Annotated in this window: 49 protein-coding genes, 1 tRNA gene and 2 pseudogenes (1 of these 52 running past the window's edge); 13 read left to right on the forward strand and 39 right to left on the reverse strand. The window is 70.7% G+C overall.

What is annotated here, in order from left to right:
- Nucleotides 1-2,031: the 5' end (the start) of a hypothetical protein gene (locus ABZ027_RS08325; protein WP_356765673.1), read on the reverse strand. Its footprint begins 2,406 nt before the window's first position; the window shows 2,031 of its 4,437 coding nt (coding positions 1-2,031); it begins with the start codon at nt 2,029-2,031; the stop codon falls past the left edge of the window.
- Nucleotides 2,031-2,258 carry a helix-turn-helix transcriptional regulator gene (locus ABZ027_RS08330; protein WP_356765675.1) on the reverse strand — a complete coding sequence of 76 codons (228 nt, stop codon included), beginning with the start codon at nt 2,256-2,258 and terminating at the stop codon, nt 2,031-2,033. Before ABZ027_RS08330 ends, ABZ027_RS08325 begins: the two co-directional genes overlap by 1 nt.
- Nucleotides 2,259-2,470: 212 nt before the next feature.
- On the opposite strand from ABZ027_RS08330, the gene ABZ027_RS08335 reads away from it, so the two are divergent.
- Nucleotides 2,471-2,812, forward strand: coding sequence for a helix-turn-helix transcriptional regulator (locus ABZ027_RS08335; RefSeq protein ID WP_356765677.1), 342 nt, complete (start codon nt 2,471-2,473; stop codon nt 2,810-2,812).
- 61 nt (nt 2,813-2,873) lie between these two features.
- On the opposite strand, the gene ABZ027_RS08340 is transcribed toward ABZ027_RS08335, so the two are convergent.
- The 12 genes from ABZ027_RS08340 to ABZ027_RS08395 all read right to left on the reverse strand — a co-directional run bounded on the left by ABZ027_RS08340 (nt 2,874) and on the right by ABZ027_RS08395 (nt 9,687).
- A complete protein-coding gene (locus ABZ027_RS08340; RefSeq protein ID WP_356765679.1) occupies nt 2,874-3,887 on the reverse strand; it encodes a site-specific integrase in 1,014 nt (337 codons plus the stop codon).
- Nucleotides 3,888-3,988: 101 nt separating this feature from the next.
- Nucleotides 3,989-4,252 carry a heavy metal-binding domain-containing protein gene (locus ABZ027_RS08345; RefSeq protein WP_356765681.1) on the reverse strand — a complete coding sequence of 88 codons (264 nt, stop codon included), beginning with the start codon at nt 4,250-4,252 and terminating at the stop codon, nt 3,989-3,991.
- 190 nt (nt 4,253-4,442) lie between these two features.
- Nucleotides 4,443-4,874, reverse strand: coding sequence for a hypothetical protein (locus ABZ027_RS08350; protein WP_356765683.1), 432 nt, complete (start codon nt 4,872-4,874; stop codon nt 4,443-4,445).
- A 20-nt stretch (nt 4,875-4,894) separates the two neighbouring features.
- Nucleotides 4,895-5,083: a hypothetical protein gene (locus tag ABZ027_RS08355; protein ID WP_356765685.1), complete on the reverse strand. Its 189-nt coding sequence runs from the start codon at nt 5,081-5,083 to the stop codon at nt 4,895-4,897.
- Nucleotides 5,080-5,469: a hypothetical protein gene (locus ABZ027_RS08360; RefSeq protein ID WP_356765687.1), complete on the reverse strand. Its 390-nt coding sequence runs from the start codon at nt 5,467-5,469 to the stop codon at nt 5,080-5,082. Before ABZ027_RS08360 ends, ABZ027_RS08355 begins: the two co-directional genes overlap by 4 nt.
- Complete coding sequence (locus tag ABZ027_RS08365; RefSeq protein WP_356765689.1) at nt 5,466-5,798, reverse strand: hypothetical protein; 333 nt, start codon at nt 5,796-5,798, stop codon at nt 5,466-5,468. Before ABZ027_RS08365 ends, ABZ027_RS08360 begins: the two co-directional genes overlap by 4 nt.
- Before the next feature lie 136 nt (nt 5,799-5,934).
- The gene (locus ABZ027_RS08370; RefSeq protein WP_356765691.1) at nt 5,935-6,261 is read right to left on the reverse strand and encodes a hypothetical protein; all 327 of its coding nucleotides are present in this window, start codon (nt 6,259-6,261) and stop codon (nt 5,935-5,937) included.
- The gene (locus tag ABZ027_RS08375) at nt 6,261-6,506 is read right to left on the reverse strand and encodes a hypothetical protein (protein ID WP_356765692.1); all 246 of its coding nucleotides are present in this window, start codon (nt 6,504-6,506) and stop codon (nt 6,261-6,263) included. Before ABZ027_RS08375 ends, ABZ027_RS08370 begins: the two co-directional genes overlap by 1 nt.
- Nucleotides 6,507-6,829: 323 nt before the next feature.
- Entirely contained in the window at nt 6,830-8,068 is a 1,239-nt protein-coding gene (locus tag ABZ027_RS08380; protein WP_356765693.1) for an AAA family ATPase, read from the reverse strand.
- Entirely contained in the window at nt 8,065-8,559 is a 495-nt protein-coding gene (locus ABZ027_RS08385; protein ID WP_356765694.1) for a hypothetical protein, read from the reverse strand. The genes ABZ027_RS08380 and ABZ027_RS08385 overlap by 4 nt, the downstream gene beginning before the upstream one ends.
- A gap of 145 nt (nt 8,560-8,704) precedes the next feature.
- The gene (locus tag ABZ027_RS08390) at nt 8,705-9,358 is read right to left on the reverse strand and encodes a hypothetical protein (protein ID WP_356765696.1); all 654 of its coding nucleotides are present in this window, start codon (nt 9,356-9,358) and stop codon (nt 8,705-8,707) included.
- A 122-nt stretch (nt 9,359-9,480) separates the two neighbouring features.
- Complete coding sequence (locus tag ABZ027_RS08395; protein WP_356765698.1) at nt 9,481-9,687, reverse strand: helix-turn-helix domain-containing protein; 207 nt, start codon at nt 9,685-9,687, stop codon at nt 9,481-9,483.
- Nucleotides 9,688-9,829: 142 nt separating this feature from the next.
- On the opposite strand from ABZ027_RS08395, the gene ABZ027_RS08400 reads away from it, so the two are divergent.
- On the forward strand, nt 9,830-10,525 hold the full coding sequence (locus ABZ027_RS08400; RefSeq protein WP_356765700.1) for a hypothetical protein: 696 nt from the start codon (nt 9,830-9,832) through the stop codon (nt 10,523-10,525).
- Complete coding sequence (locus ABZ027_RS08405) at nt 10,522-11,835, forward strand: tyrosine-type recombinase/integrase (protein ID WP_356765702.1); 1,314 nt, start codon at nt 10,522-10,524, stop codon at nt 11,833-11,835. The genes ABZ027_RS08400 and ABZ027_RS08405 overlap by 4 nt, the downstream gene beginning before the upstream one ends.
- Nucleotides 11,836-11,916: 81 nt before the next feature.
- Here the strand turns inward: ABZ027_RS08405 and ABZ027_RS08410 are convergent.
- The 11 genes and pseudogenes from ABZ027_RS08410 to bldG all read right to left on the reverse strand — a co-directional run bounded on the left by ABZ027_RS08410 (nt 11,917) and on the right by bldG (nt 28,542).
- Nucleotides 11,917-11,993: transfer RNA gene (locus ABZ027_RS08410), tRNA-Thr, on the reverse strand.
- Nucleotides 11,994-12,143: 150 nt separating this feature from the next.
- Nucleotides 12,144-13,802 (reverse strand): alpha/beta hydrolase, encoded by a 1,659-nt coding sequence (locus tag ABZ027_RS08415; RefSeq protein WP_356765704.1) that lies wholly within the window; start codon nt 13,800-13,802, stop codon nt 12,144-12,146.
- A 137-nt stretch (nt 13,803-13,939) separates the two neighbouring features.
- Entirely contained in the window at nt 13,940-15,145 is a 1,206-nt protein-coding gene (locus ABZ027_RS08420; RefSeq protein WP_356765706.1) for a DNA polymerase III subunit delta', read from the reverse strand.
- A gap of 145 nt (nt 15,146-15,290) precedes the next feature.
- Nucleotides 15,291-18,587, reverse strand: coding sequence for a dTMP kinase (gene tmk / locus ABZ027_RS08425; RefSeq protein ID WP_356765708.1), 3,297 nt, complete (start codon nt 18,585-18,587; stop codon nt 15,291-15,293).
- Nucleotides 18,588-18,723: 136 nt separating this feature from the next.
- On the reverse strand, nt 18,724-21,579 hold the full coding sequence (topA, locus tag ABZ027_RS08430; RefSeq protein WP_356765710.1) for a type I DNA topoisomerase: 2,856 nt from the start codon (nt 21,577-21,579) through the stop codon (nt 18,724-18,726).
- Between the two features lie 250 nt (nt 21,580-21,829).
- Nucleotides 21,830-22,024, reverse strand: a pseudogene (locus ABZ027_RS08435) (hypothetical protein); the annotation flags it as partial.
- Nucleotides 22,025-22,576: 552 nt separating this feature from the next.
- On the reverse strand, nt 22,577-24,115 hold the full coding sequence (locus ABZ027_RS08440; protein ID WP_356765712.1) for a class I SAM-dependent methyltransferase: 1,539 nt from the start codon (nt 24,113-24,115) through the stop codon (nt 22,577-22,579).
- A gap of 66 nt (nt 24,116-24,181) precedes the next feature.
- A complete protein-coding gene (locus ABZ027_RS08445) occupies nt 24,182-24,772 on the reverse strand; it encodes a small secreted protein (RefSeq protein ID WP_356765714.1) in 591 nt (196 codons plus the stop codon).
- A gap of 195 nt (nt 24,773-24,967) precedes the next feature.
- Complete coding sequence (locus ABZ027_RS08450; protein ID WP_356765716.1) at nt 24,968-27,373, reverse strand: sodium-translocating pyrophosphatase; 2,406 nt, start codon at nt 27,371-27,373, stop codon at nt 24,968-24,970.
- A gap of 276 nt (nt 27,374-27,649) precedes the next feature.
- Nucleotides 27,650-28,081, reverse strand: coding sequence for an ATP-binding protein (locus ABZ027_RS08455; RefSeq protein ID WP_356765718.1), 432 nt, complete (start codon nt 28,079-28,081; stop codon nt 27,650-27,652).
- A gap of 119 nt (nt 28,082-28,200) precedes the next feature.
- Nucleotides 28,201-28,542, reverse strand: a complete 342-nt coding sequence (gene bldG, locus ABZ027_RS08460) for an anti-sigma factor antagonist BldG (protein ID WP_006132569.1) — start codon at nt 28,540-28,542, stop codon at nt 28,201-28,203.
- An 82-nt stretch (nt 28,543-28,624) separates the two neighbouring features.
- On the opposite strand from bldG, the gene ABZ027_RS08465 reads away from it, so the two are divergent.
- The gene (locus tag ABZ027_RS08465; protein ID WP_356765720.1) at nt 28,625-31,150 is read left to right on the forward strand and encodes a DEAD/DEAH box helicase; all 2,526 of its coding nucleotides are present in this window, start codon (nt 28,625-28,627) and stop codon (nt 31,148-31,150) included.
- On the opposite strand, the gene ABZ027_RS08470 is transcribed toward ABZ027_RS08465, so the two are convergent.
- The 7 genes from ABZ027_RS08470 to ssd form a co-directional block, all read right to left on the reverse strand.
- Nucleotides 31,044-31,598, reverse strand: coding sequence for an Rv3654c family TadE-like protein (locus ABZ027_RS08470; RefSeq protein ID WP_356765773.1), 555 nt, complete (start codon nt 31,596-31,598; stop codon nt 31,044-31,046). The genes ABZ027_RS08465 and ABZ027_RS08470 overlap by 107 nt on opposite strands.
- A gap of 83 nt (nt 31,599-31,681) precedes the next feature.
- Complete coding sequence (locus tag ABZ027_RS08475; RefSeq protein ID WP_356765722.1) at nt 31,682-32,047, reverse strand: TadE family type IV pilus minor pilin; 366 nt, start codon at nt 32,045-32,047, stop codon at nt 31,682-31,684.
- A complete protein-coding gene (locus ABZ027_RS08480) occupies nt 32,034-32,243 on the reverse strand; it encodes a DUF4244 domain-containing protein (RefSeq protein WP_356765775.1) in 210 nt (69 codons plus the stop codon). The genes ABZ027_RS08475 and ABZ027_RS08480 overlap by 14 nt, the downstream gene beginning before the upstream one ends.
- Nucleotides 32,244-32,373: 130 nt before the next feature.
- On the reverse strand, nt 32,374-33,171 hold the full coding sequence (locus ABZ027_RS08485) for a type II secretion system F family protein (protein ID WP_356765724.1): 798 nt from the start codon (nt 33,169-33,171) through the stop codon (nt 32,374-32,376).
- Entirely contained in the window at nt 33,168-34,034 is an 867-nt protein-coding gene (locus ABZ027_RS08490; RefSeq protein WP_356765726.1) for a type II secretion system F family protein, read from the reverse strand. Before ABZ027_RS08490 ends, ABZ027_RS08485 begins: the two co-directional genes overlap by 4 nt.
- Nucleotides 34,027-35,223 carry a TadA family conjugal transfer-associated ATPase gene (locus tag ABZ027_RS08495; RefSeq protein ID WP_356765777.1) on the reverse strand — a complete coding sequence of 399 codons (1,197 nt, stop codon included), beginning with the start codon at nt 35,221-35,223 and terminating at the stop codon, nt 34,027-34,029. The genes ABZ027_RS08490 and ABZ027_RS08495 overlap by 8 nt, the downstream gene beginning before the upstream one ends.
- Before the next feature lie 323 nt (nt 35,224-35,546).
- Nucleotides 35,547-36,659, reverse strand: a complete 1,113-nt coding sequence (gene ssd / locus ABZ027_RS08500) for a septum site-determining protein Ssd (RefSeq protein ID WP_356765728.1) — start codon at nt 36,657-36,659, stop codon at nt 35,547-35,549.
- 640 nt (nt 36,660-37,299) lie between these two features.
- On the opposite strand from ssd, the gene ABZ027_RS08505 reads away from it, so the two are divergent.
- Complete coding sequence (locus ABZ027_RS08505; RefSeq protein WP_356765730.1) at nt 37,300-38,133, forward strand: HAD family hydrolase; 834 nt, start codon at nt 37,300-37,302, stop codon at nt 38,131-38,133.
- A 352-nt stretch (nt 38,134-38,485) separates the two neighbouring features.
- Here ABZ027_RS08505 and ABZ027_RS08510 read toward each other — a convergent pair whose 3' ends face one another.
- On the reverse strand, nt 38,486-39,316 hold the full coding sequence (locus ABZ027_RS08510; RefSeq protein ID WP_356765732.1) for an oxidoreductase: 831 nt from the start codon (nt 39,314-39,316) through the stop codon (nt 38,486-38,488).
- A gap of 100 nt (nt 39,317-39,416) precedes the next feature.
- On the opposite strand from ABZ027_RS08510, the gene ABZ027_RS08515 reads away from it, so the two are divergent.
- Nucleotides 39,417-40,397, forward strand: coding sequence for an ATP-binding protein (locus ABZ027_RS08515; protein ID WP_356765734.1), 981 nt, complete (start codon nt 39,417-39,419; stop codon nt 40,395-40,397).
- Nucleotides 40,398-40,717: 320 nt separating this feature from the next.
- Here the strand turns inward: ABZ027_RS08515 and ABZ027_RS08520 are convergent, their stop codons facing one another.
- Complete coding sequence (locus ABZ027_RS08520; protein ID WP_356765736.1) at nt 40,718-41,986, reverse strand: hypothetical protein; 1,269 nt, start codon at nt 41,984-41,986, stop codon at nt 40,718-40,720.
- Nucleotides 41,987-42,271: 285 nt separating this feature from the next.
- On the opposite strand from ABZ027_RS08520, the gene ABZ027_RS08525 reads away from it, so the two are divergent.
- The 6 genes and pseudogenes from ABZ027_RS08525 to ABZ027_RS08550 all read left to right on the forward strand — a co-directional run bounded on the left by ABZ027_RS08525 (nt 42,272) and on the right by ABZ027_RS08550 (nt 50,418).
- A complete protein-coding gene (locus tag ABZ027_RS08525) occupies nt 42,272-44,674 on the forward strand; it encodes a SulP family inorganic anion transporter (protein WP_356765738.1) in 2,403 nt (800 codons plus the stop codon).
- A 254-nt stretch (nt 44,675-44,928) separates the two neighbouring features.
- Entirely contained in the window at nt 44,929-46,887 is a 1,959-nt protein-coding gene (gene acs, locus ABZ027_RS08530) for an acetate--CoA ligase (protein WP_356765740.1), read from the forward strand.
- A gap of 216 nt (nt 46,888-47,103) precedes the next feature.
- Nucleotides 47,104-48,554 (forward strand): annotated as a pseudogene (gene nhaA / locus ABZ027_RS08535) (Na+/H+ antiporter NhaA).
- A gap of 112 nt (nt 48,555-48,666) precedes the next feature.
- The gene (locus ABZ027_RS08540; RefSeq protein WP_356765742.1) at nt 48,667-49,158 is read left to right on the forward strand and encodes a phage holin family protein; all 492 of its coding nucleotides are present in this window, start codon (nt 48,667-48,669) and stop codon (nt 49,156-49,158) included.
- On the forward strand, nt 49,155-50,105 hold the full coding sequence (locus tag ABZ027_RS08545; RefSeq protein ID WP_356765744.1) for an alpha/beta hydrolase: 951 nt from the start codon (nt 49,155-49,157) through the stop codon (nt 50,103-50,105). Before ABZ027_RS08540 ends, ABZ027_RS08545 begins: the two co-directional genes overlap by 4 nt.
- 127 nt (nt 50,106-50,232) lie before the next feature.
- Nucleotides 50,233-50,418, forward strand: a complete 186-nt coding sequence (locus tag ABZ027_RS08550; RefSeq protein WP_356765746.1) for a hypothetical protein — start codon at nt 50,233-50,235, stop codon at nt 50,416-50,418.
- A 54-nt stretch (nt 50,419-50,472) separates the two neighbouring features.
- Here ABZ027_RS08550 and ABZ027_RS08555 read toward each other — a convergent pair whose 3' ends face one another.
- The 3 genes from ABZ027_RS08555 to nth form a co-directional block, all read right to left on the reverse strand.
- Nucleotides 50,473-51,672, reverse strand: coding sequence for a MarP family serine protease (locus tag ABZ027_RS08555; protein ID WP_356765749.1), 1,200 nt, complete (start codon nt 51,670-51,672; stop codon nt 50,473-50,475).
- A 48-nt stretch (nt 51,673-51,720) separates the two neighbouring features.
- Nucleotides 51,721-52,416: a CoA pyrophosphatase gene (locus ABZ027_RS08560; protein ID WP_356765751.1), complete on the reverse strand. Its 696-nt coding sequence runs from the start codon at nt 52,414-52,416 to the stop codon at nt 51,721-51,723.
- An 88-nt stretch (nt 52,417-52,504) separates the two neighbouring features.
- Nucleotides 52,505-53,437 (reverse strand): endonuclease III, encoded by a 933-nt coding sequence (gene nth, locus ABZ027_RS08565; protein WP_356765779.1) that lies wholly within the window; start codon nt 53,435-53,437, stop codon nt 52,505-52,507.
- 345 nt (nt 53,438-53,782) lie between these two features.
- On the opposite strand from nth, the gene ABZ027_RS08570 reads away from it, so the two are divergent.
- Nucleotides 53,783-54,457 carry a Crp/Fnr family transcriptional regulator gene (locus ABZ027_RS08570; protein ID WP_356765753.1) on the forward strand — a complete coding sequence of 225 codons (675 nt, stop codon included), beginning with the start codon at nt 53,783-53,785 and terminating at the stop codon, nt 54,455-54,457.
- 89 nt (nt 54,458-54,546) lie between these two features.
- Here ABZ027_RS08570 and ABZ027_RS08575 read toward each other — a convergent pair whose 3' ends face one another.
- Both ABZ027_RS08575 and ABZ027_RS08580 read right to left on the reverse strand, forming a co-directional pair.
- A complete protein-coding gene (locus ABZ027_RS08575; RefSeq protein ID WP_356765755.1) occupies nt 54,547-55,377 on the reverse strand; it encodes an MBL fold metallo-hydrolase in 831 nt (276 codons plus the stop codon).
- A complete protein-coding gene (locus tag ABZ027_RS08580) occupies nt 55,374-56,255 on the reverse strand; it encodes an NUDIX hydrolase (protein ID WP_356765757.1) in 882 nt (293 codons plus the stop codon). The genes ABZ027_RS08575 and ABZ027_RS08580 overlap by 4 nt, the downstream gene beginning before the upstream one ends.
- Nucleotides 56,256-56,571 lie beyond the last annotated feature (316 nt).

Genomic DNA, 56,571 nt, shown 5'->3' on the forward strand with positions numbered 1-56,571 from the left:
CGCGAACGCGGGCGAAGCAGCAACCGACAACTGGACGAACGCCTGCCCGAGCTGACCGGGGATCTTCTGCAACGGCCGCATGCCGTCGTTGAACCCGGCGAACATCCTGGTGAGCAGGCCCTGGTCGGCGAGTCGCGTGAAGGTGTCCATCAGGCCGCGCGCCATGCTGTTGAGGTTGTCGGCCATCCCCCCGAGCCCGACCCGCAGCGCGGGCAGAGCCGCCGTTCCCAGCCGGGTGACGGAGTCACCGAGGCCGCGGAACAGCCGGTCCTGCACCTCCATCTTCAGCGCCGAGAACGCCGGGCCCATGGCCCTGATGGAGGTGACGAAATCACGCGCGTTCGGCGACAACTTGGCCATCGCCTCCGCGTACTTGTTCGTCTGCGTCACCCCTTGCGACTGCGCGTTGTTCACAGCACGCTGCGCATCCGCGAGAGACTCCTGAGCCGCACGCACCTGCCGGGCCGCAGCAACCTGAGCATCCGCGACACCCTGCTGCGCCTCAGCCAGCCGCTCCTGCGCATCCCGGACGGACTCCGCGCCGGCCTTCGCAGTCTGCGCCGCCTCAACCTGCGCGTCCCGCACGTCCCGGGCCCGGTCGCCGACCGTGCGCTGCGCGTCCGCGACCTTCTGCTGCGCCGCAGTGACGGTCTCCGAACCCTCCACCCCGGCCGCGTTCGCCGCCGCAGTGTCCTCCTGCAGACGGGCCGTCTCCGTCCGCTGCTCCTGCAGCCGCTGGACGGCCCGGTCGTAACCGAGCTGCGCGCGCTCCAGGTCCGCGGCTGACGCGGCCGCACCCTTGGCCTTGACCGCGGCGAGTTCCTTCTCCGCGTCCTGCACGTCAAGGACAGCTTGGCGCTGGTCCAGCTCGGCGTCCGCGAGCCGGTTGTTCAGGTCCTCCAGCTGCTCGGCAGCTTCCTTCCGCGCCTCGGTCAGGTCCTCCTGCGCCTGCCGCGCGTCCCGCTGCGCATCAGTGAGGGCCCGCTCGGCATCCGCGATCCTCCGCAGCGCGGCCTGCCGGTCCGCGGCTGCCCGCACCTCGGCGTCCCGGACGTCCTCGGCTGCGTCCTTGACGCGTTTTTGTGCGTCGATGATCTGCCGGGCCGCGTCCGTCTGCGCCTCTTTCAGAGCACGGCTGGCCCGCGCGACGTTGATCTGCGCCTCGGCCACCGCGCGGGCTGCAGCAGCGGCTGAGGCGCCGCTCTGCCCGCTCTTGGCGCCAGCCGCCTTGAAAGCGTCACCGACACCGTTCATGCCGACCGCGAGGGTTGCCGCCGCGGTGACGAGTCCGCCGAGGGCTGGCACGGCAAGTGCCGCTGCCGGCCCGATCTGGATGATGCTCTGCCCGAGGGATGCGAGGGTGGGGAGAGCGGCCATTGCTGCGCCGGCGAGAGTGGAGAAGCGGCCGGTGAGTAGGCCGACGCCCCCGCTGGCGCCGCCGATGCTGGTGAGAATGCCCAGTCCGCCCCGGTCGACGTCGACGCGGACGTTGACGGTGCGGCGGCGGGTGAGGAGGGCCAGGTCGTCGGCTGCAGCCCGGGTGTCCGCGTCCGCAGTGATGCGGGCCGTGCGCGCCCTCGTCAGCAGTGCGAGGTCGTCTGCTGCGGCGCGGGTGTCGGCGTCTGCGGTGATGCGGGCGGTGCGGGCCCTGGTGAGGAGGGCCAGGTCGTCGGCGGCTGCCCGGGCGTCGAGGTCGGCGATGATGCGGACCGTGCGGTCCTGGGTGAGCATGTCGAGTTGCTGCTCGGCGAGTTGCCGGGCCGAGTCGACGAGCTGCGGCAGCACGTCGACGGTCTGGTCGGCGAAGTGCAGTTGGGTTTCGGCTGCGGTGCTGTCTACGCGGGCGGTGATCTTCGCGACGCGGTCGCGGGTCAACAGTTTCAGGTCGTCGGCTGCAGCCCGGGTGTCGAGATCCGCGGTGATGCTGACGCTGTGCTTCTTCGACTTGAGCCGGGTCATGGCCGTGTCGTAGGCGGACTCGTCGGCGGTGACCTCGACGTAGCCCTCGGCGATGCGGAACGCGCCGGCCATCAGACAGCCACCGCCTTCACGCCATCGTCGGCAAGCAAGGCAGTGAGCGGGGCGCCAACGACGTCGGCCAGCGCGTCGGCGACCTCGATCGGCGGCTGTGCGGCGCCGCGTTCGTACGCGTACACGCTCCAGCACGTACGCCCGACCCGGGCGGCGACCTGGTGCACAGACAGGCCGGCCCGGCGGCGGGCGGCGCGGAGTTGGAGTCCTGAGAAATGGCGAGCCATGGCGGTTCCCGGTTTGCGGAGGGCTGCATTGGGAGTTCGGGCCGCGGCTCAGATCACGGTGAGCATCACGCTCGGGCATCACGCCCTGTGATTCATCGGCCAGGACACCGCTGGATACGGTGCTGGTTGGAACGATACTCCAATCATCCTTTGAATCGAAGGTGTGATGTGTGTCTTGCCTTCGAATCCTCACCGCGGGGATCCTGTCTGGCATGGCATCCACCTCGCCCCGCTGGGCGCACCTGCCGATCGGGCTCGGCGCCATGCTGCGCGCGGCCCGCCACAAGGCCGGCCAGTCTCAGGCGGCCCTCGCGGCATCCGTACGAACCACAGAGTGCGTCCTACGGGCCGTCGAGGCAGAGCTCCGGCCGCCCTCCACGGAAGTCGCCGAGCGACTCTGTGACGCGCTCACGCTGGACCCGTGGCAGTCCGCGGTCCTCCTGGCCGTCGCGGTCGACGAGGCCGCGCTCAGGACCCGTCGCGGAGTTCGGCACGTCAACCGCCGAGGCGCACCGCCGCCGTCCGCACGGACGCCGAGCCCTGCTCTGACGTGACTGTGCCCGGCCCCATCGTGGAGCCGGGCCAGGTGGAGTGCGTCGTCCGCGACGCCGCCGCCTACAGCCCCGTGCCTGCGACCGGGTTGTCCTCCCACCGGTCCGAGTCTTCGAGGTAGCCGAGCAGGGCGCGGGAGCCGTCTGCCCATCCGCCGTGCCGGCCGATACGGACGAGGTCGTGGCCAGCCTTCCTCGCCGCCGTGGCGAACCCTCGGCGCAGACTGTGCCCGGACCACTGACCCTCAAGGCCTGCGGCCTCGGCGGCCCGCTCCACAACCTGCGCAGCAGCCTGTGCAGTCAGTCGACCGGTGCTGTCTCCGATCGGTCGTCCATGGCGGTACATCGGCGGTGCGATACGCCCGTGCCGGTCGATGCGGACGAACAGCGGGCCCTCGGACCGGCCTGCCTCCACCATCGCCTGGCGCAGGGCACGGACCGCCCGCACGGGACACGTGGCCAAGCTGGATCCGTACGGGATGGCGGTGTCCGTGAACGCCTTGATCTTCTTCCGATACACGGAAGCCTCGATGCCGTGCTCGGTCTCCGGCACGTCCGCCAGGTCGAGGGCGACCAGCTCGGACACGCGGGCCGCCGACGCGAACCCGAGAAGCAGCAGTGCGGCATCCCGTCGGCCGATGAGGGTGTCGCGGTCGAGGGTGGCCAGCATGGCGCGCAGCGCCGAGGGCACGGCCGGCTGCGCCTTGCGTGCCTTGGCCGCCGGATCCTTCGCGCGGGCGAGGCGGTCGCGGTAGCCGCGCAGCACGATGCGCGCGCCCTTGGTCGACGGGGGTGCGAGGTTCGCCGCGGCGTGCGCGGTGCGGATCGCGGCGACGGCCCGCTCGATGGAGCTCGGGGAGTACGGGCGGCCGGTCCGCGGCCTCGGTGTGGTCGTGAGTGCGGCGACGTACTCGACTACGGTCTCGGGCGTCGCGGGCAGCGGCCGGTGCCCGGTGGTGGCGCACCAGGCGGTGAACGTCTCCCAGTCCGTGGAGTAGGCGCGGCGGGTGGAGTCGGCGGTGCCGGCGTCGAGGGCGTCACGGGCGGCGCCGGACAGTGGCTGACTGTCGTTCAACATGCCTGCGGGTGACGCTTGGTTCTGGACCGCGACCTCGTAACTCTGGCTCATAAGAAGGAACATTATCAGTAGTCAGACTGCACTCCTGGGGACCGCAGCCATCAGCGCCCGATGCTGACGCTCGGCTGCTTAACACCCGTCCCGTAGGCGGTGAACACCGTCCAGGTGCCCGGGTACTTCGGATTGCTCCCCTGGCTCGCAGTGACCCTCAGGCCAACGATCGCGTCCGCACCCTTCGCCCTGGCCTGCTCGCGCAGGTTGGACAACGCCTCCTCCAGTCCGTTAGCTGACGACGACCAGACGAGCCACGCCCTGGAAGGCTGAGCAGTTGTTGTAGGCACCACGTCGGTTGTGTAAATCTCCATGCGCTCAGCTTCAACCGGGCCCTGGCGCCCCGCGAGTGCAGTTGAGCTATCGGCGCTCCCTGCTACTGCGGCTTGCAGAGGTCAAGCTGACCCTCGCAAGCCGACATAGACGGATCCCGCGCATGACTGTGCCCGGCCTCCGTGGGGAGACCGGGCACAATTCAGCACGCGGTGAATATGAGCCCCGCTGCTACACCACGAACCGGCGGGCCTGCTCGGCTACCGCCCACGAACCACCCCGATGAGCCGCCTGCGCCGACCGGTGCCCAGCCTGCTGCCGCGCCCGCTCCCGCCGCGCGTACAACTCGGCCGTGCTCACCGGCTCCTCACCGTCCTCGAGGTCTCCCTCCTCCTCGGCGTCCTCGAACTCCTCGTCGTCGACGACGTCCTCCGGCTCGTCACCCGGCACCCACTCACCCCGCGCCCGGGCATCGTTGCGGCGGGCCTGCTCACGCAGCGCCTCGTCCGCGCGCCATCCGGCCGCCGCACGCTCCCCGTAGATCTCGGCCGTCTGACGCCCGTCCCGCTCCTGCCCGGCCGCCGCGCGCTCCGCTTCCCGCGCCCGAAGTCGCTCGGCATGCTGCGCCGCCGAACCCGTCACGCTGTATCCGTTCGTACCCATGGTGTTTCCTCCTGTAGTGATCAGCAGCCCGACGGCGCCGGGCTGACGTTCTCGAACGCGGACTCCGCGAGGTGCCGCAGCTTCGCCGCGTGCCGGACGGCGAGGCCCCTATTCCGGGCCGCCGCCAGTTCGGCGCGGCGCCGCTTCTCCCGCTCGGCCTTGATGCGGGCCTGCTCGATCCGCTCCCGTACGACGTCCTCGACGTTCATCCAGGACCACCCGCCTCTTTGTGCGCCGCCACTTCACGGGCCAGCGAACGAACCACCGCCCGCCCCACCCGCCGACGGACCTCACTCTCCGGCGTGCCAGCCGGAACGCGCACCCGTACCTGCCGCGTCCCACCGCTCGCCGACGACGCCGGAGCAAACCGCTTCTCAGCCTCCGTCAGCCGGTCCATCAGCGCCGCGCCGTCGAGCGGCTTCCGCCCGTACAGCGCCGTGAGTGCGGCCAACTCCTCAGCGAACACCGGCTGCTTGCACCAGGTGCTCACCGTGGCCGCCGACACCCCCGCCGCCTCCGCCGCAACCCGCTGCGACTTCCCCGCAGCCAGCCACAACAAGGCCGTCACCCGGGCCTGAACGTTCTTCGTAGTCACCGCTGGAGTTCCTTCCTCTGTCTGCTGATTGCGCCGTCTGGGCCGTCGAGCTCCGGGATGTACGGCCGGCCGCGCGGGCAAGCCCTTGTGCCGCGCATCGGTGGGAGTCGGGACGCCTTGACGCCGTGCTGCTCGGGCAGCAGCCAGTCCATGAGGAACCAGCAGCGGCGCCATGAGGTCGTTGGGCTCATGCCGAGCTGAACGGCCGCCTGCTTGTACGACATGCCGCGCCCGTAGACGAGTTCGGCGACGGCCAGCCCCTGGGTGACCTTGGTGTCGAAGCTGAGTCGGAGGTGTGGGTAGGGGCCGCCGCGTCGGGGTTTGATCATCTGGGTTTCACCTTCTTCGTGGGGTTGGTGGGTGGGTGTTGTTGCTGGTGGTGTGGGGTCGGGGGTGGGCTGGGTGTGGGGTTGCATGGGGTCGGCCTGCTCAGAGCCCGTGTATGGGGTCGGCGACATGGCTCGGTCATGACGAGGCCGGCGCCCGGCGGGCGACCTTTTCCGCCGTCTCCTCTGGCGTGGGGTCCGGCTCTCCCGGACCGAGGATTTGCCAGAAGTCGGGGTGGCTGTACGCGGGTGCAGCTTCACCCTCGACGACAAGTGCGGCGACGACTTCGCGGGATCCTGTGCACGTCACAGAGTCTTCGGTCCGGGTGTCGTACTCGACTTCTTCGCGGATGAGCCAGCCGGGCATCGGCTCGACGATGGGACCGAGGGCGGTTGCGAAGGCGATACGCCAGCCGGGCGGGGCGGTGCGGAAGTCGACGGTACGGAACCTGTAGGTGGTGGCCATTACTTCCTCCTGTGGGACGTGGTGGGCCAGTTGCGGGAGTCGCGGAACCAGGCAGCGAGGAGTGCGGCCTGTTCCCAGCCGAGGCGGCGGTAGAGGGTCTCGGCTTCGTCGCGGTAGGGGCCGGGGTCGGGTCGGTCGTAGACGTGGCCGCGTACGGCGGTGGCGATCAGGGTTGCTCGGGTCCAGCCGTGTTCCTCAACGAGGGCAGCGGCGACTGCTCGGAAGAGATCAGGTTCTTCGGTCACTGAGGCCCCCGGGATTCGTGGGACTCAGCGCGACCCACGCGTCCCCCTTTAAAGGGGGGGGACACGGGACGCACAGTGATGACCGAGTCCGGGACGCAGTGGGACACGGTGGGACACGGGACACAGAACAGTGATTACGCTGGTCAGAGACTTATCGACCGTGTCCGAGACCTTGAAAGGGGCGGCGGGAACCCGAAGCCGTCGGAATTCAAGATCCGGGACACGGTCAAATGCCATCTGACCTGTGCGTTTCCAGAATCGCACCGGTGTGGACTTCATGATCCGGGACACGGTGGGACACGGTCGCGGGCAGACAGGGAGCCTCACTCCGCACCCTCCTCAGCCCTCGGTGCCGCTCCCGGAATCCTGTGCAGCTTCGAGCCCCGCGGCCCCGGCTCCACGACGAGACGCTGCGCGTCCACCAGCGCGGCCGTGGCGTACCGGACATCGACCCCGCGGCCCTTGACCCGCGCCTCGATCTCCCGCGTCGTCAGGGGCTCCGGGGCGCCCTCCACTGCGGCGACGATCGCCGCTTGGAGGCGGGTCTCCTCGGCGGCCTCCCGGTCCGCCTTCGCCTTCTCCAGGTTCGTCTCGTTCGGCGCGTACAGCACTGCTTCCAACAGGTCTGGCTCCGTGGCGTCGACGACCAGGTCGGCGAACCAGTACAGCCCCGAGTCGTGCGGCAGTGATTCCTTGCGAAGCTGGCCGGGGCGGTCCTTGGCGATGCGGATCCGCGACTTGCCCTTGACGCCGATACCGAACGGCTTGACGTTCTCCATCAGGTACATCACGCCGTTGAGTCCGTTGAGCTTGTGTACGCCGCCGATGGCGTACCGGCCACGGTTGTCGGCCGACTTCACGACGTGGTCGAGCGTCACCACCGCCGGGCCCGCGTCCTGTAGCGGACGAAGGACCCGCCGGCCGAACACCGCGACGTCCTTGTTGTCGTTGATGTTGAGCCCATGCAGCGACATGCCTTCGGTGACGCCGTCGACAACGGCAAGCGTCGGCCCTAGTCCGAGTACTTCCTTGAGGTCGATCAAGTCGGCCAGGCTCAAGGGCTCTTCGGGGCGGATGTAGTGGAAGCGCTCCAAGATGTCGTCGATGCCACCGCCCATCTTCAGAAGGCGACCAACCACGCCTGCGGCTTCGTCCTCGAAGTCCATGTAGACGATGTGGTTCCCACGGTTCAGCTCTTGCAGGACCAGCACCAGGGCGAACCAGGTTTTCCCCGCCTCGGACTCGGCCGCGACCGTGCTCATCCGGCCGGGGTAGAGCACTCCGACTCCGTCGGCCCGTGCCCCGACCGTTGGCAGGACGGGCTTGTACATGCCGTTGACGAATTCCGACAGGTCTTGGGCCCGCCAAGACCGGCGCGACTGCCCACCGGCCTGCGCGGGTTCGGTCTGCCCAGACTCCTCGGGCCACGGCTCGCCGCTCAGCGGAGGCAGGAAGTCGTGCCCGAGCTCGCCGCCGTAGTGGGTTGGCTCGGTCATGTCGCACGGACGGCCGTCGCTGGTCAGGTGGGCGCAGAACCGCGTGGAGTCGAACGAGGTGGTCACGCGCAGTTCTCCTGTGCCTTGTCGGGCAGGTCGACCTGCTGGCCGTCGACCAGGTGCCTGCGCCAGCCGGGGCGCCCGGGGATAGCGACGGCCGGCCATCCGGCCGCGGCTTGTACGGGCCTGGCGGGTTGGCGGGCGCCTGCGTCGAGTTCGGCGAGCGTGCGTCGGCTGGCCAGGGGTTCCCGGTTGCGGGTCGCGTCGCGGAACCAGGTCATCAGTTCTTCCTCGTCCCCGAACTTCCGCCATGCTTCGGCGGCGGTGATGATCGCGGCGTCCCTGCGGGGGTCAGTGCTGGGCAGTTGCCGCCACGCGGTGGACCCGTACTTGGGTGGGTCGTCCTGGCCGTCGAGGAGCTGCGTTACGGCGCTCGACGCCCACAGCGCTACCGGGTCGGTGTCGGTGGTGCCCGTTACGCTGCTGGTGCCGCGGTTGGGCGTCGCGGTCTTTTGCGCAGGGCCCCGGGTTTCCGGGGCCCTGTTCTCTTTGATCACGTGCGTGCGTCCTTGCGTCGCGAGGCGAAACCGGCGCGTGCGGGTTGTCGGTTCTGTCGGCTTCGCGAGTCGGATTGGATGCGCGGGTTGGTGTGGTGCGGGTGTTGCAGCCCCGCCCGGTTGCTCAAGCCGGGCGGGGCTGGGGTCACTTACGGCCCTCGGTGACAGCGGCGATCCGCCGGGCCTCGGCCTCACGGTCGAGCCGGGCAACCTCCGGGTCACCCTCGAAGTCGCTGGCCGCGGTCTCCTCCGCGAGGTCGACCACCGCCTCCAGCTGGTCGACGAAGCTGCGCATTGCCTCCAGCGCGTTCCGTGCCTTGGCCGGGGTGAGGCTGCCAACGGTGGTGCCGTAGCTGAGCCACACTTCGGTGCGGCGCCCGTAGGCCTGCGGCCGGTAGTCGGAAACGACCATCTGCGCGGCGAGGAACGGAACCTCCGCGTTCTCGCTGGCCGTGTGCTGGTCGTCGATGTCTCGGAGCGTGGTTTCGACCGGGGTGGTGGTCCATGCGCCGATGCCCTCGTCGAGGACCAGGGTGGTCTGCTCGGTGCTCAGCTGCGGTGCGGGGGCCGTGAGGCGGGCGATCATGCCAGCGGCGATCTGTGCTGCCAGTGCCGGGGCGTTCTTGCCCGGGAGGGCCTTCCGTACGGCTTCGTCGACAGCTGCGGGCAGTGCGGCGAGAAGGTTGATCCGGTCGACGTGCCCGTCGGCGCGGGTGTCGTCGGCCTGCAGCTGCTCGGTGCGCTGGCGCACCTCCGGCTGCGGGGTGGTGCCGGTGCCGGTCGTGAGGGTCTGTGCCATGATGCTGCTATCCGTTCTGTTGGAGCCCCGGTCTGCTGTGGTAGGTGCGCCGGGGCTTCGGCGTTTCGTGGATCGGATAGGCCCCCGGCGCAAGGTGTTGACGCACCTGCTGGGGGCCGCTCTCATGCGGCGCTCTCGGCCTTCTGCTCGCCGTTCTGCTCGGCGTCCAGGCGCTGGACGTACTCGCGCAGAGCGTCGGCCGGCACGCGGCGGGCGCGGCCGATCCTCACGCTCCGCAGCTCGCCGGACTTGATCAGAGCCTTCGCAGTGGTCAGTCCCACTCCGAGCTGCTGCGCGACCTCATCGGTCGGGTACAGGATCCGGGTCATGCCATCTCCATGAGTAGGTAGCGGCGAGTATGCGTCTCCGCTTGCTCGCTTCGACTCTAGAGGGTCGCTGAAGGTCGCGCAAGTATGTGGCGCCGCCTTCTCACGCGCGTGGCGCCACTTGCTCACGACGTGGCGCGCTGTCATGCTCGGAGCCATGGCTCTTGGGATTGATCAATGGAACGTCGAGGTGCGCCCCTGGGGATGGCTGCGCCTACGGGAGCAGTCAGGAGGTGGGCCGTCGGTCTTTCTGCACTACCAACTCGCCGGCCCGTCGAGTCAGGAGCGCCTTGAACTTCAGTCCGTTGTGATGCGCAGCGGACGCGACGAAGCCCTGAGCGGACGGATCTGGCGGCGCATCCCCCTGTCACAGATCGAAGAGACCCTGACCTCTCTGCTGGTGCAGTTGCCGTTCAACGCACCCACCGAGAGCACCGCCCTCCGCGCCATGCAGGCCCGCGAATCCTTCATGGAAGGCTCCGACCTCTCGGACATCGAAGCGCCGCCGACCCTCGACGAGTTGGACAGGTACTTCGACGCAACCGAGGACATCGCCACGGTGTTCTTCAACCCCATCCCGAGCAGCTCACTGGTGAGCGACGGAGGTGAAGGGCTCCCGACAGGGAAGGTCCCGCAGATCACACCGCCCGAGGGGCGAATCACAGACGACTTCCTTGGGGACGTGGCCGAGGCGTACCGGTGGTTCACCGAGGCGAAGAGGCCCCCGGCGCCGGCCATTTCAGAGATTTCCGGGGCCCCGGTCCGCACGGTGCACCGTTGGATCTACGAGGCGCGGAAGCGCGGCATTCTGCCGCCCGCGCGGACTGGGAGGGCAGGATGAGCGGACGCCGCAGCAACGGTGAGAGCAGCGTCTACTTCTCCGAGGCAGACGGGAAGTGGCACGGATGGGTGACCGTCGGCACCAAGCCGAACGGAGCTCCGGATCGTCGCCACCGCATGGGCGCAGACGAGGACGTCGTACGCGCCAAGGTGCGCCAGCTGGAGCGCGAGCGGGACGCGGGCAAGACCCGGAAGGCCGGCCGCCCGCCGACCGTAGAGCAGTGGCTCACCACGTGGATGGACACGGCCTGCGCGCGCAAGGTGGCTGACGGGACCATGAGCCCGCGCACCCTGGACGACTACCGGTCGAAGTGCCGCCTGTACCTGTTTCCTGGGATCGGCCGCCACCGCGTCAACAAGCTGGAGGCGTCCCACCTCGACGCCCTGTACCTCGACATGATCAAACGCAAGCTGTCGTCGGGCACCGTGCTGAAGACGCACCGGATCATTTCCCGCGCGCTGAAGGTGGCCATGCAGCGGGACATCGTGGCGCGCAACGTCGCCACCCTCGTTGAGCCTCCCTCTGCGGCCGAGGGTGAGATCGAGCCCTTCAACCAGGCCGAGGCCCGCGCGCTGCTCGCCGAGGCTGCCGAGCGTCGCAACGGGGCCCGCTGGTCCGTCGCCCTCGCCGAGGGCCTGCGGCAGGGTGAGGCGCTCGGGTTGCGCTGGAAGTACGTCGACCTCGACAACGGCGTCATGAAGATCTGGTGGCAGCTGCAGCGGCTCACGTGGCAGCACGGATGCGAGGACGCGCACGCCTGCGGTGCCGCGCACCACCGGAAGGGCTGCAAGGCGACGTGCAAGCAGCACGCGAGACTGAAAAACGGGTGCCCCAAGCCGTGCCCCAAGGGCTGCACGGCACACGCAAAGACGTGCCCGGAGCGTACGGGCGGCGGGCTGGTGTTCCGGGAGCCCAAGGGGAAGAACAAGCGGCTCGCACCGATCCCGCCCCCGCTGGTCCCGCTGCTGAGGGCGCACCGCGCGGAGCAGCTGCGCGAGCGCCTGGCGGCCGGCGAGTTGTGGGAGGAGAACGACCTCGTGTTCTGCCAGCCCAACGGGAAGCCGATCGATCCGCGCATGGACTGGGAGGAGTTCAAAGACATCCTCACGTCTGCGGGGCTGCGGGATGCGCGGGTGCACGACAACCGTCACACGGCCGGCACTCTGCTGATCGAGTCGGGTGTCTCGCCGCGGGTCGTGATGGAGCTGCTCGGCCACAGCTCGATGCGGATGATGACGCGCTACACGCACGTTGCGTCGGTCCTCGCAAACGATGCGGCGAAGCGGATGGGGGACGCACTATGGGGGTGAACGGACGTTCTATCGCAACTAGCGATGCAACTGGGCCGGAAACAGAACAGCGGCTCCCCGAAGGAAACCGCTGGTCAGAGGTGGAGCCGCCTTCGGGATTCGAACCCGAGACCTACGCATTACGAGTGCGTTGCTCTGGCCATCTGAGCTAAGGCGGCGCGCTGTCGGCACCATGGTGCGATCAGCAACGCCGGTAAGTCTACACAGTTTCCGAGGGTGCTCTGAACCAGCCCCGGAGGCGGGGCCCGTAGGGCTGGCAGAGGCGACAGGCAGGGGTCGGCCCGCCTCGGGCAAGGGCGCTCCCGGGGCTATGAACAGCGCTTACCGTTCGTCGGAGGGGTGCCCCGGAGCAGGTACGTGTTGATGGTGGAGTCGATGCAGGCGCTCCCGCGGCCGTACGCGGTGTGGCCGTCGCCCTCGTACGTGAGGAGGCGGGCCGAGGAGAGCTGGGCGGCCAGGGCACGGGCCCAGCGGTACGGAGTCGCCGGGTCGCGGGTGGTGCCGACCACGACGATCGGGGCGGCGCCCTTCGCCTCGATGCGGTGCGGCTCGCCGGTCGCCCGCACCGGCCAGTACGCGCAGTTCAGGGACGCCCAGGCGAGGCCCTCGCCGAAGACGGGGGACGCCTTCTGGAAGGCGGGGAGCGCCCCGCGCACCTCGTCGGGGGTGTCGAAGGCCGCTGGGAGGTCCAGGCAGTTCACGGCGGCGTTGGCGAACATCAGGTTGGTGTAGCCGCCGCCGGCGTCACGGTCGTAGTAGGTGTCGGAGAGGGCCAGCAGACCCGCGCCGTCGTTCCCCTTCATCGCCGAGGTCAGCGCCTCGCGCAACCGCGGCCACGACCCCTCGTCGTACATCGCCGCGATCACACCGGCGGTGGCGAGGGCCTCGCCCAGCTTGCGGCCGTCCGTGCCGCCACCCGGGATCGGGTGGGTGTCCACCTTCCTGAAGAAGGCCTTGAGGTTCCGGCCGACCTCGGTGGCCGTCGTGCCCTTGGTGCCCAGCGGGCAGTCCCGCCGCCGTACGCAGTCCTTCGCGAAGGACTGGAACGCCGTCTCGAAGCCCGCCGTCTGGTCGAGGTTCAGCCGTCGGGCCGGGAGCGACGGGTCCATCGCGCCGTCCAGGACCAGTCGGCCCGCCCGGTCGGGGAAGAGGCCCGCGTACGTCGCCCCGAGGAACGTCCCGTACGACGCTCCCACGTAGTTCAACTTGGTGTCGCCGAGCGCCGCCCGGACGATGTCCATGTCCCGGGCCGTCTCGACGGTCGACACGTGCCGCAGCAGCTTCGGCGAGTCCGCCCCGCAGCCCTCGGCGAACTTCCGGTACGCGTCGACGAGTTCGGTGGTCTCCCGCTGGTCGTCGGGCGTGTTGTCCGTCTGCGTGTACGTGTCCATGTCCCGCCCGCTGAGGCACGTCACGGGCTCGCTGCGGGCGACGCCGCGCGGATCGACCGCGACCATGTCGTAGCGGGCCCGGACCCGCGCCGGATAGCTGATCCCCGCGTACGCCTGGAGGTAGTCGATCGCCGAGCCGCCCGGGCCGCCGGGATTGACGAGCAGCGAACCGAGCCGCTTGCCCTGGCCGGTGGCCTTCTTGCGGGCGACCGCGAGCCGGACCTCGCCGTCGGCGGGCTTCGCGTAGTCGAGCGGCGCCTTCAGCGTGGCGCACTGGAAGCCGGGGACTTGGCAGGAGTGCCAGTTCGGTTTCTGGTCGTAGTACGAGGCCAGGACGGTGGGGGTGGCTCGCGGCAGTGCGGCGAGTGCCGCCTGGGCGGCGGCACCGGCGGTCGTCGCACTCCCCGCGGAACAGGCCGAACTGGCGGAGACCAGGATCGCGGCGACAGCCACGAGAACACCGCCGGTGCGCGCTTTGCGCGTGCGGGTGAGGGCTCTGCGCCTTGGGCGATACGGGTGGGGCGGGTCGGTCCGGTCCGCTGTCGTGCCGGGGCGAGGGCTGCGCCTGATGTACATCGACCGAGCGTAACTCTGTGCGGTGAATCAGACGCGTTCCGTACACGCCATGCCTCGTACGAGGGACGTCGTCAACCTTCAGTCGTCGGGCCGTCGGCGGCTGAGCCCGCTCCGGGTGCACCCAGGCCGTCGGCGGCTCAGCCCGCTCTGAGGGTCATCGTCATCGCCTCCACCGCCAGCAGCGGCGGCACATTGCGGTCGAGGGCATCGCGGCAGGCGGCGATCGCCTCTATACGGCGAAGGGTGGATTCCGGGGAGCTGCCGCGGGCGATCCGCTCCAGGGCGTCCTCGGCGTCGGCGTTGGCGATCGCCAGCCGGGAGCCGAGCTGGAGGGCGAGGACGTCGCGGTAGAAGGAGGAGAGGTCGGTGAGCGCGAGGTCGAGGCTGTCGCGCTGGGTGCGGGTCCTGCGGCGCTTCTGCTTGTCCTCCAGCTCCTTCATCACGCCGGCCGTGCCGCGCGGCATGCGGCCACCCTGGGGCGCGCCCATCGCCGCCTTGAGTTCCTCGGTCTCCTTGCCGTCCCGCTCCTCGGCGAGTTGCTTGGCGTCCTCGGCCGCCGCGTCGACGAGTTCCTGTGCGGCCTTGAGACACCCGCCGACGTCGTCGATGCGCAAGGGCAGCTTGAGGACCGCTGCCCGGCGCTCGCGGGCGGCCGGGTCGGTGGCCAGGCGGCGGGCACGGTCGACATGGCCCTGGGTGGCGCGGGCGGCGGCCATCGCGGCGGCCGGCTCGACGCCCTCCCGTCGTACGAGCATGTCGGCGACCGCGTCGACGGAGGGGGTGCTCAGGTTCAGATGGCGGCAGCGGGAGCGGATGGTCGGCAGGACGTCCTCGATGGAGGGAGCGCACAGCAGCCACACCGTGCGGGAGGCGGGCTCTTCCACGGCCTTGAGGACGGCGTTGGCCGACTTCTCGTTCAGCCGCTCCGCGTCCTCGACGAGGATGATCTGCCAGCGGCCGTTGGCGGGCGAGGTGAACGACTTGCGGACGGTGTCACGCATGTCGTCCGCCAGGATCTGCGAACCGACGGCTGCGACGGAGCTGACGTCGGCGTGGGTACCGACCAGCGCCGTGTGACAGCCGTCGCAGAACCCGCAGCCCGGGGATCCGCCGAGGGCCCGGTCGGGGCTGACGCACTGCAGCGCGGCGGCGAAGGCCCGCGCCGCCTGGTTCCGTCCCGCTCCGGGCGGTCCCGTGAACAGCCAGGCGTGCGTCATCTTGGACGCCTCGGGCGGCGGCGCGTCCGCGGCGGCCGCGGTGACCAGGGCGTCGGCGTCCCGAGCAGCGGCGGCGAGCTGCTCGCTCACCTTCTCCTGGCCGACCAGGTCGTCCCAGACGGTCATGCGTCACCCCGCCCTTTCGTCACGTTCGCTGCACGGGGTCCATTGTGAGGGCGACCACTGACAACGAGCGCCGACAGTGGGAGGAGAGGCGCGGGCGGAACGGCACCGGCGCCGCCCCGGCGGCCTCGGCCCGGGCGGGCGGAGCTCAGCCCCGCCGCCCCCGGCCGCGCCGGCCACGTCCCTGCTCGGGCTCCTCGTCGTCGCGGGGGCCCAGCAGTTCGTCCGCCAACGTCGGCAGGTCGTCCAGCGGCGTCTCCTCGGCCCAGTCCGACCTGGCCCGCCGACGAGGCACCCCGTCCTCGTCGAGCTGCGGCAGCTCGCGCGTACGGTCGTCGCCGACGTCCGGCCGGGCCGTGCCCTGCTCGTCCCGGAAGAAGCCCGGCGGCACCCGGTCCGACGGAGTGTCGTCCTGGACGGGAGGCAGTACGGCCGTCTCGTCCGCCGCACCCGGCACCGGAGGCAGCACCGCCGTCTCGTCCGCGGCGCCCGGCGGGACCGGCGGTTGTGGCAGCTCGGTCGTCACCTCGGAGTCGGGACCACCCGTTTCAGGGCCGTGATCACCAGCGTTCTTGTCGTCCCGCACCCTCGGCAGGACCGCCGTCTCGTCCACCGGCCCGCCCGAGGCGTTCGTCGGTGTCACCATCGGTGTCGCCACGGTCGCCGCGTCGGGCTCGGCGTTCGGCGCCGACCGCCGCGACTGCCCGGAGCGATCCGAACGCTCAGACCGATCCGTACGCCCGAACCGATCCGACGGCCCGGCCTGCCCCGACGGCCCTGACGTGTCCGCTCCCGCAGCGCCCCCCTGCGGCGCGGCCGTCCTGGGCCCCGCCTCCGCTGCGGCCGCCGCCTGCTCGGCCAGGCGTCGCGCCTCCTCGGCCCGCAGCAGCGCCTCCTCGGCCTTCTGCTGCTTCTCCAGCCGCCGCGCCTCGGCCTCGGCCCGCAGCCGGGCCTCTTCCTCGGCCTGCTTGCGGCGCCGCTCCTCGTCGGCCTTCCGCCGGGCCTCTTCCTCGGCCCGCGCCTTCTCCTCGGCGAGCAGTCGCTGCCGCTCCTCCTCGGCACGGCGACGCGCTTCCTCGGCCCGCAGCCGCGCTTCCTCCGCCTGCCGCTCGGCCTCGCGCCGCTGCGCCTCCTCCAACTCGCGCCGCTTGCGCTCCTCCTCCTCGGCGCGCAGCCGTTCGAGCTGCTCCTGGCGCTCGCGCTCCAGGCGCTCCTCCTCGGCCTTGCGGGCGGCCTCTTCCTCGGCCTTCCGGCGGGCCTCCTCCTCGGCCTTCTTGCGCGCCTCCTCCTGGGCCTTCACCTCGGCCTCGGACAGCGGCAGCATCTGGTCGAGCCGGTGCCGGACGACGGTCGTGACGGCCTCGGGCTCCTGGCCCGCGTCCACCACCAGGTAACGCCCGGGGTCGGCGGCGGCCAGCGTCAGGAACCCGGAGCGCACCCGCGCGTGGAACTCGGCCGGCTCCGACTCCAGCCGGTCCGGCGCCTCGGTGAACCGCTCGCGGGCGATCTCCGGCGAGACGTCCAGCAGCACCGTGAGATGAGGTACCAGCCCGTTCGTCGCCCAACGGTTGATGCGGGCGACCTCGGTCGGGGACAGGTCACGGCCCGCCCCCTGGTAGGCGACGGAGGAATCGACGTACCGGTCGGAGATCACGACCGCGCCCCGCTCCAGGGCGGGACGCACCACCGTGTCCACGTGCTCCGCACGGTCCGCCGCGTACAGCAGCGCCTCCGCGCGGTGCGAGAGCCCGGCGCTCGACACGTCCAGCAGGATCGACCGCAGCCGCTTGCCGACCGGTGTCGCGCCCGGCTCGCGGGTGACGACGACCTCGTGGCCCTTGGCCCGGATCCACTCGGCGAGCGCCTCGGCCTGGGTGGACTTCCCGGCCCCGTCGCCGCCCTCCAGGGCGATGAAGAAACCGGCCGAGGCGGGCGCCGTCTCCGGGTCGTCACCGCCGAGCAGCGCGTCCCGCAGGTCGTGGCGCAGCGGGACGCCGGAACGGTCGTCGACCTTGGCCAGAACCAGCGCGGCCACCGGCAGCAGCAGCGCGCCGACCAGCATCAGGGTGAAGGCCGCGCCGCCGTGCGCGAACAGGAACTTGCCGTTCTCCAGGCGGTGCGGGCCGATCGCCGCGGCCACCAGGGGCGCGACCACCACGCCGAGCGCCACGCAGACGCGGACGACCGCGTGCAGGTGCTCGGTCGTCCGGGCCCGCCGGTACTCCTCGGTCTCCTGGTCCAGCAGGGTGTGCCCGGTGTTGGCGGCCACGCCCGCGCCGACTCCCGCGAGGGCGAGGATCAGCAGCACGGTGGTGACGTCGGGGACGAGTCCCGCGGCCAGCAGGGCGACGCCGGTGAAGGCGATCGCGAGCGCCAGCAGCCGGCGCCGTGACAGCGTCGGCAGCAGCGCGGGCGCCGTGCGGATGCCGACGACCACTCCAGTGGTCAGGGCGCCCACCAGCAGGCCGTAGAGCACGGGGCCGCCGCCCAGGTCCTTGGCGTGCAGTACGGCGACGCCCACGGCGGCCGCGACCGCTCCCGCGATGGCCGCGCAGGCCGGCACCAGCAGCGGGATCGCGCCGGTGCGGCCCTTGTCGACGCCGGTGCCCGTCTTGGGTCGGCGCAGTCCCTCCAGCGGCGAACGCGCGCGCGGGGTGTGCGTGTCGGGCAGTTCCAGGTAGGTCAGCACCGACAGGGAGGCGGCGAACAGACCGGCAGCCACGTACGACGCGAGGGCCGCCTGGTGCTGGGAGAACCAGTCGATCCCCGAGCCCAGCAGGTTGTTGACCAGACCGGCGACGACGAGCACGGCGGCCGCGAGCGGGATCGCCACAAAGGTGGTCCGCAGCGACAGGCGGCGCAGGGCGTCCATGTGGTCCGGCAGCGGTCGTACCGTCGCGCCCTCCGGCGGCGGGGCCGGCAGCAGGGCGGGCGCCGCGCTTTCCCGGCACACCGTCCACAAGCGCTCGGCGACACCGGTCACGAAGGCGGTGACCAGGAGGATCGCCAGCGCGTTCTTCGGCGTCCAGTCGATCCACAGGGGCGCCACGATGAGCGTCGCGGCGCGCAGCCCGTCCGCGCCGACCATCGTCCAGCGCCGGTCGAGCGGGCCGTCCTGGGAGGTGAGTGAGGTGAGCGGGCCGAGCAGCACGGCTCCGAAGAGCAGCGTCGCCAGGACGCGCACCCCGAAAACGGTCGCCACTGCGAACGCCACGCCCCGGTAGCCACCGCCGAACGAGCCCTCGGCGATCGCAGCCTGGAGGGCGAGAACAACGAGAACCAGAAGCGCGAGGGTGTCCCCGACACCGCCCACGAGTTGCGCGCTCCACAGCCGTTTCAGCTGCGGCCGGCGCAGCAGGGCGCGGACGGCGCGCTCGCGGGAGTCCGCGACCAGGGCGTCGTCGGGGGCCGGGTGAAGGGCCGTTGGCTGCTCGGCTTGGGTCATGCTTTCAGCCTATCGGGACGTACCGACAGCCCGGAGCGCCCGCCCGAACGTACGCGCGCCCCGACACCAAAGTGATGCCGGGGCGCGTTCGTTTCGCGAAGCCGCGGTGAAGAAACGCGGGAGAACCGAGGGTGGCTCAGTCCTCCGTGGCCGCCTTCGAAGCCGTGGCCTTCTTGGCCGTCGTCTTCTTCGCGGTCGTCGTGGTCTTCTTCGCGGTCGTCTTCTTCGCGGCCGTCGTCGTCTTCTTCGCCGCGGTCTTCTTCGTCGCCGTCGCCTTCTTGGCGGGGGCCTTCTTCGCGGGCGCCTTCTTCGCCGTCTTCTTGGCGGGCCCCTTCGCCCGCTTCTCGGCGAGCAGTTCGAAGCCGCGCTCCGGGGTGATCTCCTCGACGCTGTCACCGGAGCGCAGGGTCGCGTTGGTCTCCCCGTCGGTGACGTACGGCCCGAAGCGGCCGTCCTTCACCACGACCGGCTTCTGGCTGACCGGGTCCTCGCCCAGCTCCTTCAGCGGCGGCTTGGCGGCGGCCCGGCCCCGCTGCTTGGGCTGGGAGTAGATCTCCAGCGCCTCTTCGAGGGTGATCGTGAAGAGCTGGTCCTCGGCCTGCAGCGACCGCGAGTCCGTGCCCTTCTTCAGGTACGGGCCGTAGCGGCCGTTCTGCGCGGTGATCTCCACGCCCTCGGCGTCCGTGCCGACGACGCGCGGCAGCGACATCAGCTTGAGGGCGTCCTGAAGGGTCACGGTGTCGAGGGACATCGACTTGAACAGTGAGGCGGTACGCGGCTTGACGGCGTTCTTGCCGGTCTTCGGGGTGCCCTCGGGGAGCACCTCGGTGACGTAGGGGCCGTAGCGGCCGTCCTTGGCGATGATCTGGTGGCCGGTCAGCGGGTCGGCACCGAGTTCGAAGTCACCGCTCGGTTTGGCGAGCAGTTCCTCCGCGAACTCGACGGACAGCTCGTCCGGGGCGAGATCCTCGGGCACGTCCGCGCGCTGGTGGTTCTCGGAGTCCTTCTCGCCGCGCTCGACGTACGGGCCGTAGCGGCCGACCCGCAGCACGATGTCGGCGCCCACCGGGAACGAGGACACCTCACGCGCGTCGATCGCGCCCAGGTCGGTCACCAGTTCCTTGAGGCCGCCGAGGTGATCCCCGTCGCCGTTGCCCGCGTCGGCGGCACCGCCCGGGCCGGCGCCTTCGCCCTCGGCCTCGCCGAAGTAGAAGCGCCTGAGCCACGGCACTGCCTGCGCCTCACCGCGGGCGATGCGGTCGAGGTCGTCCTCCATCTTGGCGGTGAAGTCGTAGTCGACGAGCCGCCCGAAGTGCTTCTCCAGGAGGTTGACCACGGCGAAGGACAGGAAGGACGGCACCAGGGCCGTGCCCTTCTTGAAGACGTAGCCGCGGTCCAGGATCGTGCCGATGATCGACGCGTACGTCGACGGACGGCCGATCTCGCGTTCCTCGAGCTCCTTGACCAGGCTGGCCTCGGTGTAGCGGGCCGGGGGCTTGGTGGCGTGCCCGTCGACCGTGATCTCCTCGGCGCTCAGCGGGTCGCCCTCGCCCACCTGGGGCAGCCGGCGCTCGCGGTCGTCCAGTTCGGCGTTCGGGTCGTCAGCGCCTTCGACGTACGCCTTCAGGAAGCCGTGGAAGGTGATCGTCTTGCCGGAGGCGCTGAACTCGACGTCCCGGCCGTCGGCGGCGGCGCCACCGATCTTCACCGTGACGGAGTTGCCGGTCGCGTCCTTCATCTGGGAGGCGACGGTCCGCTTCCAGATCAGCTCGTAGAGCTTGAACTGGTCACCGGTGAGGCCCGTCTCGGCCGGGGTGCGGAAACGATCACCCGAGGGGCGGATCGCCTCGTGCGCCTCCTGCGCGTTCTTGACCTTCCCGGCGTACGTGCGCGGCGAGGCCGGCAGGTAGTCGGCGCCGTACAGCTGCGTGACCTGGGCGCGGGCGGCGGTGACCGCCGTGTCGGACAGCGTCGTGGAGTCCGTACGCATGTAGGTGATGAAGCCGTTCTCGTACAGCTTCTGGGCCACCTGCATGGTCGCCTTCGCGCCGAAGCCGAGCTTGCGCGAGGCTTCCTGCTGGAGCGTGGTCGTACGGAACGGGGCGTACGGCGAGCGACGGTACGGCTTCGACTCGACGGAGCGCACCGAGAACCGCGTGTTCTCCAGAGCGGCGGCCAGCGCGCGGGCGCTCGCCTCGTCGAGGTGGAGGGTGTTCGCGCTCTTGATCTGTCCCAGCGAATCGAAGTCGCGGCCCTGCGCGACCCGCCTGCCGTCGACGGTCTGGAGGCGGGCGACCAGCGACGACGGGTCCGACGAGTCCCCGGCGCGGCCGGTAGCAAAGGTGCCCGTCAGGTCCCAGTACTCGGCAGAACGAAACGCGATGCGCTCGCGTTCCCGCTCCACCACGAGTCGGGTGGCGACCGACTGGACGCGGCCGGCCGACAGGCGCGGCATGACCTTCTTCCACAGGACCGGCGAGACCTCGTAGCCGTAGAGACGGTCGAGGATGCGGCGGGTCTCCTGGGCGTCGACCAGCTTCTGGTTCAGCTCGCGCGGGTTGGCGACGGCGGCCTGGATCGCGGCCTTGGTGATCTCGTGGAAGACCATCCGCTTGACCGGGACCTTGGGCTTGAGCACCTCCTGGAGATGCCAGGCGATCGCCTCGCCCTCGCGGTCCTCATCGGTGGCGAGGAAGAGCTCGTCGGAGTCCTTCAGCAGGTCCTTGAGCTTCTTGACCTGGGCCTTCTTGTCGGCGTTGACGACATAGACGGGCTGGAAGTCATGGTCGACGTCCACACCGAGGCGTCGGACCTCGCCGGTGTACTTCTCGGGCACCTCCGCGGCGCCGTTGGGGAGGTCGCGGATGTGCCCGACGCTCGCTTCGACGACGTAGCCGGGGCCGAGATAGCCCTTGATCGTCTTCGCCTTGGCAGGCGACTCGACGATGACGAGTCGGCGGCCGCCCTGTGCGGTCTCGCTGGTCGGGGACAACTTCGCTCTTCTCTCCGGTCGACGCTGGGGTCTCTCCCCAGGCCTTGGTCCCGGGGTCGGGTCATGCTGACGCTGCGGAGTGTGACGGTACATCCCGCCCCCGTGTCAAACGGGAAAAGCCCGCAACGGCCACTCGAACGGTAACCCGACTACCGCCATTCCTGCCGCCCGGAGTGCCCACCGGCCTTTCCGGACCTATCCGGAGGGTGATCCCCCAATTACTGGTGCCGCCGTGGCAACGGGGCGTTCGCACCTGGGTGAAGCACCACGTTCCGAGGGCGAGCGCGAGCAGGCCGACGACGCTCGCGAGGGTCGCCGATGCGACCGGACTCACACCGTGGGCGACCGGTTCCCGAAGGCGCACCCGGGTCGCGGTCCACACCAGCAGCCCGCCTCCGAACAGGGCGAACACCGTTCCGACGAAGATCGCCGGTCCGCTCTCCATGGCCACCCGGTGCCCCTTTCTCAGTCCACGCGTGTCCAGCCCGTGGAGGCTGACACGCGTGGACGGCGCACAGGCGAACCCCGGGTGAACGCGGGGTCGACACGGCTGCGGGCGCTCTTGGCGTCCCGCCGCTCGCGGGGGGCTGTGAAGCGCAGAAGGGGCGCGGTATAAATTTCTGCCGCGCTCCTGCCGCGCTCCTGCCGCGCTCCTGTCGCGCTCCTGTCGCGCTCGTGCCGCATACCCGCGGCGTCCTGCCACGTCCTGCCATGCTCCGGCCGCTTTCCTGCCGATTTCCTGCCGTCGGGGGCTGCCGTCGGGGGGCGACTCCCCCCGCTCGGACGCCCCGGATCCGGCGCCCAGGTCGGCTCGAAAAGGTCGCCGCGCGGCTTCGTCATCGCGGCCGCACGCATCGTCGCGATGCCGGAGCCCTCAGATGTGATGTGCCGCGGGTGAGTCAGGTGCGAGGGGCGACGGGTGGGTCACGTGTGACGGGCCAGGGGTGGATCCGTCTGACGCGCCCCGGACAGGTCCCGTCCGGCCCGCCACAGCAGGTCACGCCGGTTCGATGAACCCCTGTTCCACCAGCAGCCGGATCTGGGCCGGCGTGCGGTCACGCAGCAACACCGGGTCCTCGCCGACCAGTTGGGCGATCGCGTCCAGGATGCGGCCCGCGCTCAACGAGCCGTCGCACACACCCGCGAAGCCCGCGCCGACCGTGTCGACCTTGGTGGCCCGGCGCATCCCACGGTTCTGCCGCAGCACGACATGCTCGGGATCCTCGGCGCCGGGCAGCCCGACCTGCTCCTGGACGATCTCCGTGGTCAGCTTGAAATGGCCCGCGAGCAGGGCCGCGTCGTCGTGCGCCCGCAGGTAGTCGAGACGGCCGAAGTGTGCCCGGACCGTGTCGCCGAGCGGCTGCTCGACCGGGTGCGGCCACTCCTCGACGGTGATCGAGGGCACGGGCGCCCCGGTCTTGCGCAGGCTGATCCAGCCGAAGCCGACGGCCTTCACCTTGCGCGCCTCGAACTCGTCCAGCCAGGCGTCGTACCGCGCCTGGTACTCGGCCGGGTCACCGCGGTGGTCACCGGCGTCCCTGAGCCACAACTCGGCGTACTGCGTGACGTCCTGCACCTCGCGCTGCACCACCCAGGCGTCACATCCGCGCGGCACCCACGACCTGATCCTGTCCTGCCAGTCCTCCCCCTCGACGTGCTGCCAGTTTGCGAGGAACTGCGCGAAACCGCCCTCCCGCAGTCGTTCCCCCGCCCCCTGAACGAGCGAGCGGCACAGATCGTCCCCGCCCATGGCACCGTCCCGGTACGTGAGCCGGGCGCCCGGCGAGATCACAAAGGGCGGGTTGGAGACGATCAGGTCGAAGGTCTCGTCGTCCCGGACCGGCTCGAACAGTGAGCCCTCGCGCAGATCGGCGGCGGGCGCCCCGGACAGGGCCAGCGTGAGCGCGGTGATGTGCAGCGCGCGCGGGTTGAGGTCGGTCGCCGTCACCCGCGTCGCGTGCTGGGCGGCGTGCAGCGCCTGGATCCCGGAGCCGGTGCCGAGATCGAGGGCGGCGTGCACGGGCGTACGGACCGTGATGCCCGCGAGGGTCGTGGACGCGCCGCCCACGCCGAGGACGACGCCTTCGTCCTTGCTGCCGATGCCGCCCGCCCCGCCGACCGCGCATCCCAGGTCGGACACGATGAACCAGTCCTCGCCGGCGGGTCCGCCGTACGGCCGTACGTCCACGGCCGCGGCGAGGTCACCCCCAAGAGCGTCCTCGCGGCCCCCGCCGACACGGACCAGCCACCCGCTCTCCAGGCAGGCCTCGACGGGGAGCACGGCGCCCACGCGCGCGTGGGGCACGGGCTGCTGCAACAGGAACAGCCGTACGAGCGTCTCCAGTGGCGTGTCCCCGCGTGTCGCGCGGAGCGCGGGCACGGTCTCGCTGCGGGCCAGCGCCGCGTACGCGGGGGCGCCGAGCAGTTCGAGCAGGCCGTCGGCGGTGAAGGAGGCCCCTAGCAGGGCTTCCCGCAGCCGGGCGGTGACATCGGGGCGGTCGGACGCGGGCAGGGCGGGCAGGCCGGAGATACTCACGCCCCCATTGTGACCCTGGGCGCCCGCGGATCTCAGCTCGTCGCGCCCCGCGGACGCCGGTGCGCGTCAGCCCGTGGTCGCCGAAGCCGGGGAGGGCGCCGACTTGCAGCTCTGCTGCTCGGCCATCGCCTGGCCGACGTCGCCCTCCTCAAGGGTCTTCAGCGCGTCGTTCCCGCTCTTGCTGAGTTTGGCCAGCTCGGTCGCGATGTCCTTGAGGCCGTCCGCGAACTTCGCCTGGTCCTTGGTGTCGAGCTCGGCGACCTGCTTCTGCAGGTCCCCGTACGACGTGGAGGTGTCGTTGAGTTCCTTGACCGCGTCCTGCTGCTTCTTCTGGCCGTTGTCGACGTCCGGCGGCCCGGCCTTGGTCACGGCGGCCCCGATCGCCTTGTAGGCGTCCGACATGTCCTGGAAGGCCTGGGCGTCGGTCTTCTGGACGTCTGCCGGCGTGCTGTTGTCCGAGGTCTGCTTCTGGATCGCGGCGTTGGCGGCCTCGATCTTCTTGGCCTGCGGCTGTACGGCGTCGCAGACCTCCTTCGCCCAGGAGTTCAGCTTGTCGTTGCCGTCGTCGCTGCTGCATCCCGACAGAGCGAGCACCAGTACCGCACCGCCGGACAGTGCGGCCGCGAGCTTCTTGTTCACCGGATTGGTCCCTTCCATGGCTCTCGGCCCCGGAACATACACGCCAAGTGGCCGACACCCATATACCGAACATCCTTTATGACCGTTATTTAGTCATTTGCACCGGCGAGAGAAGGCTCACGGGAAGGGCGCGCGCCCGCTCAAAGGGCGGGCGGGCGGCACGTCAACACGCGCCGCCCGCCCGCCCTTTGAGCTGGGACTGATCAGGTCCGGCTACGAAACCACCGCCGGATCAGCCGACTTGGGCGACTCATCGGCGTTGTCTTCGTCACCCATGGCGATCCCACGCCGCTTGGAGACGTAGACCGAGCCCGCGATCACCACGAACGCCACGATCGCGATCGCGATCCGTACGCCGACGTTCTCGTCGTCGCCGTAGCTGAACTTGATGACCGCGGGCGCGATGAGCAGCGCGACCAGGTTCATCACCTTCAACAAAGGGTTGATCGCCGGTCCGGCGGTGTCCTTGAAGGGGTCACCGACCGTGTCGCCGATCACCGTCGCGGCATGGGCCTCGCTGCCCTTGCCGCCGTGGTGGCCGTCCTCGACGAGTTTCTTTGCGTTGTCCCAGGCCCCGCCGGAGTTGGCGAGGAACACCGCCATCAGCGTGCCCGCGCCGATCGCTCCGGCGAGGAACGACCCCAGGGCGCCGATCCCAAGCGTGAACCCGATGAAGATCGGCGCCAGCACGGCGAGCAGCCCGGGCGTGGCGAGCTCGCGCAGGGCGTCCTTGGTGCAGATGTCGACGACCTTGCCGTACTCCGGCTCCTCGCTGTAGTCCATGATCCCGGGATGGTCTCGGAACTGCCGCCGCACCTCGTAGACCACGGAACCCGCCGACCGCGACACGGCGTTGATGGCGAGCCCGGAGAAGAGGAAGACGACCGCCGCGCCCGCGATGAGACCGACGAGGTTGTTGGGCTGGGAGATGTCCATCATCAGGCTCATCGGCGCACCGTCACCGGACAGTTTCTCGCCCACCTCCTGCGCGCCGGTGGTGATCGCGTCGCGGTACGACCCGAAGAGCGCCGACGCCGCCAGGACGGCGGTGGCGATGGCGATCCCCTTGGTGATGGCCTTGGTGGTGTTGCCGACCGCGTCCAGGTTGGTGAGCACCTGGGCGCCCGCGCCCTCGACGTCGCCGGACATCTCGGCGATGCCCTGCGCGTTGTCGGAGACGGGCCCGAAGGTGTCCATCGCGACGATCACGCCGACCGTGGTGAGCAGGCCGGTGCCGGCCAGCGCCACCGCGAACAGCGCCAGCATGATGGACGTGCCGCCCAGGAGGAACGCCCCGTAGACGCCGAGGCCGATCAGCAGGGCGGTGTAGACGGCCGACTCCAGGCCGACGGAGATTCCGGCGAGGACGACCGTGGCCGGGCCGGTGAGCGATGACTTGCCGATGTCCTTGACCGGACGGCGGTTGGTCTCGGTGAAGTAGCCCGTCAGCTGCTGGATCACGGCCGCGAGCAGGATGCCGACCGCCACCGCGACCAGGGCGAGGACCCGCGGGTCGCCGTCCCGGCCCAGGATGGCCTTGTCGGTGACGCCGTCCAGGTCGGAGTACTTCCCGGGGAGATAGACGAAGACGGCCACCGCCACCAGCACCAGCGAGATCACCGCGGAGATGAAGAACCCGCGGTTGATCGCGGACATGCCGCTGCGGTCGGCTCGGCGCGGGGCGACCGCGAAGATGCCGATCATCGCCGTGATCACGCCGATCGCGGGGACGAGCAGCGGGAAGCCGAGTCCGGCGTCGCCGAAGGCCGCCTTGCCCAGGATCAGCGCGGCGACCAGCGTCACGGCGTACGACTCGAAGAGGTCCGCCGCCATGCCCGCGCAGTCGCCGACGTTGTCGCCCACGTTGTCGGCGATGGTCGCGGCATTGCGCGGATCGTCCTCCGGAATGCCCTGCTCCACCTTGCCGACCAGGTCGGCGCCGACGTCGGCGGCCTTGGTGAAGATGCCTCCGCCGACCCTCATGAACATCGCGATGAGTGCCGCGCCGAGACCGAAGCCCTCGAGGACCTTCGGCGCGTCGGCCGCGTACACCAGCACCACGCAGGAGGCGCCCAGCAGCCCGAGCCCCACCGTGAACATGCCGACGACGCCGCCGGTACGGAAAGCGATCTTCATGGCTTTGTGCGAGACGGCGGTGAGATCCTTTTCCGGTTCACCCACCGCCGGGGTCGCCTCGCGTGCGGCGGCGGCCACCCGCACATTGCTCCGTACGGCGAGCCACATGCCGATATAGCCGGTGGCGGCCGAGAAACCCGCGCCGATCAAGAAGAACACCGACCGTCCGGCGCGCTGATTCCAGTCGTCCGCGGGCAGCAGCATGAGCAGGAAGAACACGACGACGGCGAATACGCCGAGCGTGCGCAACTGCCGGGCCAGATAGGCGTTCGCTCCTTCCTGGATCGCCGTCGCGATCTTCTTCATGCTTTCGGTGCCCTCACCCGCAGCGAGTACCTGGCGTACCAGGACGCCCGCCACCACGAGGGCGGCCAGGGCCACAACGCCGATGATCGACACCATGACCCGGTTGCCGTCGGTCAGAACCGCCACCGCGAGGGCTGTGGAGTGGTTCAGCTGATCTGGGGAAGAAAGCCCCGCCATTCGTCCTCCTTGACGCTGGGGCTGAGCTCAAGATGTGGACGGATTCTAGAGATCTGTTCCTGATCAAAACAGTACGCGGTAAACGGAATCTGCCACAGGCCGCCGACACGCGGTAACCCCTCGAAAGCATTTTCATCAGATTCAATGATCAGAAATTGATCGTGAATTCTTTCACGAATTCAAAACGCTCTTGGAAAACAACCGAGGGGCCCTGCTCAGCAGGGCCCCTCGGTGTGATTCGGGGTGCGTCAGTGACGTCGGCTGACGTCTGTGGCGTCAGGGAAGCACCGCGACGGAAGGTGTGCTCGGCCACGTCATACGGATGGCCCCGCCGTGCTCGCCGGCGGTGACCTCCACGTCGTCGACCAGGCCGCTGATGACCGCGAGACCCATCTCGTCCTCGTCGGCCTCGGCGTCGTCACCGGCACTGCCGGGTGCCCGGTCGCCGGGGGCGTGCCGCGGTGCCTCGTCGCCGACCTCGATGGAGAACTGTTTCTCCTCCTCGATCAGCAGCACCTGCACCGGCGCCGTGATGCCGCCGTTCTGGTGCAGTCCTACGGCACGGGAACAGGCCTCGCCGACCGCGAGTCTGACCTCGTCGAGAACGGCCTCGTCCACTCCGGCCCTGCGCGCCACCGCTGCCGCCACCAGCCGGGCGGTCCTGACGTGCTCGGGCAGCGCACTGAAGCGGAGTTCAACGGTGGCCATGCATCCCCCTCGGAACTACGGGCGTGCGGTGGGGGGACCGGGCGATGGAGAGCCCGGACCCCTCGTTCAACGTCGGCCGTGCCGGGCGGGGACCCTTCGAGTCCCGCCCGGACCGGTCGTCAGTCGGTCGCCGCAACCGCTTCCTCGACCGAGGTGTGGATCGGGAACACCTTGGTGAGGCCGGTGATACGGAAAATCTTCAGAATGCGCTCCTGGTTGCAGACCAGGCGCAGCGAGCCCTCATGGGCGCGCACCCGCTTCAGGCCGCCGACCAGCACGCCGAGACCGGTGGAGTCGAGGAAGTCCACGCCCTCCATGTCGACGACAAGGTGGAAACTGCCGTCATTCACCAGCTCGACCAACTGCTCGCGCAGCTTGGGCGCGGTATATACGTCGATTTCGCCACCGACCCTGACGATCGTGCGATCGCCGACGGTTTCGGTCGACAGGGACAGGTCCACGGATCCTCCAGCACCTTGCTATCGAGCGGTCGCCCCTCGGGACACCTCGGCTTGAAGCCCCCAGGACGGTTCGCCAGCCGCGATGGCATTCAATCACTTACCGGCAGGCGTGCACGACGCCTTGGTCCCATTGTCCGTCACGCCAGTGACACACTCGGTCCCGATGGCCAAGAATCACCGATCCGATCGCCCCTCGGCCCGGCCCGCCGCCCGGCCCTCGCCGGGCACCATCCTGGACCGGCTGGCCGCGGGGCCGAGCCGGACTTCGCGCATCACTCATACGGAGCACTTGCCCCCACGTGAGGGCCGCCATGCGCTCTGGCCGGACCGGATCCGCTCCGAGGTCATCGCCGCCGTGCGGGCCTGTGGAATCGAACACCCCTGGGCCCATCAGGCGGCCGCCGCCGAGCACGCCCTGGACGGCGAATCGGTGGTCGTCGCCACCGGCACGGCATCCGGCAAGTCCCTGGCGTATCTGGTCCCGGTCCTCTCGACGCTCCTGGACGGCTCCGAGGCACCGAACGGCCGCGGCGCCACCGCCCTCTACCTGGCTCCCACGAAGGCACTCGCGGCGGATCAGTGCCGCTCCGTGAAGGAATTTTCACAATCTCTGGGCCATTCGGTACGTCCCGCGGTGTACGACGGCGACACGCCGGTGGAAGAACGCGAATGGGTGCGCCAGTACGGGAACTACGTCCTGACCAACCCGGACATGCTGCATCGCGGCATCCTCCCGTCCCACCCCCGCTGGTCCTCCTTCCTGCGTGCCCTGAAGTACGTCGTGATCGACGAGTGCCACACCTACCGCGGTGTGTTCGGCTCGCACGTCGCCCAGGTGCTGCGCCGCCTGCGCCGTCTGTGCGCCCGCTACGGAGCCTCTCCCGTGTTCCTGCTGGCTTCCGCGACGGCCGCGGAGCCCTCGGAGGCCGCGGGGCGCCTGACCGGCCTCCGGGTGGTCGAGGTCGCCGACGACGCCTCCCCCCGCGGTGAACTGGTGTTCGCCCTCTGGGAGCCGCCGCTCACCGAGATGCAGGGCGAGAAGGGCGCGCCGGTCCGCCGCACGGCCACCGCCGAGACGGCCGACCTGCTGACCGACCTCACCGTGCAGGGCGTGCGCTCGGTCGCCTTCGTACGCTCCCGGCGCGGCGCCGAGCTGATCTCGGTGATCGCCCAGGAACGCCTCGCCGAGGTCGACCGCTCCCTGGCCCGGCGTGTCGCGGCGTACCGCGGCGGCTACCTCCCCGAGGAGCGCCGCGCCCTCGAGCAGGCACTGCACTCCGGCGAACTCCTCGGCCTCGCCGCGACGACCGCGCTGGAACTCGGCATCGACGTCTCGGGCCTCGACGCCGTCCTGATCGCCGGCTATCCGGGCACCCGCGCCTCGCTGTGGCAGCAGGCGGGCCGCGCCGGCCGCTCCGGCCAGGGCGCCCTCGCCGTCCTGATCGCCCGCGACGACCCGCTGGACACCTTCCTCGTCCACCATCCCGAGGCCCTCTTCGACCAGCCCGTGGAGTCCACGGTCCTCGACCCCGACAACCCGTACGTACTGGCCCCGCACCTGTGCGCGGCCGCCGCCGAACTGCCTTTGACAGAAGACGACTTGGAGTTGTTCGGTCCGGCGTGCGAGGAGCTGCTCCCCCAGCTGGAGGCCGCGAAGCTGCTGCGCCGCCGCACGAAGGCCTGGCACTGGACCCGCCGGGAGCGGGCCGCCGACCTCACCGACATCCGCGGGGAGGGCGGCCGGCCGGTCCAGGTCGTCGAGGCCGGCACAGGCCGCCTGCTGGGTACGGTCGACGAGGGCGCCGCGCACTCGACGGTGCACGAGGGCGCGGTCCACCTGCATCAGGGCCGCACCTACCTGGTGCGCTCCCTCGACCTTGAGGACTCGGTCGCCCTGGTCGAGCAGGCCAGCCCCACGTACGCCACGGTCGCCCGCGACACCACGGCCATCTCCGTCCTGGAGACCGACGTCGAGATCCCGTGGGGCGACGGCCGCCTGTGCCTCGGCTCCGTCGAGGTCACCAACCAAGTGGTCTCCTTCCTGCGTCGACGGCTCATCACCGGTGAAGTGCTGGGCGAGACGAAGCTCGACCTCCCTCCTCGTACGCTGCGCACCCGCGCGGTGTGGTGGACGGTCACCGAGGACCAGTTGGACGAGGCCCGGATCAGTCCGGAGATCCTCGGCGGCGCCCTGCACGCCGCCGAGCACGCGTCGATCGGCATGCTGCCCCTCTTCGCCACCTGCGACCGCTGGGACATCGGCGGCGTGTCCATCCCGCTGCACCCCGACACGTTGCTGCCGACCGTCTTCGTCTACGACGGCCATCCCGGCGGCGCGGGCTTCGCGGAGCGCGCCTTCCACACCGCCCGGGCCTGGCTCACCGCGACCCACCAGGCCATCGCCTCCTGCGAGTGCGAGGCCGGCTGCCCGTCCTGCATCCAGTCCCCCAAGTGCGGCAACGGCAACGACCCACTGCACAAGAGGGGGGCGGTACGGCTGCTCACGGTGCTGCTGCGGGGGGCGCCGGTGGAGCAGACGGGAGAGGCGGAGGCGGGGCCAGGGCCGGGACCCGATCAGGGCCCGGATCAAAGACAGGAACAGGCATAGGACCATGCACAGGCACAGGCTGCGCAGGGGGCTCCGGCAAGGCCGACACAGGCCCCTGCCCCTGCCCCTGCCCAGACTCCGCCTCCGCCTCCGCGGGCCCCGCCCGCGCCCTGACCTCCGCCGCGAACGGCCCCCGTCCCGATACCGCCGACACGTCGGAGATCTCGCCCACGAGCACGCACCTCACCAGCCGGGCACTCTGCGCCCGAGCCACGCGGTCCGCCCGGGCGCAGGCCGCCGTACCGCCGTCCGCCCAGTGGTCCGCCGCCGCGAGGGCCGCGAGATCGGCACCGCCGGCCGCGCGATGCCGGGCCACGACGGCCTGCCCCATCGCCAGCACCACCCCGACCACCACACACAGCACGGCGATCGCGGCGACGCTCCACACGGTGGCGGAGCCTCGATCCCGGCCCCCACCTCGACCGACCGCACGCAGGACGGTCACCAGCCGGACGGACACGAGCCGGGCGGGCACGAGCCGGGCAGTCAAGTGCCTGACTGCTTCTCGCACGCGGCCCGAGCGGGCGGCGCTCACCTCCCCTCCCCCACGGTGTCCTCCACCGACGCCACGGCCTCCTCCCGGACTTCGAAGGGCAGGCCGTGCAGTGCTGGTGGCCTCGCCACGACCGCGACACGGACCTGATCGCCCTCCCGAGTGACCGTGACCTTCGCGTCGCGCGGCGCCACCCCTCGGGCCACTTCGACGACCGCGTCGGCCGAGTCCTGACGAGCCGCCGCGCGAGCACCCGTCCGTGCCGCGTCCACGCACTGGATCTGCGCGGCGACGGACAGCAGCACCCACACCAACGCCATCGCGAACATCACCAGCACCGGAAGCACCACGGCCGCCTCCGCCGTGACGAACCCCCTGTCCGCCCCTCGTTCACATCTGCGCATTGAGGGCCCGCTTCACGATGCCCTGCAACTCCGCACTGACCTCTCCGCTGGAGACCACCTTGTAGAGGACCACCGCGAACGCCACCGCTGCGACGATTCCCATCGCGTACTCCGAGGTGACCATTCCCGCGTCCCTCCGCGCCGTCCGCGCCCTGGACACCAGGACACGCATCCGCGCCCGTACCGCCTTGCACATTCCAACCGCGTACATCTCAACCCCCGTGAGGATCAGTTCCGTTGCTTGTCAGTTCCGTTGATTACCTGCTGTTCGGCGCCGACTGACCGACGTGTGTCAGCGGCTGCCTGTCACCACGCTCGGCATCCCCTCATCCACCACCCCCTCCCAGCGCCCCGCCCGCCAGCCCGATCACCACGGGCAGGACTCCGACCGTGATGAACGCGGGGAGGAAGCACAGCCCCACCGGCGCGGTGACCATCACGGCCGCGCGTCTGGCCCGTGCCGTCGCGGTGCGCGTCCAGTCGGCGCGGGCGTCGGCGGCGAGTCTGGCGACGGGTGCGGCGGCCGGCAGCCCGCAGACGTCGGCCCGTTCCAGCAGCCGAGCCAGCGCCCCCGCGCCCGGTGTCGCGGCGAGCCGTCGCCAGGCCTCGCCCGGTTCACCGCCGAGCCGTACCTCCGCCGCACCGCGCGCCAGGGATTCCCCGACCGGGCCGCCGAGAGCCTCACCGACGGCCTGCGCCGCGATCACCGGCCCGGCGCCCGCCGCGATGCAGGCCGCCAACAGGTCAGCGGCGAGCGGCAGTTGTCGAGCCGCTTCACGAGCGTCGCCGTCCGCCCCGCCGGCCGCGGCGACAGCCGCCTGCCGAAGACGCCACCGCCACAGTCCCGCCCCGACAGCCAGCCCGATCACGGCGCCCGCGACGCCGCCGACCAACACCCACACGGCACCCGCCACACCTGTCACGGGAAGCCACCGTCGCGCGGACTCCCGCACGTCGACGCGCGATCCGACGGACGCGGTTTTCCCCGTCTCGGGCAACACCGCGGCCAGCCGCCGCCGTACCGCCCGCTCGCGCCGCACCACCCCCGCCCACCGTGCCAGCCAGACGAGAGCGAGCACCGCCCCCACCAGTACCCCCAGGCTGTGGACAACTTCCGCACTCACGTCGCCTCCGCCCCTCGTACGATCCGCGTCGCCCACCACATCCCCACGCCCTCCAGCACCGCACCGACCAGCAGGCAGCCCAGGCCGGGCCCGGTGTGCAGCAGTACGTGGAGCGGGTCGGCCCCGAGGGCGGTGCCGAGGAGGAGACCCAGGGCCGGCAGGCCCGCGAGCATCACCGCTGTCGACCGGGCGCCCGCCAACTGGGCGCGCAGGTCGGCGCGTTGGTCCCGGTCGGCACGCAACGCGCCTTCGAGCCGGTCGAGTCCGTCCGCGAGGCCCGCCCCCTGGTTCACGGCCACCCGCCAGCACGCGGCGAGTCCACGCAGCCCCTCGGCGCCCGGCTGCCGCGCCGCCGTCGCGAGGGCGCCCGGGACGTCCCCGCCGAACCTCGCCGCCGCCAGTACCGCAGCCTGTGCGCCGCCGATCCCACCGGAGTCGTGGGCGGCCCGCAGCAACGCCTCGCCCGGTTGCCGGCCCGAGCGGACCTCCCCGGCCAGCGCCCCGCACAGTGCGATCACCGCGTCCCCCCGGAGCTCCCGCGTCCGCCTCGCCTCCCGGGCCAGCCGCAGCCGCCTCAGCAACGGCACCCCGGCCACTCCCGCGACCACCGGCAACACCGAGGCGCCCAGCAACGACAGCACCAGTCCGACGACCGCCGACCACCATTCGGCCCGCAGCCGCTCACGGATCCGCCGCAGCTCACCCACGAGGTTCCGCCACGCGGACGGCCCGACGCCGCCCGCTTCGCCGCCGATGAGCAGCAACCGCGCCCGCCGCGCCCCGGAGTGCCGTTCCCCCATCAGCCAGACAGCCGCCCCGACACACACCGCGGCCACCACCACCGACATCTCCGCCTCACCCATCCCGCTCACCACGCCGCCCCTCGCCGAAGGACTCGGTACGAAGCAGCCCCCGTAGGCGCGCCCAGCCCCGCTCGTACGCGAACGCCTCCGCGCCCCACCTCAGCGCCGGCACCGTCCGCACCAGCCCCGACGTGTCCCGCTCCAACACGTGCACCTCGGCGATCCGTCGCCGTCCGGCCCGGTCGCGGACGAGATGCAGCACGACCGCCAGGGCGGCCGCCACCTGACTGTGCAGGGCGGACCGGTCGAGGCCCGCGGCCGTGCCGAGCGCTTCCAGCCGGGCCGGCACGTCAGCCGCCGCGTTGGCGTGCACAGTTCCACAGCCGCCCTCGTGACCCGTGTTCAACGCGGCCAGCAGATGCACCACTTCGGGCCCGCGCACCTCGCCCACGACCAGCCGGTCCGGCCGCATCCGCAACGCCTGCCGCACCAGGTCCTGGAGGGTGACGAGCCCGGCGCCCTCCTGGTTGGCGGGTCTGCTCTCCAGCCGTACGACGTGTGGATGCTCCGGCTTGAGCTCCGCGGAGTCCTCGGCGAGCACGATCCGCTCGTCCGGCCCGACCAGCCCCAGCAGCGCGCTCAGCAACGTCGTCTTGCCGCTGCCCGTACCACCGCTGATCAGGAAGGACAGCCGTGCGTCGATCAATGCGCGCAGCACCCGGTCACCACCCGGCGGCACCGTGCCCGCCGCCACCAACTCGTCGAGCGTGAAGGCCCGCGGCCGTACGACCCGCAGGGACAGACAGGCACAGCCGACGGCCACTGGCGGGAGTACCGCGTGCAGCCGGGTCCCGTCCGGAAGCCGGGCGTCCACCCAGGGCCGTGCGTCGTCGAGCCGACGTCCGGCCACCGCGGCCAGGCGCTGCGCCAGCCGTCGTACGGCGGCGGGGTCCGGGAAGGAGACGGCGGTCAGTTCCAGCCCGCCGCCCCGGTCCACCCAGACCCGGTCCGGTGCGGACACCAGCACGTCGGTCACGGACGGATCGGCGAGCAGCGGATCCAGCGGGCCGCTGCCGATCAGCTCGGACCGCAACTGCTCCGCCGCGCCGAGAACTTCGGCGTCCCCGAGCACCCGCCCCTGTTCGCGCAACGCCTGCGCCACGCGCGCGGGTGTCGGTTCTCCCCCGCTCTCGGCGAGCCACTGCCGGACACCGTCGAGCAGCCCCGGCGTCGTCCCCGCACCAGGCACCGGCACGAAGGCGGCGCCACCGGACGACCAACCCCGCGAAGGCCCGGCCCCAGCGCTCCATCCCTCGCCCGCGACCACCCCACTCGCCACGCCCATGCCCCGCTCCCCGATCGCTCCGATTGCTCCGGCCCCTCGGTTCCCTCCACCCCCTCGGCCCTGCTCGAAGCCCTCAACGCCCTCAAACGCCCCAGAGCCCTCAGCGCCCCCAAAGCCCTCAAAGCCCCCAGGCCCCCCGAACTCCCCAGGCCTGCCGAACTCCCCAATCGCACCGACCGCCCCGACCACTCCGCCCCGCTCCCCCCGCCACACCCCGGCATTCGCGCTCACGCCGCCCTCACCTCCAGCAACGCCCGCTCCCAGAACTCCTTGCAGAAGCGGGCGAGTGGCCCTCGGCCGGCCGCGCCCGGCGGTGTCCGACCTCCGTGGGGACGCAGCAGCGCGGACTCCACGGGCACCTCGCCGGCCAGCGGCAGCCCCAGGAGTCGGGCCACCTCACGGTCGTCGAGTCCGGGTGCGTACGGGCCGCGTACCGCCACCCGCAGGTCGCGCAGGACCATGCCGACGGCGGACGCCATCCGGCCGGCCGCCGCGACCGCGCGCAGTTCGGCCGGGACCACGAGGAGTCCCACGTCGAGCTGGGCGAGGACCTCGGCGACCGAGTTGTCCATCCGGCGGGGCAGATCGACGACGACCGTGCCGCCCCGGCGTCGGGCCGCGGCCAGCACCGCCCGGACCGCCTGGGGCGGGACGGCGACGCAGTCACCGCGGTCCCAGCTGAGCACCCGCAGCGAGTGCAGTTCGGGCAGTGACTCCTCCAGGGCGCCACCGCCGACCCTCCCGCGCGAGGCGGCGAAGGCGGGCCAGCGCAGCCCCCCGGCCGTCTCGCCGCCGAGGAGGACGTCGAGCCCGCCGCCGAGCGGATCGGCGTCCACGAGGAGGGTGCGCAGCCCTTCGCGTGCGGAGGTCACGGCGAGGGCGCAGGCGAGTGTGGACGCTCCCGCCCCGCCTCGGCCGCCGATGACACCGACGGTGAGGGCGGGCCGGCCGACGCCTTCGGCCACGTCGGCGATGCGGTCGACCAGCCACTGTTCACCGTCGGGCAGCATCAGGACGTGGTCGGCGCCGATCTCGACGGCCCGCCGCCAGACCCCGGGGTCGTCCTGGTCGCGACCGACCAGCACCACTCCGTTTCTGCGGGTGGCCCCGCGCACCCGCCGTACGGCGTCGTCGCCGACCAGGACGAGCGGCGCGGACTCCCAGCCGCCTCTGCGCTCCGGTACCCCGTGATGGACATCGGGCGTGACCCCGGCCGCCGCGCACAGGCGCAACAGGTCGTCGAGCAGATCGGTGTCCTCCGTGACGATCAACGGTTTGCCAGGCCGCCCTCCGGCGGCGGACGGTGGTTCGTGTGTGACGGCTGCGGTCACGGTCCTCATCCCCCTTCGCTGCGTCTCCCGCGGCCCAAGGGCCCCGGGGTGCGCCTCTGTTCGGGGCCCCGCGGCCCCGCGATCGGTCTGACGCGCGGCCCCTGTGGCCCCGCGATTCCTGACCATGTGAAGAACCGGCAACCGGTCTCCATATGAACGGCCGATACGAACCGGCCAAAACCCGCCCGCCTAACCGGAACCAACCTCATGAAGTCGTCGCGAGCGGGACGCGTCGGAATCACGGTGCAGCGATCCCGGAAATCGTGTGGATCTTGGTCGATAACTGTGGACAACTCGACGGTTGTGAATATCGCCGCCACCCGTACCGGTGACCCCTGTACCACCCCCTGTGCGACTTCCGCAGAGCAGCGAATCTGCTACGCACAGTGACCGATCATGGGCATGCAGAAGAGGCGGCCGCAGCCGCCCCGGTCCGGCCTCGCGGCCGTGCACAGAAGAGAAAAACCCACCCGGACATGCGACGACCCCCGCCGGGGGGGAGAGCGGGGGTCGCCTTCACGGCCGACTCGGGGGGGGAGGAGCCGGACCGCGTTAGCACGGTCGCGAACGATCCGTGACTTCCATGGTGTACCCGAGAGCCTTCCCAGGCAAACCAACGCGCCCACCTTACGCCGAATGGGCTGCGCCTATGCTCGGGGTTGTGGAAAACCACTCCTTGCCCCGCACAGCGGCCTTCTTTGACCTGGACAAGACGGTCATTGCGAAGTCGAGCACGCTCACCTTCAGCAAGTCGTTCTACCAAGGCGGACTGATCAACCGCAGGGCCGCCCTGCGCACCGCCTATGCCCAGTTCGTCTTCCTCGTGGGCGGTATGGACCACGACCAGATGGAACGCACCCGCGAGTATCTGTCCGCGCTGGTGCGCGGCTGGAACGTCCAGCAGGTCAAGGAGATCGTCGCCGAGACCCTGCACGACCTCATCGACCCGATCATCTACGACGAGGCCGCCTCCCTGATCGAGGAGCACCACACGGCCGGCCGGGACGTCGTGATCGTGTCCACGTCGGGCACCGAGGTGGTCGAGCCGATCGGTGAACTGCTCGGCGCGGACCGCGTGGTGGCGACCCGCATGGTGGTGGGCGACGACGGCTGCTTCACCGGCGAGGTGGAGTACTACGCGTACGGCCCGACGAAGGCCGAGGCGGTCAAGGAGCTGGCCGAGTCGGAGGGGTACGACCTCGACCGCTGCTACGCCTACAGCGACTCGGCGACCGACCTGCCGATGCTGGAGGCGGTCGGCCACCCCCACGCGGTGAACCCGGACCGTGCGCTGCGCCGCGAAGCACTGGCGCGCGAGTGGCCGATTCTGGATTTCCACCGGCCGGTCCGGCTCAAGCAGCGGTTCCCCGCGTTCTCCGTACCGCCCCGCCCGGCTCTGGTCGCGGTCGCCGCGATAGGTGCCGCGGCTGCCACCGCGGGACTCGTCTGGTACGCGAACCGGCGCCGCGCGGCTCCGGCCTGAGCGCGCGGGCGTGCACATTCGTGCCCAATTGACGGGTCTTTCGACCTAAGAGTAAAGAACCACAGTCGGGGCTTCCGCTTGCTCCGGCCCAGGAGTACAAAGAAGTTAACGGCCCGCGAGACCAAGGACATCCGAGAGGATCACCTTCACACACGCACATGGCCCCACGGACCGAGCATGGACACCGAGCACCCACGCGACGTCGACCCGTCGATTACGGGCCAGCCACACCAGGTGACGGGCAAAGTTCCCGACCTGATGGGCACTACATCGAGGACGCTTGGTAACCCGGTGAACATGCCAGCGGCGGTACGAACTCTCGTACCGCCGCAACCCTTTTCCGGGACTCTCCCTACGCCGCCCCGCGTTGCAGTGCCTCGCACACCGCCGTCGACTCACGCGCGCCCAGCTCGATCGACCGGCCGCAGTGGGCGATCCAGGCGGCCATGCCCTCCGGAGTTCCGGAGACATAGCCGTCGAGCGCCGCCACGTAGGAGGCGCGCCCCAGTTCGGCGTGACCCACCTCCGCCGGACACACCGATTTGGGGTCCAGTCCACTGCCGACCAGGACGATGCGCTCGGCCGCGCGGGCAACCAGACCGTTGTGCGAGGTGAAGGGCCTGAGCGCGAGGAGTTCACCGTGCACGACGGCGGCCGTGACCAGCGCGGGGGCCGAACCGCCCGCGATGATCAGCTCGGCGAGCCCCTCCAGACGGCCGGAGACCTCCGCCGCACTCGGCGGCGGCAGCTCGATGAGCGGCTCGTCGACCGGCTCACCCTCCTGCCGCGGACGCCCGACCTCGTCCTCGTCGCCCTTGGCCGCGGCCGCCACCAGGTGCAGCCGGGCCAGCACCCGCAGCGGCGACTGCCGCCAGATGGACAGCAGCTGACCCGCCTCGGCGGTCAGCCGCAGGGCCGCGCCCACGACGCGCGCCTCGTCGTCACCACTGAAGTCGGTGCGCCGACGCACCTCTTCGAGGGCCCAGTCCGCGCCGGACAGCGCCGCCGAACCGCGGGCTCCTCGCAGGGCCGCCTCGGAGGTGACTGCATTGCTGCGGCGCCGCATGACCCGGTGTCCGTAGACCCGGTCCACGGACTTGCGCACGGATTCCACGGATTCGTCCACACCGGGCAGCGAGCCCAGGGCCGCGAGCGGATCGGCGGCCGCGCCTGTCGTACTCATAAGTACGACCCTACGCATCCCAGCCTCACACGCCACGAATGAGTGGTCTTCTTCACGCCCCCTGACACATACAGCTATCGTCCCACTACTCTTGGTGAACATGAAAATTGCTTTCGTCGGGAAGGGCGGCAGCGGCAAGACCACTCTGTCCTCCCTGTTCATCCGCCACCTCGCGACCGCGGGCGCGCCGGTCGTCGCCGTCGACGCCGACATCAACCAGCATCTGGGGCCGGCACTCGGCCTCGACGAGGCGCAGGCCGCGGCGCTGCCCGCCATGGGCGAGCGACTGCCTCTGATCAAGGACTACCTGCGCGGCTCGAACCCGCGCATCGCCTCCGCCGACACGATGATCAAGACGACCCCGCCCGGTGAGGGCTCCCGGCTGCTGCGGGTGGGCGAGGACAATCCGGTCTACGACTCCTGCGCGCGGCCGGTGGAACTCGACGGTGACACCGTCCGTTTGATGGTCACGGGCCCCTTCACGGACGCCGACCTGGGGGTCGCCTGCTACCACTCCAAGACGGGAGCGGTGGAGCTGTTCCTGAACCACCTGGTGGACGGCCCCGACGAGTACGTCGTGGTCGACATGACGGCCGGCTCGGACTCCTTCGCCTCCGGCATGTTCACCCGCTTCGACATCACGTTCCTCGTCGCCGAGCCGACCCGGAAGGGGGTCTCCGTCTATCGCCAGTACAAGGACTACGCCCGCGACTTCGGCGTCGTGCTGAAGGTCGTCGGCAACAAGGTGCAGGGCCAGGACGACCTCGACTTCCTCCGCGCCGAAGTCGGGGACGACCTGCTGGTGACGGTCGGGCACTCGGACTGGGTGCGCGCGCTGGAGAAGGGCCGGCCGCCCCGGTTCGAGCTCCTGGAGGACGTCAACCGCCGCGCTCTGCACCGGCTGAGGACAGCCGCCGACGCCACGTACCAACTGCGCGACTGGGAGCGCTACACGCGCCAGATGGTGCACTTCCACCTGAAGAACGCCCAGTCGTGGGGCAACGAGCGCACCGGGGTCGACCTGGCGGCACAGGTCGACCCCTCCTTCGTGCTCGGCGAGAGCGTCGCGGCGGCGGTCTGACGGCACGCCGCGCCGCCACTGGTGACGACGGCCGGACCGCTGCCGCTACCGAACACTTGCCCAGTGCTCCACCCTTCAGGGTGGAGGTGTAGGGCATCCTGCCCGTAGCGGCCCGGAGGGCCGCAGCAGCAATCTAAGATCGTCTCATCCGACGACGAAGTTGTCGGATCTACCGCCGGACGGGCGGGAAGTGACGCCTGTGGAGGCCCCTGTAAGACCGAGCTCCTCGGAGACCGGCAAGGGCCAGTGAAGCAGGAACCCGTGGTGGTACCGCGTAGCGGTGCGGACCGGAATCGCCTGCCCTCGGGCAGGCGAGGGCGTCAATTGGCCGCCGACGCCTCGGGTACGCCCTTCGGCGCCGGGGCTGGGCGGCCCGACAGGAAGGACGCCCAGCCCTGCTTCGGGGCCTCGCCGACGTTCAGGGCGCGCAACCGGTGAAGGGTCTGCGGGTCCTGGGCGTCCAGCCAGTCGGCGAGTTGCCGGAAGGAGACACAGCGCACGTCCGGCTTGTTGCACACCCGCTCGACGACCTCCTCTACGGCCCGCATGTAGGTGCCGCCGTTCCAGGACTCGAAGTGGTTGCCGATGATCAGGGGCGCGCGGTTGCCGTCGTAGGCCCGGCTGAAGCCCATGAGCAGGCCGTCGCGCATCTGGTCGCCCCAGAAGTCGTACTTGGCGGGGTCACCCTGGGTCCTGGTGCCGGACTGGTTGACCATGAAGTTGTAATCCATGGTCAAGGTCTCGTAGGAGTGGCCTGGGAAGGGCACCAGCTGCATGGACAGATCCCACAGGCCGTTTCTCTTCTTCGGCCAGACCTGGTTGTCGACACCGCTGGTGTCGTAACGGAATCCCAGGTCGCCGGCCGCCTTCATGAAGTTCTCCTGGCCCTCCAGACAGGGCGTGCGGGCGCCGATCAGCTCCTTGTCGTAGTCGAAGGGCAGCGGCGAGGCCTTCTTCATGCCGGTGTTGGTCTTCCAGGACTTCACGAACTGCTTCGCCTGCGCGATCTCGTCCTTCCAGTCGTCCACCGACCACTCGCCGACCCCGCCGCCGCTGCCGCAGAAGTGCCCGTTGAAGTGGGTGCCGATCTCGTTGCCCTCCAACCACGCCAGGCGCAACTGCTTCACGGTGTCGGCGATGCCCTGCTCGTCGTTGAAGCCGATGTCCGAGCGGCCCGGGGAATGCTGTGGGGGCCGGTAGAGCTCGCGCTTCTCCGTCGGCAGCATGTACACACCGCTGAGGAAGTAGGTCATCGTCGCGTCGTTCGCCTTGGCGACCTGGCGGAAGTGGGAGAACAGCCGCTGACTGTCCTCGCCGGCGCCGTCCCAGGAGAACACCACGAACTGCGGCGGCTTCTCGCCGGGCTTGAGGCGTTCGGGTCTGGGCAGGTGCGGCTGCGCCCCGGTGTACGCGGTGGAACCGTCGCCGATCAGGCGGACCATGCTCTTGGGCGCCTGGGCCGGCTTCGCCTTCTGCCCGTCCCGCGCCCCTGTCTCGGCGCCGTCGGTACCGATCACGCAGCCGGCGAGCGAAGCGGCACAGGCCGTGGCTGCCACGGTCCCCGCGATGATCCTCTGGGTGACGGCCATGTCCGCCCACCTTCTTCCTTCTCTCGGACCGACGCCGATCAGGGCGCGTGCGGTGTGGTGCGCCGTCAAGGTCGCACGAGAGGGAAAAAGGAATTAATACGACAAGCCGATAAAAAGACCGGTTCACTCATCACGGTGATTGCTTAACCCATTTGCCGCTAAAGTCCATGCTTGACCTTTACTCTGCATTACGATTCGTTTACCAAGAGTTGATCCATCCCGCCGCTGTACGTCGTGCCCGACGGCCGCACACCGCGACCGCGCCGCCCCGGAGGAGACGGGAACATGTCAGCCTGCGTCCCCACCCGCACCACAGACCCGAGTCGTACGAAGCACGTCCACCCACCCCACAGCCCACCGCCGACCCCACCACGCCGCTTCCGCATCGAGGGAGCCGACGTGTCGGCCTCCGTAGCGGTCTTCCTGATCGCCCTCCCCCTGTCCCTCGGCATCGCCCTCGCCACCGGCGCGCCCCTCCAGGCCGGCCTCGTCGCCGCCGCCGTCGGCGGGATCGTCGCCGGACGGTTCGGCGGCTCCCCGCTCCAGGTCAGCGGGCCCGCCGCCGGACTCACCGTGGTCACCGCCGACCTCATCCACCGCTACGGCTGGCGGACGACCTGCGCCATCACGGTGCTCGCCGGTCTCGCCCAACTCGGCCTCGGCTGCCTGCGCGTGGCCCGCACGGCCCTGGCGGTCAGCCCCGCCATCGTGCACGGCATGCTCGCCGGCATCGGCGTCACCATCGCCGTCGCCCAACTGCACATCGTCCTCGGCGGCACCCCGCAGAGCGCCGTCCTCGACAACCTCCGCGCGCTGCCCGCCCAGTTGGCGAACCTGCGTCCGGCCGCCGCGTCGGCGAGCGCGCTGACTCTGGCCCTGTTGCTGCTCTGGCCGCGGATCCCCGGCCGCGCGGGGTCGGTGCTGCGCAAGGTTCCCGCCGCGCTCGTCGCCGTCAGCGGGGCCACCGTCACCGCGCACCTCGCCGGGCTCGCCCTGCCCAGGGTCGACCTGCCGTCCTGGAGCAGCCACGCACTGGCCGGGCTGCCCGAGGGCCCGGCGCTCGGGCTGGTCGCCGCCGTGCTCACCACCACGCTGGTGTGCAGTGTGCAGTCACTGCTCGGTGCGGTCGCCGTGGACAAGCTGGTGGCCGGCCGCCCCGGCCTGCCTTCCCGGGTCGGTCGCTCCCGCCTGGACCGCGAACTGCTCGGACAGGGCGCCGCCAACATCGTCTCCGGATCGCTCGGCGGACTTCCGGTCGCCGGGGTCGCCGTCCGGAGTTCCGCGAATGTGCGGGCCGGTGCCGTCAGCCGGAACTCCACGATGCTGCACGGCGTTCTCGTAGTAGTCGCCGCGCTGCTGTTGGTCCCGATCCTGGAACGCATCCCGCTCGCCTCGCTCGCTGCCCTGGTGATGGCCGTCGGCATCCAGATGGTGTCCCTGCACCACATCCGCACAGTGACGCGCCACCGAGAAGTGCTGGTGTACGCCGTCACCACACTCGGCGTGGTCGTGCTCGGCGTTCTGGCGGGCGTGCTGCTCGGCGTCGCCGTCGCCGTCGCCGTCGCCCTGCACCGCCTGACCCGCACCCGCATCGCCCACGACGAGAAGGAAGGAGTCCACTACGTCCACGTACGAGGCCAGTTGACGTTCCTCGCGGTGCCCCGGCTCAGTCGGGCCCTGCATCTCGTTCCCCAAGGCACCCACGCCGTCGTGGAGTTGGACGGCTCGTTCATGGACCACGCGGCTTACGAGTCACTGCAGGACTGGCAGAAGACGCACATCGCGCAGGGCGGCTCCGTCGACATCACCGGCCGCCGCGCCGACGTACGGATCGGCGAGCCCGGAAGCAGGACCGGCCAGCTCATCGAGGACGGGAGCGCCGCGGCTGCGACCAGCACCGCCGGGTGCCGCTGCCGTCCGTGGACCCCCTGGCGCAACCACCAGTGCGACCGCCCGCGACCCGGCTCCTCTCCGGCCCATGGCGGGCACCCGGGCGGGCCGGGCGGGTCCGCCGAGCCGAGCGGGCATGACCTGGCGCGCGGCATCAGCGCGTTCCAGCGCAACACCGCACCGCTGGTGCGGGGCGAGCTGGCCCGGCTGGCACGCGAGGGGCAGCGGCCGTCCCAGCTGTTCCTCACCTGCGCCGACTCACGGCTGGTCACCTCGATGATCACCTCCAGCGGCCCCGGCGACCTGTTCGTGGTGCGCAACGTGGGCAACCTCGTCCCCCTCCCCGGCGAGGAGAGCGGCGACGACTCGGTGGCGGCCGCGATCGAGTACGCGGTGGACGTGCTGCAGGTGCGGTCCATCACGGTGTGCGGGCACTCCGGGTGCGGGGCCATGCAGGCGCTGATCAACTCCGAGCCCGGCGGCGCCCGGACCCCGCTCAAGCGGTGGCTGCGGCACGGGCTGCCGAGCCTGGAACGCATGGCCGACGCCACCCGGTCGGGGGCCCGGCTCGCCGGACGGTCACCCGCGGACGCGGTGGAGCAGCTCTGCCTGACCAACGTGGTGCAGCAGCTGGAACATCTGCGCACCCATGAGTCGGTGGCCCGGGCTCTGCGGGACGGGGCGCTGGAGCTGCACGGGATGTATTTCCACGTGGGCGAGGCGCAGGCGTATCTGCTCACCGAGGCGGACGAGGGCGGCGTCTTCCACCATGTGCGGGCGGCGGAGCTGTCGGTGTGAGGTGAACCGGGGTGGCCGTGACCGTCGCTGCGGTCACGGCCACCTCATGTCCGGCTCACACCTGCCGGAGTGTGAAGCGCGTTACAGGCGCTGAACTCGGCCTGGTCGGCGTCCGTGGGTACGAATGAGCCGGCATCGAAAATCGCCGCACAACAGGTCTAAACCAATTGTCCGTCGGGCCTTGTCACCGGCCCCCCGGGTCTGATGAGCTGTGGCCTGGGACACAGCGGACAACCCTGAGAAAGGGAGAAGTCGTGAGCAACGAAAGCCTGGCCAACCTGCTGCGTGAGGAGCGCAGGTTCGCGCCCCCCGCCGACCTGGCCGCGAACGCCAACGTCACCGCGGAGGCGTATGAGCAGGCCAAGGCTGACAGGCTGGGCTTCTGGGCCGAGCAGGCCCGTCGGCTGACCTGGGCCAAGGAGCCGACCGAGACGCTGGACTGGTCGAACCCGCCGTTCGCCAAGTGGTTCAAGGACGGCGAGCTCAATGTCGCGTACAACTGCGTGGACCGGCACGTGGAGGCCGGTAACGGCGACCGGGTCGCCATCCACTTCGAGGGGGAGCCCGGCGACAGCCGCGCGATCACCTACGCCGAGCTCAAGGACGAGGTCTCCAAGGCCGCGAACGCCCTGCTGGAGCTGGGAGTCCAGAAGGGCGACCGGGTCGCCGTCTACATGCCGATGATCCCCGAGACGGCCGTCGCGATGCTCGCGTGCGCCCGGATCGGTGCCGCGCACTCCGTCGTCTTCGGCGGCTTCTCGGCGGACGCCCTCGCCAAGCGCATCCAGGACGCCGACGCCAAGGTCGTCATCACCACCGACGGCGGCTGGCGGCGGGGCAAGCCGTCCGCGCTGAAGCCGGCCGTGGACGACGCGGTCGAGCGGGCCGGCAACGTGGACCACGTGCTGGTGGTCCGCCGGACCGGCCAGGAGGTCGCCTGGAACGACAGCCGCGACGTCTGGTGGCACGAGATCGTCGAGCGGCAGTCCGCCGAGCACACTCCCGAGGCGTTCGGGGCCGAGCACCCGCTGTTCATCCTGTACACGTCCGGTACGACGGGTAAGCCGAAGGGCATCCTGCACACCTCCGGCGGCTACCTCACCCAGACCGCCTACACCCACCACGCCGTCTTCGACCTGAAGCCGGAGACCGACGTCTACTGGTGCACCGCCGACGTCGGCTGGGTCACCGGGCACTCGTACATCGTCTACGGCCCGCTGGCCAACGGCGCGACCCAGGTCATGTACGAGGGCACCCCGGACACCCCGCACCAGGGCCGCTTCTGGGAGATCGTGCAGAAGTACGGGGTCACCATCCTGTACACCGCGCCGACCGCGATCCGTACGTTCATGAAGTGGGGCGACGACATCCCCGCGAAGTTCGACCTCAGCAGCCTCAGGGTGCTCGGCTCGGTCGGCGAGCCCATCAACCCCGAGGCCTGGATCTGGTACCGCAAGCACATCGGCGCCGACCGGACCCCGATCGTCGACACCTGGTGGCAGACCGAGACCGGCGCGATGATGATCTCGCCGCTGCCCGGTGTCACCGCGACCAAGCCCGGCTCCGCGCAGACCCCGCTGCCCGGCATCTCCGCGACCGTCGTCGACGACGAGGCGAACGAGGTGCCCGACGGTGGCGGTGGCTACCTCGTGCTCACCGAGCCGTGGCCGTCGATGCTGCGCACCATCTGGGGCGACGACCAGCGCTTCCTCGACACCTACTGGTCGCGCTTCGCGGGCAAGTACTTCGCCGGTGACGGCGCGAAGAAGGACGACGACGGCGACATCTGGCTGCTGGGCCGGGTGGACGACGTGATGCTCGTGTCCGGGCACAACATCTCCACCACCGAGGTCGAGTCGGCACTGGTGTCCCACCCGTCGGTCGCCGAGGCGGCCGTGGTCGGGGCGGCGGACGAGACCACTGGCCAGGCGATCGTCGCCTTCGTCATCCTGCGCGGCACGGCCGACGCCGACGACGAGGGTCTCGTCGCCGACCTGCGCAACCATGTCGGCACCGCCCTCGGCCCGATCGCCAAGCCCAAGCGGATCCTGCCGGTCGCGGAGCTGCCGAAGACCCGCTCCGGCAAGATCATGCGCCGACTGCTGCGGGATGTCGCCGAGAACCGCCAGCTCGGAGACGTGACGACCCTGACGGACTCGACGGTCATGGACCTCATCCAGAACAAGCTCCCGGCCGCGCCCAGCGAGGACTGAGCAGAGGTACGGCGCACACGTAGGACGCATGCCTGCGGCGCATAGGTACGGCGATGGGGGGCACCTGGTGACAAGTACGCCGGGCGCCCCTTTCGCACCTAATGTGAGGATCGCCGTATTACTCCTCGCGCATCGTAGGTAGGCTGACCACATAGGTGCGCCGGGAAGTCTGGTCGGCAAGTGTTCCGTCCTGCCCGCCGACCGGAGGTCTTTCTCGTGGCCGCGCCCCCCACCAGCCCCGCCCGCAAGGTTCTCGGACGCCTGTCCCTGCCCGAGCGGACCTATGTGGCGGACGCGCTGCGCACCGAGACCGTCGGAGGCGTGCTGCTGCTCATCGCCACCGTCGCCGCACTGACCTGGGCGAACGTCCCGGCGCTGCACGACAGTTACGAGAGCGTCAGCCACTTCCACCTCGGACCCGAGGCTCTCGGCCTGAACCTCTCGATCGCGCACTGGGCCGCCGACGGACTGCTCGCGGTCTTCTTCTTCGTGGCCGGCATCGAACTCAAGCGCGAGCTGGTCGCCGGTGACCTCCACGACCCCAGGGCGGCCGCCCTGCCGGTCGTGGCGGCCCTGTGCGGGATGGCCGTACCGGCGCTGGTCTACACGCTCACCAACATCACCGGCGGCGGCTCGCTCCAGGGCTGGGCCGTCCCCACCGCCACCGACATCGCCTTCGCGCTGGCGGTACTCGCCGTCATCGGTACGTCCCTGCCGAGCGCCCTGCGCGCGTTCCTGCTGACGCTCGCCGTCGTCGACGACCTCTTCGCCATCCTGATCATCGCCGTCTTCTTCACCGACACGATCGACTTCGTCGCACTCGGCGGCGCCGCCGTCGGCCTCGCCGTCTTCTGGCTGCTGCTGAGGCTGGGCGTGCGCGGGTGGTACGTGTACGTCCCGCTCGCGCTCGTCAACTGGGCGCTCATGTACAACAGCGGGGTCCACGCCACCATCGCGGGCGTCGCGATGGGACTGATGCTGCGCTGCACGACCCGCGAAGGCGAGGCGCACTCACCCGGCGGGCACATCGAGCATCTCGTACGGCCGCTGTCGGCGGGCCTGGCCGTGCCGCTGTTCGCGCTGTTCAGCGCGGGCGTCTCCCTCTCCGGCGGGGCGCTCGGCGAGGTGTTCCGCCGACCGGAGACGCTCGGTGTGGTCCTCGGACTGGTCGCGGGCAAGACGGTCGGCATCTTCGGGGGGACCTGGCTGACGGCCCGCTTCACCCGGGCCTCGCTCAGCGACGACCTCCAGTGGGCGGACCTGTTCGCGGTGGCGACCCTGGCCGGCATCGGCTTCACCGTCTCCCTGCTGATCGGGGAGCTGGCCTTCGAGGGCGACGCGGCGCTGACGGACGAGGTCAAGGCCGCCGTCCTGACCGGATCCCTCATCGCGGCCCTGCTGGCGACGGTGCTGCTGAAGATACGGAACGCCAAGTACCGCAGGCTGTGGGAGGCCGAGGAGCGCGACGACGACCTCGACGGCATCCCGGACATCTACGAGGAGGACGACCCGGCCTACCACCTGCGGATGGCCGACATCTACGACCGCAAGGCCGCCGAGCACCGCCGGATCGCCGAGCAGAAGGCCGCGGAACGGACGGCCGCCGAGCGAGCGGACTTGCCAAAGTGATGGGCGGGGCAGGCGAGGAGAACGACCGTCCGGCATGATCTGACGGGACGGTACAAAAGGACCGTGCAGAAGGACCGTACACAGCAGGCACACGCCGGATGGAGGTCGGGCACCAGCCCGGCGGACGTCAGGCAGAAGAGGGAGATCGCGATGAGTGCACCCGACGGCAGCCCGGTCGGCGCCGAACGCAGCATCGGCCAACTGTTCGCCTCGGCGACGACCGAGATGTCCGCGCTGGTGCACGACGAGATCGCACTGGCGAAGGCGCAGCTCAGGCATGACGTCAAGCGCGGCGCGACCAGCGGCGGCGCCTTCATGGTGGCCGGTGCGGTGCTGCTGTTCTCGCTGCCGATGCTGAACTTCGCGCTGGCGTACGGCATCCGGACCTGGAGCGGGTGGAACCTGGCGGTCTGCTTCCTGCTGTCCTTCGCGGCCAACGTGCTGCTGGCCGGCCTGCTCGCGCTGATCGGCGTGGTCTTCGCGAAGAAGGCCAAGAAGAGCCAGGGACCACAGAAGGTCGCCGCGTCGATGAAGGAGACGGCGGGCGTCCTGCAGAACGCCAAACCGCACCCGCGGCCTTCCCTGGAGGACCGGGTCCCGGACGCGAAGGCCATCGAGGCTGTGGCACGCTCGTCCTCATGACGGACCCCGCCGGCTCATCGGCGCAACCAGCCTCGGTCGTACGTGTCGACATCCCCGGCGGGCGAGAGGTGATCCACCGGGACGTCGCCGCCAACGGCGCGCGCTTCCACATCGCCGAGCTGGGTGACGGGCCGCTGGTGCTGCTGCTGCACGGCTTCCCCCAGTTCTGGTGGACCTGGCGGCACCAGCTGACCGCACTCGCCGACGCGGGCTACCGGGCCGTCGCCATGGACCTGCGCGGCGTCGGCGGCAGCGACCGGACCCCGCGCGGCTACGACCCGGCCAACCTCGCCCTCGACGTCACCGGCGTGATCCGCTCCCTCGGCGAGCCGGACGCCGCGCTGGTCGGCCATGACCTCGGCGGCTATCTGGCGTGGACGGCGGCCGCGATGCGCCCGAAACTCGTACGGCGACTCGCGGTCTCCTCGATGCCGCACCCGCGGCGCTGGCGCTCGGCGATGCTCGCGGACGTCAAGCAGACGCGGGCCGGCTCCTACATCTGGGGCTTCCAGCGCCCCTGGGTCCCCGAGCGGCAGCTCACCGCGGACGACGGCGCGCTCGTCGCCCGTCTCATCCGGGACTGGTCGGGCCCGAGGCTGCCGGACGACGAGGCGGTGGAGACGTATCGCCGCGCGATCTGCATTCCGTCGACCGCGCACTGTTCGATCGAGCCGTACCGCTGGATGGTCCGCTCCCTGGCCCGCCCGGACGGCATTCAGTTCAACCGGCGCATGAAGCGGCCGGTGCGGGTCCCGACCCTGCACCTGCACGGGTCCCTCGACCCCGTGATGCGGACGCGCAGCGCCGCCGGGTCCGGGGCGTACGTCGAAGCGCCGTACCGTTGGCGGCTGTTCGACGGGCTGGGCCACTTCCCGCACGAGGAGGATCCGGTCGCCTTCTCCACCGAACTGATCAACTGGCTGAAGGATCCCGAACCCGATCGGTGACCGGGCCGCTGCAACAGGTGTCCGGAACTGAACACCTGTCCGACGAATAGCCAATTGCCTGGCGCATAGGCCAATTGGGGGCCCTGGGGGCGGTTATCGACCTTGGGGTGGGGGCAGACGTCGGGGTATGGGCTGGACGCACGACTACGGTGACGCAGCACGCAATCGACGCTCGGCCTCGGGCCTGAGCTCCCACCTGCGAGGCGGTGCTCCGGCGATGCCGGACGGCACGGATCTCCGAGTGGGCATTCCGCGCATCCTGCGCCGCCGGGCCCGCTGGGTCTCGGTACGCCTGCGCCATCCGCGAGGCTGACGCCCCGCCCTTTTCCACACTCCCTCTGCCGGCCGGGTTCCTCGAAATCCGGCCTCAGAGTGCGCAGCTGTCGCTGTCCACCTGCTGGTTCGCGGTGCGCCCCTTGTCGATGTCCTGTCGGATCTCGTCGGCCGTGAGCGCGTAACCCGTCTGGGCGCTGTCGAGGGACTTCGCGAACACCACGCCGTACACCTTCCCGTCGGGGGTGAGCAGCGGGCCGCCGGAGTTGCCCTGGCGGACGGTCGCGAAGAGGGAGTAGACATCGCGGCGGACGGTGCCGCGGTGGTAGATGTCCGGGCCGTTGGCCGTGATGCGCCCGCGCACGCGCGCGGCCCGGATGTCGTACGCCCCGTTCTCCGGGAAGCCCGCCACGATCGCCCCGTCCCCGCGACCGGCGTCCTGCGAGGTGAACCGCAGCGCGGGCGCGCTGAGGTCCGGTACGTCGAGCACGGCGATGTCGCGCTCCCAGTCGTACAGGACCACCGTGGCGTCGTACCTCCTGCCCTCGCCGCCTATCTGGACGGTGGGCTCGTCGACCCCTCCGACCACGTGCGCGTTGGTCATGACGCGGCGGTCCCCGAAGACGAAGCCGGTGCCCTCCAGGACCTTGCCACAGCTCTCGGCGGTGCCCGTGACCTTCACGATGGAGCGCTGGGCGCGGAAGGCGACCGGGCTGCGTGCAAGGGCCGGGTCGGGTGGCTGCACCTCGGGGATCTGCTCGTCCGAGAACGGGCTGAAGACCTGCGGGAAGCCGTTCTGCGCGAGGACGGAGGAGAAGTCCGCGAACCAGGTGTCCGCCTCGTCGGGCAGCGCCTGGGCGACCCCGAGGAGCACCTTGGAGCTGCGGACCTCCTTGCCCAGCGTCGGCAGCGTGGTACCGGCCAGGGCGGAGCCGATCAGCCAGGCGACCAGCAGCATCGCGACCACGTTGACCAGGGAGCCGCCGGTGGCGTCGAGGGCGCGGGCCGGGGACCAGGTGATGTACCGGCGCAGTTTGTTGCCGAGGTGGGTGGTCAGGGCCTGGCCGACGGAGGCACAGACGATGACGACGACGACCGCGACGACGGCGGCGGTGGTGCCGACCTCGGCGTTGTCGGTCACCGCGTCCCAGACGACGGGGAGCAGGTAGACCGCGACGAGACCGCCGCCCAGAAAGCCGATCACCGACAGGATGCCGACGACGAAGCCCTGGCGATAGCCGACGATCGCGAACCACACGGCAGCGACCAGCAACAGGATGTCCAGCGCGTTCACCGGTTCGAGCCTCGCCTCATCACTTTGCACAGCACGGCAGACACAGTGTCATGCACGCCAGTCGAGAGGGACCTGCTTGTCCCGGTCCCAGGGGCGCTCCCAGCCCGCGTAGTGCAGCAGGCGGTCGATGATTCCGGCTGTGAAACCCCACACCAGGGCCGATTCGACCAGAAATGCCGGGCCCGCGTGCCCGCTGGGGTGAACGGCCGTGGCCCGGTTGCCGGGGTCCGTGAGATCCGCCACGGGGACGGTGAAGACCCTCGCCGTCTCGTTCGGGTCGACCACTCCCACCGGGGACGGCTCGCGCCACCAGCCCAGCACAGGCGTGACGACGAAGCCGCTGACCGGGATGTACAGCCGGGGCAGCACGCCGAAGAGCTGGACTCCTGATGGATCGAGCCCCGTCTCCTCCTCGGCCTCGCGCAGCGCCGCCCGCAGTGGGCCGTCGCCCTTCGGGTCGCCGTCCTCCGGGTCCAGCGCGCCGCCCGGGAAGGACGGCTGCCCGGCGTGCGACCGCAGTGAGCTCGCCCGCTCCATGAGCAGTAGCTCGGGGCCGCGCTCACCCTCACCGAAGAGGATCAGGACGGCGGACTGCCGACCCGCGCCGTCCGCCGGCGGCAGGAAGCGGCTGAGCTGCGGCGGCTCGACCGTCTCCACGGTGTGCACCACCGGATCCAGCCAGCCCGGCAGGCCTTCCTTGCTGACCGTCACCGGGCCGCCCCGCGTATTGCTCGCGCGCGTCATCGCCACCCCCGTCGTCCTGCTCGGTCCAACGCCCGACGGCCTCGAGATCGTTCCTGTGGACGTGCACAAGGGTGGAGCCTGGGCCGGGTCATCCGGCCCCCAGCGGCGGGGCGGGTTTGCCGCCGGCGTCCAAGTAGGCCTGCGGAGGCTTCAGTCGCTGGCCCGGGAAACCGCCCTTCTCGTACTTGAGCAGTTTCCTGGCCTTCTCCGGGTCCGTCTCGCCCTCGCCGTACGCCGGGCAGAGCGGGGCGATGGGGCAGGCGCCGCAGGCGGGCTTGCGGGCGTGGCAGATACGGCGGCCGTGGAAGATCACGTGGTGCGACAGCATCGTCCAGTCACTCTTGGGGAAGAGCGCGCCGACGGCGGCCTCGATCTTGTCGGGATCGGTCTCGGCGGTCCACTGCCAGCGCCGCACCAGCCGCTGGAAGTGCGTGTCCACGGTGACGCCGGGCCGCCCGAAGGCGTTGCCGAGCACCACGAAAGCCGTCTTGCGGCCCACGCCGGGCAGCTTGACGAGATCTTCGAGCCGTCCGGGGACCTCTCCCCCGAAGTCCTCCACGAGAGCCTTGGACAGCCCTATGACCGACCTGGTCTTGGCCCGGAAGAAGCCGGTGGGCCGGAGGATCTCCTCGACCTCCTCCGGGTTGCCCGCGGCCAGGTCCTCCGGAGTGGGGTACTTGGCGAAGAGGGCGGGAGTCGTCTGATTGACTCTCAAGTCGGTGGTCTGCGCGGACAGCACAGTGGCGACGATCAGCTGGAAGGGATTCTCGAAGTCCAGCTCCGGGTGCGCGTACGGATAGACCTCGGCGAGTTCACGGTTGATCCGGCGGGCACGGCGCACGAGGGCGGTGCGCGACTCACCGCTCGGCGGGTGGGCGGCGACGGTCTTCGCCGCAGCCGCCTTCTTGACCGGGACGGCGGTCTTCCCGGGCGCGACGGTCGCCTTCTTCAGCGAGGCACCCTGCTTCAGCGGGGCACCCTTCTTGGCCGGGGCAGCTTTCTTGGGCGTCGCCTTCTTCACCTTCTTCACCGGAGCCTTCTTTGTCGCTTTTGTCGCATTCTTACCGCCGCCGGAGTCCTGTTCGCCCACAGCGGAATTCTGCTGCCCCGCCACCCGTCCAGCCCCCTTGGCCTGCGCTCCCACCGGCTATTTGGACACCCGGCCAGCCTAGAGCCCGGCACTGACATCCGCCCCGGACCCAGAAGATCGGCCTCCAATTGGACCCCTGCCGCATACCCCGGCACACCTGTGCGGCATCCTTGTGACAGATCACACTGTTTGGACCGTCCGGCTAAATGGGAAACCAGGTCCCCTGGTAGACAGGGGGAGCAAGATCCCCTGAGCAGGTCGACAAGGAGAGAACTCGTGGACGACGTCCTGCGGCGCAACCCGCTCTTCGCGGCCCTCGACGACGAGCAGGCCGCCGAGCTCCGCGCCTCCATGAGCGAGGTGACCCTCGCTCGCGGTGACTCGCTGTTCCACGAAGGCGACCCCGGAGACCGGCTCTATGTCGTCACCGAGGGCAAGGTCAAGCTTCACCGCACCTCCCCCGACGGCCGCGAGAACATGCTGGCCGTGGTCGGCCCCGGCGAGCTCATCGGCGAGCTGTCCCTCTTCGACCCGGGCCCGCGCACGGCGACCGCCACCGCGCTGACCGAGGTCAAGCTGCTCGGCCTCGGCCACGGCGACCTCCAGCCCTGGCTGAACGTGCGTCCCGAGGTGGCCGGCGCCCTCCTGCGCGCCGTCGCCCGCCGCCTGCGCCGCACCAACGACGCGATGTCCGACCTGGTCTTCTCGGACGTCCCCGGCCGTGTCGCCCGCGCGCTGCTCGACCTCTCCCGCCGCTTCGGCGTGCAGTCCGAGGAGGGCATCCACGTCGTCCACGACCTCACGCAGGAGGAGCTGGCCCAGCTGGTCGGCGCGTCCCGCGAGACCGTGAACAAGGCGCTGGCCGACTTCGCGGGCCGCGGATGGCTGCGCCTGGAGGCGCGGGCCGTGATCCTGCTGGACGTGGAGCGGCTCGCCAAGCGCTCGCGCTGACACCGTTCCTGACCGTACGTCGACGAGGTCCCGTCTCCTGGTGAGACGGGACCTCGTCGCTCTTCCCTCCCCCGAAGACTGCGCGCTCCTCAGATGAGCCCGTGCTCCTCCAGGTACTCCAGCTGTGCCCGTACCGACAGCTCGGCCGCCGGCCACAGGGACCGGTCCACATCGGCGTACACATGGGCGACCACCTCGGCGGGGGCCGCGTAGCCGTCCTCCACGGCCGTCTCGACCTGGGCGAGGCGGTGGGCACGGTGGGCGAGGTAGAACTCGACGGCACCCTGGGCGTCCTCCAGGACCGGCCCGTGACCTGGAAGCACCGTGTGCACCCCGTCGTCGACGGTGAGGGACCTGAGCCTCCGCAGGGAGTCCAGGTAGTCCCCGAGACGGCCGTCAGGGTGCGCCACGACGGTCGTACCGCGCCCCAGGACGGTGTCGCCGGTCAGGACGGCCCGGTCGGCCGGGAGGTGGAAGCACAGGGAGTCCGCGGTGTGCCCAGGCGTCCCCACCACCCTCAGCTCCAGACCGCCGAGCTCGACCACGTCACCGGCGCCCAGCCCCTCCTCCCCCAGCCGCAGCGCCGGGTCCAGCGCCCGCACCTTCGTGCCGGTCAGCTCGGCGAAGAGGGCGGCGCCCTCGGCGTGGTCCGGGTGTCCGTGGGTGAGGAGAGTGAGAGCGATCCGCTTGCCCGCCTGCGCGGCGGCGTCGACGACGCTGCGCAGGTGCCCTTCGTCCAACGGCCCCGGATCGACCACCACGGCCAGCTCGGAGCCGGGCTCGGACAGCACCCAGGTGTTCGTCCCGTCCAGCGTCATCGCGGAGGCGTTGGGCGCGAGGACGTTGACGGCCCGCGGGGTGGCGGGGCCCGAGAGGACCCCGCCCCGTGGCTGGCCGGGAAGGGCTGCTGCGTCCGTCATGCGGTGGCTCCACCGGTCGGCTGGTCGGTCGGGATGTGCTTGGTGAACTCGTCGTGCCCCGGCCAGGACAGCACGATCTCCCCGTCCACCAGGCGCGCCTGGGCCAGTACGGGCGTCAGATCCCGCTCGGGCGCCGCTGCGAGCGCCTCGGCAGCCGTGCCGTACTCAATCAGCTGGCGCAGGGTCGCGATGGTGGGCGGCATCATCAGCAGCTCGCCCTCGTCGTACGACGCCGCCGCCTCAGCCGGTCGGATCCACACCGTACGGTCAGCCTCCGTGGAGGCGTTCCGGGTGCGCTGGCCCTCGGGGAGCGCGGCCACGAAGAACCAGGTGTCGTAGCGGCGGGGCTCGAACTCCGGGGTGATCCAGCGGGTCCAGGCACCCAGCAGGTCCGAGCGGAGGACCAGGCCGCGGCGCTCCAGGAACTCCGCGAAGGAGAGGTCCCGGGCGACCAGGGCGGCACGGTCGGCCTCCCAGTCCGGGCCCGTGGTGTCGCCGACCACGGAATCGGAGGCCGGACCGGCGAGCAGGACGCCCGCCTCCTCGTACGTCTCCCGTACGGCAGCGCAGACGATCGCCTGGGCCTCACTCTCCGCCACGCCCAGCCTGTCCGCCCACCACGCGCGCGTGGGGCCCGCCCAGTGGACCTGGTGGTCGTCGTCGCGGGGGTCCACGCCACCGCCCGGGTACGCGTACGCACCCCCCGCGAAGGCCATGGACGCGCGTCTGCGCAGCATGTGAACGGCGGGGCCACCCTCCACGTCCTTCAGGAGCATCACGGTGGCCGCGCGCCTGGGGGTGACCGGAGTGAGCGTGCCGTCCGCGAGAGAACGGATGCGGTCAGGCCAGTCCCGCGGGTACCACTGCCCGTTTGCCATGGCCGGAGGCTATCTCCTGACGCGCGGATGTTCGAGCCGTCCCGCTGCGCTGGGCTGGCCGCCCACCGGCCCCTGCTTGTCCAGCACCCTGCGCCGATGCGAGCGCCCCTGGGGGCTCCGCCCCCAGACCCCCGCTTCTCGCCCACCCACCCACCCGTCTCGGTGGGTCAAAAAGTGGGCCTCGGGCCCGTACCAAGGGTCGCTGGTTGTCGTACTCGCGGACGGCGCGAAGGGGACGGGTCGGGGGTGTCCGCCCGCAGCGGTTGTCGCGTCAACACCGCCAAGTCGGTGAGAAACCGATTCCGCGACGTTCCGA

It is taken from the genome of Streptomyces sp. NPDC006332 (assembly GCF_040612855.1).
In the GTDB taxonomy this organism is placed as follows: domain Bacteria; phylum Actinomycetota; class Actinomycetes; order Streptomycetales; family Streptomycetaceae; genus Streptomyces.

Bases quoted from the DNA above. Each gene is read 5' to 3' on its own strand.
- ABZ027_RS08480 (WP_356765775.1), bottom strand. From the start codon at position 32,243: ATGTGCAAGGCGGTACGGGCGCGGATGCGTGTCCTGGTGTCCAGGGCG.
- ABZ027_RS08455 (WP_356765718.1), bottom strand. From the start codon at position 28,081: ATGGCCACCGTTGAACTCCGCTTCAGTGCGCTGCCCGAGCACGTCAGG.
- ABZ027_RS08550 (WP_356765746.1), top strand. From the start codon at position 50,233: ATGGGCTGGACGCACGACTACGGTGACGCAGCACGCAATCGACGCTCG.
- ABZ027_RS08445 (WP_356765714.1), bottom strand. From the start codon at position 24,772: ATGGAAGGGACCAATCCGGTGAACAAGAAGCTCGCGGCCGCACTGTCC.
- ABZ027_RS08560 (WP_356765751.1), bottom strand. From the start codon at position 52,416: ATGACGCGCGCGAGCAATACGCGGGGCGGCCCGGTGACGGTCAGCAAG.
- ABZ027_RS08515 (WP_356765734.1), top strand. From the start codon at position 39,417: ATGAAAATTGCTTTCGTCGGGAAGGGCGGCAGCGGCAAGACCACTCTG.
- ABZ027_RS08395 (WP_356765698.1), bottom strand. From the start codon at position 9,687: ATGACCCGGATCCTGTACCCGACCGATGAGGTCGCGCAGCAGCTCGGA.
- ABZ027_RS08365 (WP_356765689.1), bottom strand. From the start codon at position 5,798: ATGATCAAACCCCGACGCGGCGGCCCCTACCCACACCTCCGACTCAGC.
- ABZ027_RS08580 (WP_356765757.1), bottom strand. From the start codon at position 56,255: ATGGCAAACGGGCAGTGGTACCCGCGGGACTGGCCTGACCGCATCCGT.
- ABZ027_RS08505 (WP_356765730.1), top strand. From the start codon at position 37,300: ATGCTCGGGGTTGTGGAAAACCACTCCTTGCCCCGCACAGCGGCCTTC.
- ABZ027_RS08355 (WP_356765685.1), bottom strand. From the start codon at position 5,083: ATGAACGTCGAGGACGTCGTACGGGAGCGGATCGAGCAGGCCCGCATC.
- ABZ027_RS08420 (WP_356765706.1), bottom strand. From the start codon at position 15,145: ATGACCGTCTGGGACGACCTGGTCGGCCAGGAGAAGGTGAGCGAGCAG.
- ABZ027_RS08415 (WP_356765704.1), bottom strand. From the start codon at position 13,802: ATGTACATCAGGCGCAGCCCTCGCCCCGGCACGACAGCGGACCGGACC.
- ABZ027_RS08345 (WP_356765681.1), bottom strand. From the start codon at position 4,252: ATGGAGATTTACACAACCGACGTGGTGCCTACAACAACTGCTCAGCCT.
- ABZ027_RS08465 (WP_356765720.1), top strand. From the start codon at position 28,625: ATGGCATTCAATCACTTACCGGCAGGCGTGCACGACGCCTTGGTCCCA.
- ssd (WP_356765728.1), bottom strand. From the start codon at position 36,659: ATGAGGACCGTGACCGCAGCCGTCACACACGAACCACCGTCCGCCGCC.
- ABZ027_RS08370 (WP_356765691.1), bottom strand. From the start codon at position 6,261: ATGGCCACCACCTACAGGTTCCGTACCGTCGACTTCCGCACCGCCCCG.
- ABZ027_RS08390 (WP_356765696.1), bottom strand. From the start codon at position 9,358: ATGGCACAGACCCTCACGACCGGCACCGGCACCACCCCGCAGCCGGAG.
- ABZ027_RS08510 (WP_356765732.1), bottom strand. From the start codon at position 39,316: ATGAGTACGACAGGCGCGGCCGCCGATCCGCTCGCGGCCCTGGGCTCG.
- ABZ027_RS08405 (WP_356765702.1), top strand. From the start codon at position 10,522: ATGAGCGGACGCCGCAGCAACGGTGAGAGCAGCGTCTACTTCTCCGAG.
- ABZ027_RS08520 (WP_356765736.1), bottom strand. From the start codon at position 41,986: ATGGCCGTCACCCAGAGGATCATCGCGGGGACCGTGGCAGCCACGGCC.
- ABZ027_RS08335 (WP_356765677.1), top strand. From the start codon at position 2,471: ATGGCATCCACCTCGCCCCGCTGGGCGCACCTGCCGATCGGGCTCGGC.
- ABZ027_RS08545 (WP_356765744.1), top strand. From the start codon at position 49,155: ATGACGGACCCCGCCGGCTCATCGGCGCAACCAGCCTCGGTCGTACGT.
- ABZ027_RS08450 (WP_356765716.1), bottom strand. From the start codon at position 27,373: ATGGCGGGGCTTTCTTCCCCAGATCAGCTGAACCACTCCACAGCCCTC.
- ABZ027_RS08350 (WP_356765683.1), bottom strand. From the start codon at position 4,874: ATGGGTACGAACGGATACAGCGTGACGGGTTCGGCGGCGCAGCATGCC.
- ABZ027_RS08540 (WP_356765742.1), top strand. From the start codon at position 48,667: ATGAGTGCACCCGACGGCAGCCCGGTCGGCGCCGAACGCAGCATCGGC.
- tmk (WP_356765708.1), bottom strand. From the start codon at position 18,587: ATGACCCAAGCCGAGCAGCCAACGGCCCTTCACCCGGCCCCCGACGAC.
- ABZ027_RS08475 (WP_356765722.1), bottom strand. From the start codon at position 32,047: ATGCGCAGATGTGAACGAGGGGCGGACAGGGGGTTCGTCACGGCGGAG.
- ABZ027_RS08330 (WP_356765675.1), bottom strand. From the start codon at position 2,258: ATGGCTCGCCATTTCTCAGGACTCCAACTCCGCGCCGCCCGCCGCCGG.
- ABZ027_RS08340 (WP_356765679.1), bottom strand. From the start codon at position 3,887: ATGTTGAACGACAGTCAGCCACTGTCCGGCGCCGCCCGTGACGCCCTC.
- ABZ027_RS08490 (WP_356765726.1), bottom strand. From the start codon at position 34,034: ATGGGTGAGGCGGAGATGTCGGTGGTGGTGGCCGCGGTGTGTGTCGGG.
- ABZ027_RS08400 (WP_356765700.1), top strand. From the start codon at position 9,830: ATGCTCGGAGCCATGGCTCTTGGGATTGATCAATGGAACGTCGAGGTG.
- ABZ027_RS08575 (WP_356765755.1), bottom strand. From the start codon at position 55,377: ATGACGGACGCAGCAGCCCTTCCCGGCCAGCCACGGGGCGGGGTCCTC.
- ABZ027_RS08525 (WP_356765738.1), top strand. From the start codon at position 42,272: ATGTCAGCCTGCGTCCCCACCCGCACCACAGACCCGAGTCGTACGAAG.